At 71.7% G+C, this 54811-nt stretch carries 54 protein-coding genes, 7 tRNA genes and 4 pseudogenes (1 of these 65 cut by a window edge); 45 read left to right on the forward strand and 20 right to left on the reverse strand.

Going from position 1 to position 54811, the window contains the following annotated elements; genetic code table 11:
- Positions 1 to 283 precede the first annotated feature (283 nt).
- On the reverse strand, positions 284 to 949 hold the full coding sequence (locus ABZS71_RS10790; RefSeq protein ID WP_356208868.1) for a nitroreductase: 666 nt from the start codon (positions 947 to 949) through the stop codon (positions 284 to 286).
- A gap of 113 nt (positions 950 to 1062) precedes the next feature.
- On the opposite strand from ABZS71_RS10790, the pseudogene ABZS71_RS10795 reads away from it, so the two are divergent.
- Positions 1063 to 1197, forward strand: a pseudogene (locus ABZS71_RS10795) (IS5/IS1182 family transposase); the annotation flags it as partial.
- Between the two features lie 18 nt (positions 1198 to 1215).
- Here the strand turns inward: ABZS71_RS10795 and ABZS71_RS10800 are convergent.
- The gene (locus ABZS71_RS10800; RefSeq protein WP_356208869.1) at positions 1216 to 1557 is read right to left on the reverse strand and encodes a helix-turn-helix domain-containing protein; all 342 of its coding nucleotides are present in this window, start codon (positions 1555 to 1557) and stop codon (positions 1216 to 1218) included.
- A gap of 98 nt (positions 1558 to 1655) precedes the next feature.
- Here ABZS71_RS10800 and ABZS71_RS10805 point away from each other — a divergent pair.
- Together ABZS71_RS10805 and ABZS71_RS10810 are read left to right on the forward strand one after the other, a co-directional pair.
- Positions 1656 to 1793, forward strand: a pseudogene (locus ABZS71_RS10805) (oxidoreductase); the annotation flags it as partial.
- Between the two features lie 45 nt (positions 1794 to 1838).
- Positions 1839 to 2507, forward strand: a complete 669-nt coding sequence (locus ABZS71_RS10810; protein ID WP_356208871.1) for a TetR/AcrR family transcriptional regulator — start codon at positions 1839 to 1841, stop codon at positions 2505 to 2507.
- A gap of 110 nt (positions 2508 to 2617) precedes the next feature.
- Here the strand turns inward: ABZS71_RS10810 and ABZS71_RS10815 are convergent, their stop codons facing one another.
- A complete protein-coding gene (locus tag ABZS71_RS10815) occupies positions 2618 to 3424 on the reverse strand; it encodes an SDR family oxidoreductase (RefSeq protein WP_356208872.1) in 807 nt (268 codons plus the stop codon).
- A complete protein-coding gene (locus tag ABZS71_RS10820; protein ID WP_356208873.1) occupies positions 3417 to 4034 on the reverse strand; it encodes a carboxymuconolactone decarboxylase family protein in 618 nt (205 codons plus the stop codon). Before ABZS71_RS10820 ends, ABZS71_RS10815 begins: the two co-directional genes overlap by 8 nt.
- A 152-nt stretch (positions 4035 to 4186) precedes the next feature.
- Between ABZS71_RS10820 and ABZS71_RS10825 the strand changes: the two genes are divergently transcribed.
- The 4 genes from ABZS71_RS10825 (at position 4187) to ABZS71_RS10840 (ending at position 8451) form a co-directional block, all read left to right on the forward strand.
- Positions 4187 to 4663 (forward strand): DUF3515 domain-containing protein, encoded by a 477-nt coding sequence (locus tag ABZS71_RS10825; protein WP_356208875.1) that lies wholly within the window; start codon positions 4187 to 4189, stop codon positions 4661 to 4663.
- 85 nt (positions 4664 to 4748) lie between these two features.
- The gene (locus ABZS71_RS10830) at positions 4749 to 5945 is read left to right on the forward strand and encodes an argininosuccinate synthase (protein ID WP_356208876.1); all 1197 of its coding nucleotides are present in this window, start codon (positions 4749 to 4751) and stop codon (positions 5943 to 5945) included.
- 84 nt (positions 5946 to 6029) lie between these two features.
- Positions 6030 to 7460 carry an argininosuccinate lyase gene (argH, locus tag ABZS71_RS10835; RefSeq protein ID WP_356208877.1) on the forward strand — a complete coding sequence of 477 codons (1431 nt, stop codon included), beginning with the start codon at positions 6030 to 6032 and terminating at the stop codon, positions 7458 to 7460.
- 13 nt (positions 7461 to 7473) lie between these two features.
- Complete coding sequence (locus tag ABZS71_RS10840; protein WP_356208878.1) at positions 7474 to 8451, forward strand: aldo/keto reductase; 978 nt, start codon at positions 7474 to 7476, stop codon at positions 8449 to 8451.
- A 168-nt stretch (positions 8452 to 8619) separates the two neighbouring features.
- Here the strand turns inward: ABZS71_RS10840 and ABZS71_RS10845 are convergent, their stop codons facing one another.
- Positions 8620 to 9447, reverse strand: coding sequence for an alpha/beta hydrolase (locus tag ABZS71_RS10845; RefSeq protein ID WP_356208879.1), 828 nt, complete (start codon positions 9445 to 9447; stop codon positions 8620 to 8622).
- 49 nt (positions 9448 to 9496) lie between these two features.
- Positions 9497 to 10171, reverse strand: coding sequence for a lysophospholipid acyltransferase family protein (locus ABZS71_RS10850; RefSeq protein WP_356208881.1), 675 nt, complete (start codon positions 10169 to 10171; stop codon positions 9497 to 9499).
- 257 nt (positions 10172 to 10428) lie between these two features.
- On the opposite strand from ABZS71_RS10850, the gene ABZS71_RS10855 reads away from it, so the two are divergent.
- The 3 genes from ABZS71_RS10855 to ABZS71_RS10865 all read left to right on the forward strand — a co-directional run bounded on the left by ABZS71_RS10855 (position 10429) and on the right by ABZS71_RS10865 (position 12855).
- Entirely contained in the window at positions 10429 to 11598 is a 1170-nt protein-coding gene (locus tag ABZS71_RS10855) for a glycerophosphodiester phosphodiesterase (RefSeq protein ID WP_356208882.1), read from the forward strand.
- A gap of 111 nt (positions 11599 to 11709) precedes the next feature.
- On the forward strand, positions 11710 to 12231 hold the full coding sequence (locus tag ABZS71_RS10860; protein ID WP_356208883.1) for a sigma-70 family RNA polymerase sigma factor: 522 nt from the start codon (positions 11710 to 11712) through the stop codon (positions 12229 to 12231).
- A 120-nt stretch (positions 12232 to 12351) separates the two neighbouring features.
- A complete protein-coding gene (locus tag ABZS71_RS10865; RefSeq protein ID WP_355859309.1) occupies positions 12352 to 12855 on the forward strand; it encodes a GNAT family N-acetyltransferase in 504 nt (167 codons plus the stop codon).
- Positions 12856 to 13029: 174 nt separating this feature from the next.
- Here ABZS71_RS10865 and ABZS71_RS10870 read toward each other — a convergent pair whose 3' ends face one another.
- Both ABZS71_RS10870 and ABZS71_RS10875 read right to left on the reverse strand, forming a co-directional pair.
- Complete coding sequence (locus tag ABZS71_RS10870; RefSeq protein ID WP_355859311.1) at positions 13030 to 13446, reverse strand: hypothetical protein; 417 nt, start codon at positions 13444 to 13446, stop codon at positions 13030 to 13032.
- Entirely contained in the window at positions 13439 to 13807 is a 369-nt protein-coding gene (locus ABZS71_RS10875; RefSeq protein WP_355859313.1) for a hypothetical protein, read from the reverse strand. Before ABZS71_RS10875 ends, ABZS71_RS10870 begins: the two co-directional genes overlap by 8 nt.
- A 131-nt stretch (positions 13808 to 13938) precedes the next feature.
- Here ABZS71_RS10875 and ABZS71_RS10880 point away from each other — a divergent pair, with 131 nt between their 5' ends.
- From ABZS71_RS10880 to ABZS71_RS10920, 9 genes are all read left to right on the forward strand, one after another.
- The gene (locus ABZS71_RS10880; RefSeq protein ID WP_355859315.1) at positions 13939 to 14586 is read left to right on the forward strand and encodes an HAD-IA family hydrolase; all 648 of its coding nucleotides are present in this window, start codon (positions 13939 to 13941) and stop codon (positions 14584 to 14586) included.
- Positions 14587 to 14977: 391 nt separating this feature from the next.
- On the forward strand, positions 14978 to 16033 hold the full coding sequence (locus ABZS71_RS10885) for an ATP-binding cassette domain-containing protein (protein ID WP_356208885.1): 1056 nt from the start codon (positions 14978 to 14980) through the stop codon (positions 16031 to 16033).
- Positions 16030 to 16815, forward strand: coding sequence for a methionine ABC transporter permease (locus ABZS71_RS10890; protein WP_356208887.1), 786 nt, complete (start codon positions 16030 to 16032; stop codon positions 16813 to 16815). Before ABZS71_RS10885 ends, ABZS71_RS10890 begins: the two co-directional genes overlap by 4 nt.
- 90 nt (positions 16816 to 16905) lie before the next feature.
- A complete protein-coding gene (locus ABZS71_RS10895) occupies positions 16906 to 17727 on the forward strand; it encodes a MetQ/NlpA family ABC transporter substrate-binding protein (protein WP_356208889.1) in 822 nt (273 codons plus the stop codon).
- Positions 17728 to 17891: 164 nt separating this feature from the next.
- On the forward strand, positions 17892 to 18539 hold the full coding sequence (locus ABZS71_RS10900; protein WP_355859323.1) for a GNAT family N-acetyltransferase: 648 nt from the start codon (positions 17892 to 17894) through the stop codon (positions 18537 to 18539).
- A gap of 326 nt (positions 18540 to 18865) precedes the next feature.
- Complete coding sequence (gene cbiE / locus ABZS71_RS10905; protein ID WP_356208891.1) at positions 18866 to 20119, forward strand: precorrin-6y C5,15-methyltransferase (decarboxylating) subunit CbiE; 1254 nt, start codon at positions 18866 to 18868, stop codon at positions 20117 to 20119.
- Between the two features lie 278 nt (positions 20120 to 20397).
- Positions 20398 to 24264 carry a nicotinate-nucleotide--dimethylbenzimidazole phosphoribosyltransferase gene (gene cobT, locus ABZS71_RS10910; protein ID WP_356208893.1) on the forward strand — a complete coding sequence of 1289 codons (3867 nt, stop codon included), beginning with the start codon at positions 20398 to 20400 and terminating at the stop codon, positions 24262 to 24264.
- A gap of 107 nt (positions 24265 to 24371) precedes the next feature.
- On the forward strand, positions 24372 to 25592 hold the full coding sequence (cobA, locus tag ABZS71_RS10915) for a uroporphyrinogen-III C-methyltransferase (protein ID WP_356208895.1): 1221 nt from the start codon (positions 24372 to 24374) through the stop codon (positions 25590 to 25592).
- A gap of 69 nt (positions 25593 to 25661) precedes the next feature.
- The gene (locus ABZS71_RS10920; RefSeq protein WP_356208897.1) at positions 25662 to 26480 is read left to right on the forward strand and encodes an RNA methyltransferase; all 819 of its coding nucleotides are present in this window, start codon (positions 25662 to 25664) and stop codon (positions 26478 to 26480) included.
- Between the two features lie 610 nt (positions 26481 to 27090).
- On the opposite strand, the gene ABZS71_RS10925 is transcribed toward ABZS71_RS10920, so the two are convergent.
- On the reverse strand, positions 27091 to 28413 hold the full coding sequence (locus tag ABZS71_RS10925) for a serine/threonine-protein kinase (protein ID WP_356208899.1): 1323 nt from the start codon (positions 28411 to 28413) through the stop codon (positions 27091 to 27093).
- A gap of 262 nt (positions 28414 to 28675) precedes the next feature.
- Here ABZS71_RS10925 and ABZS71_RS10930 point away from each other — a divergent pair, with 262 nt between their 5' ends.
- The 4 genes from ABZS71_RS10930 (at position 28676) to ABZS71_RS10945 (ending at position 31235) form a co-directional block, all read left to right on the forward strand.
- Complete coding sequence (locus tag ABZS71_RS10930) at positions 28676 to 28906, forward strand: hypothetical protein (RefSeq protein WP_355855102.1); 231 nt, start codon at positions 28676 to 28678, stop codon at positions 28904 to 28906.
- A 336-nt stretch (positions 28907 to 29242) separates the two neighbouring features.
- Entirely contained in the window at positions 29243 to 29452 is a 210-nt protein-coding gene (locus ABZS71_RS10935) for a hypothetical protein (protein ID WP_355855105.1), read from the forward strand.
- A gap of 524 nt (positions 29453 to 29976) precedes the next feature.
- Entirely contained in the window at positions 29977 to 30882 is a 906-nt protein-coding gene (locus tag ABZS71_RS10940) for a phosphotransferase (protein ID WP_356208900.1), read from the forward strand.
- A gap of 65 nt (positions 30883 to 30947) precedes the next feature.
- Complete coding sequence (locus ABZS71_RS10945) at positions 30948 to 31235, forward strand: zf-TFIIB domain-containing protein (protein WP_355855111.1); 288 nt, start codon at positions 30948 to 30950, stop codon at positions 31233 to 31235.
- A 70-nt stretch (positions 31236 to 31305) separates the two neighbouring features.
- On the opposite strand, the gene ABZS71_RS10950 is transcribed toward ABZS71_RS10945, so the two are convergent.
- The 5 genes from ABZS71_RS10950 to ABZS71_RS10970 form a co-directional block, all read right to left on the reverse strand.
- Positions 31306 to 31377: transfer RNA gene (locus ABZS71_RS10950), tRNA-Val, on the reverse strand.
- Positions 31378 to 31388: 11 nt separating this feature from the next.
- Positions 31389 to 31460: transfer RNA gene (locus ABZS71_RS10955), tRNA-Val, on the reverse strand.
- A gap of 25 nt (positions 31461 to 31485) precedes the next feature.
- A tRNA-Val gene (locus tag ABZS71_RS10960) sits at positions 31486 to 31557 on the reverse strand.
- 1 nt (position 31558) lies between these two features.
- Positions 31559 to 31629: transfer RNA gene (locus ABZS71_RS10965), tRNA-Cys, on the reverse strand.
- Between the two features lie 29 nt (positions 31630 to 31658).
- Positions 31659 to 31731: transfer RNA gene (locus ABZS71_RS10970), tRNA-Gly, on the reverse strand.
- A 160-nt stretch (positions 31732 to 31891) separates the two neighbouring features.
- On the opposite strand from ABZS71_RS10970, the gene ABZS71_RS10975 reads away from it, so the two are divergent.
- The 3 genes from ABZS71_RS10975 to ABZS71_RS10985 all read left to right on the forward strand — a co-directional run bounded on the left by ABZS71_RS10975 (position 31892) and on the right by ABZS71_RS10985 (position 34704).
- Entirely contained in the window at positions 31892 to 32962 is a 1071-nt protein-coding gene (locus tag ABZS71_RS10975; protein ID WP_356208901.1) for a chorismate-binding protein, read from the forward strand.
- Complete coding sequence (locus ABZS71_RS10980) at positions 32959 to 33786, forward strand: aminodeoxychorismate lyase (RefSeq protein ID WP_356208902.1); 828 nt, start codon at positions 32959 to 32961, stop codon at positions 33784 to 33786. The genes ABZS71_RS10975 and ABZS71_RS10980 overlap by 4 nt, the downstream gene beginning before the upstream one ends.
- Positions 33787 to 33861: 75 nt before the next feature.
- Entirely contained in the window at positions 33862 to 34704 is an 843-nt protein-coding gene (locus tag ABZS71_RS10985; RefSeq protein WP_356208904.1) for a GNAT family N-acetyltransferase, read from the forward strand.
- Here ABZS71_RS10985 and ABZS71_RS10990 read toward each other — a convergent pair.
- Complete coding sequence (locus ABZS71_RS10990) at positions 34689 to 35246, reverse strand: DsbA family protein (protein WP_356208906.1); 558 nt, start codon at positions 35244 to 35246, stop codon at positions 34689 to 34691. The two genes, ABZS71_RS10985 and ABZS71_RS10990, sit on opposite strands and share 16 nt — an antisense overlap.
- A 173-nt stretch (positions 35247 to 35419) precedes the next feature.
- Between ABZS71_RS10990 and ABZS71_RS10995 the strand changes: the two genes are divergently transcribed.
- Positions 35420 to 35890: a hypothetical protein gene (locus tag ABZS71_RS10995; protein WP_355855126.1), complete on the forward strand. Its 471-nt coding sequence runs from the start codon at positions 35420 to 35422 to the stop codon at positions 35888 to 35890.
- A gap of 114 nt (positions 35891 to 36004) precedes the next feature.
- Positions 36005 to 36130 (forward strand): hypothetical protein, encoded by a 126-nt coding sequence (locus ABZS71_RS11000; RefSeq protein ID WP_355855236.1) that lies wholly within the window; start codon positions 36005 to 36007, stop codon positions 36128 to 36130.
- A 2-nt stretch (positions 36131 to 36132) separates the two neighbouring features.
- On the opposite strand, the gene ABZS71_RS11005 is transcribed toward ABZS71_RS11000, so the two are convergent.
- Positions 36133 to 36702: a CGNR zinc finger domain-containing protein gene (locus tag ABZS71_RS11005; protein ID WP_355855129.1), complete on the reverse strand. Its 570-nt coding sequence runs from the start codon at positions 36700 to 36702 to the stop codon at positions 36133 to 36135.
- Positions 36703 to 36955: 253 nt separating this feature from the next.
- On the reverse strand, positions 36956 to 37369 hold the full coding sequence (locus ABZS71_RS11010) for an SsgA family sporulation/cell division regulator (protein WP_003959770.1): 414 nt from the start codon (positions 37367 to 37369) through the stop codon (positions 36956 to 36958).
- Positions 37370 to 37559: 190 nt separating this feature from the next.
- Between ABZS71_RS11010 and ABZS71_RS11015 the strand changes: the two genes are divergently transcribed.
- The 7 genes and pseudogenes from ABZS71_RS11015 (at position 37560) to ABZS71_RS11045 (ending at position 40139) form a co-directional block, all read left to right on the forward strand.
- Positions 37560 to 38018 carry a TIGR02611 family protein gene (locus ABZS71_RS11015; protein ID WP_356208908.1) on the forward strand — a complete coding sequence of 153 codons (459 nt, stop codon included), beginning with the start codon at positions 37560 to 37562 and terminating at the stop codon, positions 38016 to 38018.
- Between the two features lie 83 nt (positions 38019 to 38101).
- Positions 38102 to 38173: transfer RNA gene (locus tag ABZS71_RS11020), tRNA-Val, on the forward strand.
- 114 nt (positions 38174 to 38287) lie between these two features.
- Positions 38288 to 38683: pseudogene (locus tag ABZS71_RS11025) on the forward strand (extracellular solute-binding protein); the annotation flags it as partial.
- A gap of 130 nt (positions 38684 to 38813) precedes the next feature.
- Positions 38814 to 38975 (forward strand): annotated as a pseudogene (locus ABZS71_RS11030) (hypothetical protein); the annotation flags it as partial.
- A 45-nt stretch (positions 38976 to 39020) separates the two neighbouring features.
- Positions 39021 to 39515, forward strand: coding sequence for an SRPBCC family protein (locus tag ABZS71_RS11035; RefSeq protein WP_356208910.1), 495 nt, complete (start codon positions 39021 to 39023; stop codon positions 39513 to 39515).
- Between the two features lie 66 nt (positions 39516 to 39581).
- Positions 39582 to 39653 (forward strand) — tRNA-Val (locus ABZS71_RS11040).
- A 114-nt stretch (positions 39654 to 39767) separates the two neighbouring features.
- Positions 39768 to 40139: a VOC family protein gene (locus ABZS71_RS11045; RefSeq protein ID WP_356208911.1), complete on the forward strand. Its 372-nt coding sequence runs from the start codon at positions 39768 to 39770 to the stop codon at positions 40137 to 40139.
- Between the two features lie 65 nt (positions 40140 to 40204).
- Here ABZS71_RS11045 and ABZS71_RS11050 read toward each other — a convergent pair whose 3' ends face one another.
- A complete protein-coding gene (locus tag ABZS71_RS11050) occupies positions 40205 to 40930 on the reverse strand; it encodes a 3'-5' exonuclease (RefSeq protein ID WP_356208912.1) in 726 nt (241 codons plus the stop codon).
- A gap of 162 nt (positions 40931 to 41092) precedes the next feature.
- Between ABZS71_RS11050 and ABZS71_RS11055 the strand changes: the two genes are divergently transcribed.
- The 4 genes from ABZS71_RS11055 (at position 41093) to ABZS71_RS11070 (ending at position 45672) form a co-directional block, all read left to right on the forward strand.
- Positions 41093 to 41671: a DUF4365 domain-containing protein gene (locus tag ABZS71_RS11055; RefSeq protein WP_355855141.1), complete on the forward strand. Its 579-nt coding sequence runs from the start codon at positions 41093 to 41095 to the stop codon at positions 41669 to 41671.
- Positions 41671 to 42867, forward strand: a complete 1197-nt coding sequence (locus ABZS71_RS11060) for a hypothetical protein (protein WP_356208914.1) — start codon at positions 41671 to 41673, stop codon at positions 42865 to 42867. The genes ABZS71_RS11055 and ABZS71_RS11060 overlap by 1 nt, the downstream gene beginning before the upstream one ends.
- A 115-nt stretch (positions 42868 to 42982) precedes the next feature.
- Positions 42983 to 44962, forward strand: coding sequence for a threonine--tRNA ligase (gene thrS / locus ABZS71_RS11065; RefSeq protein ID WP_356208915.1), 1980 nt, complete (start codon positions 42983 to 42985; stop codon positions 44960 to 44962).
- A gap of 143 nt (positions 44963 to 45105) precedes the next feature.
- On the forward strand, positions 45106 to 45672 hold the full coding sequence (locus tag ABZS71_RS11070) for an HIT domain-containing protein (RefSeq protein WP_355855150.1): 567 nt from the start codon (positions 45106 to 45108) through the stop codon (positions 45670 to 45672).
- A 64-nt stretch (positions 45673 to 45736) separates the two neighbouring features.
- On the opposite strand, the gene ABZS71_RS11075 is transcribed toward ABZS71_RS11070, so the two are convergent.
- Both ABZS71_RS11075 and ABZS71_RS11080 read right to left on the reverse strand, forming a co-directional pair.
- Entirely contained in the window at positions 45737 to 47389 is a 1653-nt protein-coding gene (locus ABZS71_RS11075) for a hypothetical protein (protein ID WP_355855153.1), read from the reverse strand.
- 161 nt (positions 47390 to 47550) lie between these two features.
- Positions 47551 to 49758, reverse strand: a complete 2208-nt coding sequence (locus ABZS71_RS11080; RefSeq protein ID WP_356208917.1) for an elongation factor G-like protein EF-G2 — start codon at positions 49756 to 49758, stop codon at positions 47551 to 47553.
- A 206-nt stretch (positions 49759 to 49964) separates the two neighbouring features.
- Between ABZS71_RS11080 and pgsA the strand changes: the two genes are divergently transcribed.
- From pgsA to pdxT, 6 genes are all read left to right on the forward strand, one after another.
- Positions 49965 to 50633 (forward strand): phosphatidylinositol phosphate synthase, encoded by a 669-nt coding sequence (pgsA, locus tag ABZS71_RS11085; protein WP_355855159.1) that lies wholly within the window; start codon positions 49965 to 49967, stop codon positions 50631 to 50633.
- The gene (locus tag ABZS71_RS11090; RefSeq protein WP_356208918.1) at positions 50630 to 51571 is read left to right on the forward strand and encodes a phosphatidylinositol mannoside acyltransferase; all 942 of its coding nucleotides are present in this window, start codon (positions 50630 to 50632) and stop codon (positions 51569 to 51571) included. The genes pgsA and ABZS71_RS11090 overlap by 4 nt, the downstream gene beginning before the upstream one ends.
- On the forward strand, positions 51568 to 52755 hold the full coding sequence (locus tag ABZS71_RS11095; protein WP_356208919.1) for a glycosyltransferase family 4 protein: 1188 nt from the start codon (positions 51568 to 51570) through the stop codon (positions 52753 to 52755). The genes ABZS71_RS11090 and ABZS71_RS11095 overlap by 4 nt, the downstream gene beginning before the upstream one ends.
- Before the next feature lie 100 nt (positions 52756 to 52855).
- Positions 52856 to 53398: a hypothetical protein gene (locus ABZS71_RS11100; RefSeq protein WP_356208921.1), complete on the forward strand. Its 543-nt coding sequence runs from the start codon at positions 52856 to 52858 to the stop codon at positions 53396 to 53398.
- A gap of 187 nt (positions 53399 to 53585) precedes the next feature.
- Positions 53586 to 54506 carry a pyridoxal 5'-phosphate synthase lyase subunit PdxS gene (gene pdxS, locus ABZS71_RS11105; protein WP_355855171.1) on the forward strand — a complete coding sequence of 307 codons (921 nt, stop codon included), beginning with the start codon at positions 53586 to 53588 and terminating at the stop codon, positions 54504 to 54506.
- 80 nt (positions 54507 to 54586) lie between these two features.
- A protein-coding gene (gene pdxT / locus ABZS71_RS11110) for a pyridoxal 5'-phosphate synthase glutaminase subunit PdxT (protein ID WP_356208923.1) crosses the window boundary here: on the forward strand, positions 54587 to 54811 show its 5' end (the start). Its footprint extends 387 nt past the window's final position; 225 of the gene's 612 nt are visible here — the first part of the coding sequence; it begins with the start codon at positions 54587 to 54589; the stop codon falls past the right edge of the window.

The following is a 54811-nucleotide window of genomic DNA, read 5'->3' on the forward strand; positions in this document are numbered from 1 at the left end:
GGTTCCGCAACGCCGACAACCAGCGCCTACGCACACGCTGCGTTACCACCCGCCGAGCCCGTGGACACCTCCGCACCGCTCAACTTTGAAGACCCGGTATGGCGGCGTTCCGGCGGTCCTTCGTGTCATCCGGGTCGTATGTCGACGAGAGTCCGCCCGTGTGTCGGCGAGGTGCACCCACTATGAAGTGGCGTTGCAGGACGGTCGATGTGTGCTCTGACAATGCTCGGAACGCGCCCGTTCTGCGTTAGGGCATGTCCTGTGGATCTTGGCCGCCTCGCGATCACAGTCCGATGAAGCTCACTGTTTCCGTCATGTCCGCCCGCCCGGTACGCAGCCGTGGCGCGCCTTCCTTCTCGAATCCCACCGAGACGCCACAGAACAGCACGAGCCTGTCATCGGCTCCGACTGCCTCGCTGACGGTTTTGCGGTACATGGTCCACATCACCTGGGGGCAGCTGTGCAACCCTTCCGCCCTCAGCAACAGCATGACCGTCTGCAAGTACATCCCCGCGTCCCCCCACTGTCCGGGGCCCATCGTCCGGTCGAGGTAGCAGAACAGTACGACGGGCGCCCCGAACGCCTCTGAGTTCAAGGCAGCGATCTTCATGGGTCTGTCGGGGTCGTCGCGCTCGATTCCCAGCGCTTTGTACCGCTGGGCGGCCGCGGCGGAGAAGCGGTCCAGATACGGCGAGGGCAGGTCGGCCGGGTACATCGGATACTCCCGGTCATCACCCGAGTCTCCCGCCAGTGCCCTGGCCGTCGCGCGCCTCTTCAGCTTGGCCAAGGGTTCACCGGACACGACGTATACATGCCACGGCTGGAGGTTCCCGCTCGACGGAGCCCGCATTGCTGCAGCCAGCACTCGTTCGAGTGATTCTTTGGATACCGGCTCATCGCTGAACGCCCGCACGGCCCGCCGACTGTCCACGGCCTCATACACATCCACGTCTTCGCGTCCTCGCTCTCAATCGGCCCCTTTACCGTATTCAGCGGTCAGTGCAGGGGCATCGACCGGCTCTGGACAGCGCCCTGACGATCAGCCCACTCGTTGATAGGACTGTGGGATGCAGAGGTGATCTGACGGGTGCTCAGTGGGAGCGGCTTCGGCCGCTCCTGCCGGTGAGTAACGGACGTTGTGGCAGGTGGCGGGATCACCGGCAGGTGATCAACGGAGTCATGATCTGGCTTCGCTCGTGATCGCCAGGACACTGCCTAGTCCAACGTGGCGGAGGGCGGTGCGGCGGACTGTACGTCGCGAGCCGCGAGTGCCCAGCTGATCTCGACCACGGTGTCCGGTGAGTCAAGGCGGGCCCCGGTCAGTTCCTCGAAGCGCTGGAGCCGGTAACGCAGGGTGTTGACGTGGACGTGCAGGCGCTCGGCCGTGGCGCCGATGTGCCGGCCCAGTGCGAAATAGGCCCGTACGGACTCCTCGATGAGCCCGACGAACTCACCCTCCGCGGCCAGCGGCCGGAGGTGTCGGTCGAGGAGCAGCTCGGAGAGTTCGGGTTCCGAGGCGACGACCACTCGCCAGGACAGGTCCCCCAGGTCGTACACGCCGCGCAGCCCGTACGCACCGGCCGCGTCGAGAAGACGGCCCGCGGTCCGGAACGGACGATGGACCTGCCCCAGCGCCGTCGGCGGGCAGCGGCTGGGACGTCGGGGAGGCGGTCGCCTTTCTGGCCGGCCGACGTGCCGCGTGGATCACCGGAGTGGTGCTGCCGGTCGATGCGGGTGCCACGGCGGGCCGCCGTGAGTTCTCGCCGAACCTGATGTCCCCGACAGGACGCTGACTCCCGCCCGTCCTCCGGCCGCTCGGATGGCATACTGACCTCGCCATGAGCGAATCCACCGCGGCGGCCGGGCGCCGTCCGACCAGGCGTGATGACCAGCGGGAGGCCTCCCGGCGCAGGCTTTTGGACGCGGCGCTGGAGATCCTCGCGGAAGAGGGCTACCGGGGGCTCACGGTCAAGGAGGTCGGGGACCGCGCCGGAGTCAGCCGAGGGATGGTCAACTACCACTTCACGTCCAAGGCCGGGCTTGTGGAAGCCGTGGTCACCGACATCCGCGAGGGGTTCATCGACCGGCTCCGGGCGCTGCCCGGGTACGACCGGATGAGCGGGCTCGAGGCCGTACTGGCCAAAGTCGACCAGTTCTTCGTACGCCTGGCGGAGCCCGCGCCGGGGGTACGGGCGCGGGCTCTGCTGGTGCTCCTCGTCGAGGCGCTCGGCAGCCCCGGCGATTCCGGCGGAATGCAGAGCAGGATGGCGGGACATCTCAACCTCGTCCGCACCGCCGTCGAGGACGACATCCGCCGGGGCATCGCGGACGGAAGCGTCCGCCCGGATGTCGATGTCGTCGCGCAGGCGTTCCTTGTGGAGAGCATCGCTCGCGGGGTACTGCTCCAGTACCAACTGGACCCGGCGCGAACCCTTCTGGCGGAAATCGGGCGTGCCGCCCACCGGACGCTCGTCCTCGGGCTGGCGGCGGAGCCGGACGCCGGCTGAGCGGACGTGGCGGGCCCGCACCGCGGGACGGGGCGGACTCGCACCGCGGGATGGGCCCGCACCGCGGGACGGGGCGGGCCGAGCGGGCATCGGTGGCCTGGTACCGCCGGTCAGACCGCGTTGAGCCCGCCGTCCACCACCAGGCTCTGGCCCGTGATGTAGGAAGCGCGATCGGAGAGCAGGAACGTCACGGCCTCCGCCACCTCCCACGCGGTGCCCTGACGCCCGAGCGGGATCCGCTCGAACGAGGCTGTCCGAGAGGCCCGCTTGGCCGACGCCTGGCGGCCCATCGGTGTGTCGATCAGCCCGGGGACGACGAGGTTGGCGCGTATCCCACGGGCCGCCCCCTCCTTCGCGACATGGCGGACGAGGCCGAACAGTCCGGCCTTGGAACTGTCGTAGGCGGGGGAGTTGGTGGCGGCACGCAGCCCGGCCGTGGACCCGATGAAGACGATCGAGCCTCCGTCGGCCAGCGCCGGAAGCCCGTACTTGGCGGCCAGAAACGGAGCCCGCAGATTGAGAGAGAGAACCCGGTCCCAGTCCTCGGGGGAGGAACCCTCCAAACCGGCGCCGAGGCCGACGCCGACGTTGACCACGAGCCCGTCGAGTCCGCCCAGCGCGTGGGCCGCTTCGTGGACGACCGCGGCCGACTGCTCCGCGTCCGTGGCATCACCCACCACCGCGATGCCCTTGACGCCTTCGGCGGAGACCAGTCCGGCCGTCACACCGGCAGCCTGGGCCGCCACATCGGCGCAGGCCACGCTCCCGCCCTCCCGAGCGGTGAGCACCGCGATGGCCCGGCCGTTTCCGACGGGCGACTCGGGGTCGTCGTCGGGACGGGTTCCCGCGCCGATCACCAGTACCTTACGGCCGTCCAGCCGCCGGGCCGCGGAGTCGGCCCCCCGCTTCTCAGCCATGCTTCGGAGTTCCTTTCGCGAACCCGGTGGCGTCGAAGCCCGGGTCCAGTTCCACGCCGACGCTGTTCAGGAAGAACGCCACCATGTGGTATTGCCCCACCAGCATGGTGATCTCTATCAGGTCCGCTTCGCCGAAGTGCTCGGCGAGAGCCTCCCAGGTGGTGTCGGACAGCCGGGCGTCGCCGTGCAGTTCGTCGGCCGCCCGGATCAGATGCCGGTCGACGTCCGTCCACCCGGGGGCGTCCGGGCCCTGGGGGACGCGTTCGATGTCGGCGTCCGTGAGGCCCGCGGCCTTGGCCAGCGGGAGGTGGCGTCCCCACTCGTACGAGGCGCCGGTGTTGTGCGAGGTGCGCAGGATCAGCAGCTCGCGGACCCTTCCCGGCAGCCGGCCCTTCCGGAGCAGTTGGAGCCCGAAGGGCATGAACGCGTTATACAGCTCGGGATGGCGGGCCAGGGTGGTGAAGACGTTGCCCACCCGCCCCCGGGGATCGCGCGGAGCGTCGGCGAGCAGCTCGCCCGTCCTCGCATCCCAGTCGTCCTCGGACAGCGGCTGGAGCCGGGGGCGGCCGCCGCTGGTGTCGCTGTGCGGTACCTGATCGTTCTCGGGCATGAAGACCTCCTGACGCCACGATAGGAATTGGCTGAACGCTCGGCAAGTGAATGGGGGAGGCAATTCTTCATGAACGTCACTCACGGACCGCACGTCGAAGGCCCGCGGACCCGGGGCGGTCTCGGGGAGAAGCCGCCTTATAGCTTCCTCGCATGACTCCTCGCCGCCGTCCCGCGTTACGCGCCGCGTCGCTCACCCCTCTCCTGCTCCTCGCCGCCACGGCTTGCTCCTCTTCCGGCGACGCGGTGGAGGTAGTACCTCCCGCGCCGGATGCGGCGGCGGCCCGCATCTGTGATGCGCTGCTCGACGAGGTTCCCGACTCCGTGGCCGGTCTCGAACGCCGAGAGACGGAGCCCGCCTCGCGCTTCACCACGGCCTGGGGAGATCCCGCCGTCGTGCTCCGCTGCGGCGTGGTGCGGCCCGAGGAGATGAACAACCCCAGGGCGCCGGGGGCGCGGCTCGGCGGGGTGGACTGGATGCTGGAGGGTCCGCGGGACGGGCGCTACCGATGCACCACCGCGCTCCGGAAGGTCTACGTCGAGGTGACCATTCCGGGGAAGTACGGCGATGTCCAGGCCCTTGAGGACCTGGCCCCCGCGATCAGGAAGACGGTGCCCGCCGGGGTGTGAGGCTCGCTCCACCTGCCGCGTTGACGAAACATACGGTGCAGTGCATACTTATACCAGTCAGTGCATGGACCGTAAGGAGAAACCCGTGACCGAGCGCGTCGTACTCGCCTACTCGGGCGGCCTGGACACCTCCGTCGCGATCGGCTGGATCGCGGAGGAGACGGGCGCCGAGGTCATCGCCGTTGCCGTGGATGTCGGCCAGGGCGGCGAGGACCTGGACGTGATTCGCAAGCGCGCGCTCGCCTGCGGGGCCGTGGAGGCGGAGGTCGCGGACGCGAAGGACGAGTTCGCGGACGAGTACTGCCTTCCGGCGATCAAGGCCAACGCACTGTACATGGACCGCTACCCACTGGTGTCGGCGCTCTCGCGGCCGACGATCGTGAAGCACCTGGTCGCCGCCGCCAGGAAGCACGGGGCCACGACGGTCGCGCACGGCTGCACCGGCAAGGGGAACGATCAGGTGCGGTTCGAGGCGGGGATCTCCTCGCTCGCACCCGACCTGAAGTGCATCGCGCCGGTCCGGGACTACGCGATGACGCGGGACAAGGCCATCGCGTTCTGCGAGGCGAAGAGCCTGCCGATCGCGACCACCAAGAAGTCGCCGTACTCGATCGACCAGAACGTCTTCGGGCGGGCCGTGGAGACCGGCTTCCTGGAGGACATCTGGAACGGGCCGATCGAGGACGTGTACGAGTACACCTCCAACCCGGCCACCCCCCGGGACGCCGATGAGGTGATCATCACCTTCAAGCAGGGCGTTCCGGTGGCGGTCGACGGTCAGCCGGTGACCGTGCTGCAGGCCGTCCAGCAGCTCAACGAGCGGGCCGGCGCGCAGGGCGTCGGGCGGATCGACATGGTCGAGGACCGGCTCGTCGGGATCAAGTCCCGGGAGATCTACGAGGCACCGGGCGCCATCGCGCTGATCACCGCCCACCAGGAGCTGGAGAGCGTCACGGTCGAGCGCGAGCTGGCCCGCTACAAGCGGCAGGTCGAGCAGCGCTGGGGCGAGCTGGTCTACGACGGTCTGTGGTTCTCGCCGCTCAAGCGCGCGCTGGACGGCTTCATCGCCGAGGCGAACGAGCAGGTCTCCGGTGAGATCCGGATGACGCTGCACGGCGGCCGGGCCGTCGTCACCGGGCGGAAGTCGGAGCAGTCGCTGTACGACTTCAACCTGGCGACCTACGACACCGGCGACACCTTCGACCAGTCGCTGTCGAAGGGCTTCATCGAGATCTTCGGCATGTCCAGCAAGATCGCCGCCAAGCGGGATCTCCAGCAGTAGCCTGCGGGGCAGACGTAACGAAGCCGCCTCCCCGCCATGCGGCGGGGAGGCGGTCGCACACCCACAGCCTTGAGGAGCAACAGCGTGAGCAACGGCAACAGCGGTGACGTCCGGCTCTGGGGCGGCCGCTTCGCCGACGGGCCGTCCGAGGCACTGGAGAAGCTGAGCGCCTCCGTGCACTTCGACTGGCGCCTGGCGCCGTACGACATCGCCGGGTCCCGTGCCCACGCCCGGGTGCTCCACACCGCCGGGCTGCTCACGGCCGATGAGCTGGAGCGGATGCTGGCGGGGCTGGACCAACTGGAGGCCGATGTGGCCTCCGGCGCGTTCACCGGCACCATCGCCGACGAGGATGTGCACACCGCCCTGGAGCGCGGGCTGCTGGAGCGGCTCGGCCCGGACCTCGGCGGCAAGCTGCGGGCCGGCCGGTCCCGGAACGACCAGATCGCCACCCTCTTCCGGATGTATCTGCGCGACCACGCCCGGATCATCGGCGGGCTGATCGCCGACCTCCAGGAGGCGCTGGTGGGGCTCGCGGAGGCGCATCCGGATGTCGCGATGCCCGGCCGTACGCATCTGCAGCACGCCCAGCCGGTGCTCTTCGCGCACCATGTCCTCGCCCATGTCCAGGCGCTGTCCCGGGACGCGGAGCGGCTGCGGCAGTGGGACGAGCGGACGGCCGTCTCGCCGTACGGCTCGGGCGCGCTGGCCGGGTCCTCGCTGGGGCTCGACCCGGAGGCGGTCGCCGCCGACCTCGGCTTCGAGCGGGGCTCGTCCGCCAACTCGCTCGACGGCACGGCCTCCCGTGACTTCGTCGCCGAGTTCGCGTTCATCACCGCGATGATCGGCATCGATCTCTCCCGCATCGCGGAGGAGATCATCATCTGGAACACGAAGGAGTTCTCCTTCGTGACCCTCCACGACGCCTTCTCCACCGGGTCGTCGATCATGCCGCAGAAGAAGAACCCGGACATCGCCGAGCTCGCGCGCGGCAAGTCCGGCCGGCTCATCGGCAACCTCACCGGGCTGCTGGCCACCCTGAAGGCGCTGCCGCTCGCGTACAACCGCGACCTCCAGGAGGACAAGGAGCCGGTCTTCGACTCCTGCGACCAGCTGGAGGTGCTGCTTCCGGCCTTCACCGGCATGATGGCGACGCTGACCGTCAACCGTGAGCGCATGGAGGAGCTGGCCCCGGCCGGGTTCTCGCTCGCCACCGACATCGCGGAGTGGCTGGTCCGGCAGGGCGTGCCGTTCCGGGTGGCGCACGAGGTCGCGGGCGAGTGCGTCAAGGAGTGCGAGCGGACGGGCATCGAGCTGGACCAGCTGACCGATGAGCAGTTCGCGAAGATCTCCCCGCATCTGACCCCCGAGGTCCGTGGCGTCCTCAATGTGCCGGGCGCGCTCGCCTCCCGCAACGGCCGCGGCGGCACCGCCCCCTCGGCGGTGGCCGCCCAGCTCGCCGAGGTCAAGGCCGATCTGGCCGCCCAGTACGAGTGGGCCAACGCCAAGAGCTGAGAGCAGGTACGACATGGGTTTCGCGCGCCTCGCGCAGAGCACCACCCCCGCGGCCAGGATCGGGCTCGGCCTGGCCGCGGTCGGCCGCCCCGGCTACATCACGCTCGGCCGGGACAAGGACCTCCCGGCCGAGCGCACCGTGGAGGCGATGCGGCAGCGCAGCCATGAGCTGCTGGACGCCGCGTACGCGCACGGCGTGCGCTATCTGGACGCGGCGCGCTCGTACGGCCGGGCGGAGGAGTTCCTCGCCGACTGGCTGCGGGAGCGGCCGGACGCCCGGGATGCGGTGGTCGGCAGCAAATGGGGCTACACCTACGTCGCGGACTGGCGTACGGACGCCGAGACGCACGAGGTCAAGGACCATGGCGTCACGACGTACGAGCGGCAGCGCGGGCTGACCGACGCGCTGCTCGGCGACCGGCTGGACCTCTACCAGATCCACTCGGTGACCCCCGACAGCCCGGCCCTCACCGACCGCGCGCTCCACGAGCGGCTGGCGCGGCTCGCGGCCGAGGGCGTGACGGTCGGCATCTCCACCAGCGGGCCCCGCCAGGCCGAGGCGATCCGTGCCGCGCTCGGCGTCGAGGTCGACGGCCGGCCGCTCTTCCGCACCTTCCAGACCACCTACAACCTGCTGGAGCCCTCGGCCGGGGCGGCGCTCGCCGAGGCCCATGAGGCGGGGCGGGCGGTCATCGTCAAGGAGGCGGTGGCCAACGGACGGCTCACCGCGGCCGACCAGCAGCCGCCGCCCGCGCTGCGCCGGGTCGCCGAGGAGACGGGCGCCACCGTGGACGCGGTCGCTCTCGCCGCCGTCCTCCATCGGCCGTGGGTGAGCGTCGTGCTCTCCGGCGCGGCCACCACCGACCAGCTGCGCTCCAACCTCGCCGCAGCCGGGCTGCGTCTGGACGAGCGCCGGCTGGCCCTGCTCGGGGAGGTGTCCGAGCCGCCGGAGACCTACTGGCGGCACCGGGCCCAGCTCCCCTGGTGCTGACGGCTCAGGGCCGACGGAGCCCTGGCCCCTCGGTCCCCCGGCGCTTGCCCCCGGCCCGGCGGCACATTCCGGCGGCGGTCAGGCATGGGCTCACATCAGTCCCATCCAGCCCGGCCGGCGATTGAGGCCACGCCCGGAGGGCGCGCCGGGGGACGGGGAGACGCGGAACTACAGCGCACCCAGGAACGTACCGACCGCCCGCGCAAACTCCCGAGGGGCGTCGTCGTGGATCCAGTGTCCGCAGCCCGCGAACTCCCGCAGCGTGGTGTTCGGCCGGCGGGTCGCCATCTCGTGGGCGTGGCCGGGCGGCAGCAGCGGGCTGTGCTCACCGCGCATCAGCAGAGCGGGGCAGGAGGAGCCCAGCCAGTCGTCCCAGAAGTCCCCGCACATCGCGTGCTGGGACGCCATCATGTGGGACGGTTCGAACAGCAGTCGCCAGCCGCCCGCTTGGCGGTCCGGCTCGGCGCTGTCCAGGAAGTACGAGGCGTCGGGGATGCCCCGGGACTCGATCTCCGTGCGCAGCCGCTCCCGGTCGACCGCCCAGGTCGGCCAGGAGGAGACATCGAGCACGGGGTGGTTGACCACCGGGCGGTCCGTGACGGCGCCGATGTCCTCGATGACCAGCGCGCCGACCAGCTCCGGGTGACGGGCGGCGAGCGCGTACGCGCCGACCCCGCCGGTGGAGTGGGCGACGACCGGGACCGGCCCCAGACGCAGCTCGCGCAGCAGGGCGGCGGCGTCGGCCACGTACTCGTCCAGGGTGAAGGGCCCGCCGCCCCCGGTCAGCCCGTGCCCCCGCTGATCGAGGGCGATCACGCGCCGGGCGGGGGCGAGGGCGGCGGCCAGGGGCGCGTACATCCGGCCCCGGCCGAAGTGGCCGTGGAGGGTGAGAACCGGGGTGCCGGGCCCGCCGAAGTCGGTGAGGGCGAACCGCCGACCCCGCAGGGAGACGAAGTCGGGGGAGGGCACGGTCGTCGTGGTCACTCGCCGCACCATAGTGGCTGGATCCGCTGGTGACCAGCGGGTAGCAACGCCTGCCGGGACGTCAGGCGGCGGCCTTCGCCTTGGTGGCGTACATGTCCACGTACTCCTGGCCGGAGAGGCGCATGACCTCGCTCATCACCTCGTCGGTCACCGCCCGCAGCACATAGCGGTCGCGGTCCATGCCCTCGTAGCGGGTGAACTCCAGCGGCTCGCCGAAGCGGACCCGCACCCGGCCCGGCCGGGGCAGCCCCTTGCCGCCCGGCTGGATCCGGTCGGTGCCGATCATCGCGAACGGCACCACGGGGGCGCCGGTCATCAGCGCGAGCCGGGCGATACCGGTGCGGCCGCGGTAGAGCCGGCCGTCGGGGGAGCGGGTGCCCTCGGGGTAAATGCCGAAGACCTTGCCCTCTTCGAGCACCCGGCGGCCGGTCATGAGCGCGGCGACCCCGCCGCGCGCGCCGTCCCGGTCCACCGGGATCATGCCGACGCCGATGAAGAACCAGGCCATCAACCGGCCCTTGAGCCCCTTGCCCGTCACATACTCGTCCTTGCCGATGAAGAAGACCTGACGGTCACAGACCAGCGGGAGGATCATCGAGTCGATGAAGGTGAGATGGTTCCCGGCGAGGATCACCGGGCCCGAGCCCGGAATGCCCTCGGCCCCCTCGACCCGTGGGCGGAACATCAGGCGCATCAGCGGAGCGAGTACTGCCTTCAGAAACGCGAATCGGGACAACGGGCCCTCCGGTCGGGGTCAGGTCTGGAGCGTCCGGCGTACGGTCAATACCCCGCACCGCACACTTGCGCCGATGAGGACGATACTCGCCGGTTCCGCCCCGGCGCACACCGGGTTCACCCACCTGGTACGCGGTGTTGATATGCGTTTCCCCCGCGTTTCGTCCGACGTCTCCCGTACGAAAGGGGCTCGCGCCTACCATCAGCCCGTCCTCTGACAGGTTTTGACAGATGTTGACCACAGAGCGAGGAGTGCTCATGGAGCGGGAGCAACAGCCCGGGCGGCGCGCCCTGCTGGGGGCCGCGGCCCTCGGCGCGGGAGCGATGGCGCTGGGCGGGGCCGGCACGGCGGCGGCCGCGGGTTCGGGCACGGCCGCGGGCGCGGCCGGCGGGACGTCCGGCCGGGGCCATGAGCTGCCGGTGCCCACCGTGATCGGCCACCGTGGCGCCAGCGGCTACCGGCCCGAGCACACCCTCGGCTCGTACCAGCTCGCACTGGACATGGGTGCGGACATCATCGAGCAGGACCTCGTCCCCACCAAGGACGGCCATCTGGTCTGCCGCCACGAGAACGACATCACGGCCACCACGGATGTCTCCGCGCACCCGGAGTTCGCCGACCGCAAGACCACCAAGACGGTCGACGGCACCAAGCTGACCGGCTGGTTCACCGAGGACTTCACGCTCGCCGAGCTGAAGACGCTGCGCGCCAAGGAGCGCATTCCGGGCACCCGCCAGCGCAACACCCTCTACGACGGGCGCTGGGAGGTGCCCACGTTCGAAGAGGTGCTCCAGTGGGCCGAGCGCGAGGGCCGCAAGCGGGGCCGCCGGGTCTGGCTGTACGTCGAGACCAAGCACCCCACCTACTTCCGCAAGCTCGGGCTCGGGCTCGAGGAGCCGGTGGCCAAGATCCTCCGTAAGTACGGCCGCCATAAGAAGGACTCGGCGCTCTTCCTCCAGTCCTTCGAGCCGAGCAGCATCCAGCGGCTGCGCAAGCTGGTCGCCACCCCGGCGGTCGTGCTGCTGTCCACCCTCAACAGCCGGCCCTATGACTTCGTCGAGGCGAACGACCCCCGCACGGTCGCGGACCTCGTCAAGCCCGAGGGGCTGAAGTGGATCGCGAGCTTCGCCCAGGGCATCGGCCCCGATCTGTCGGTGATCATCCCGCGGACCCCCGACGGCAAGCTCGGGACGCCGACCACTGTGGTCAAGGACGCGCATGCGGCGGGGCTCGTCCTCCACCCGTACACCATGCGCAACGAGAACACCTTCCTGCCGGCCGACTTCCGCCGCGGCACCGATCCCAATGCCTACGGTGACGCCTTCGGTGCGTTCAAGGCGTACTTCGCGACCGGAATTGACGGAATCTTCTCCGACAACGCGGACACCGCCCTCCTCGCACGGGAGGACTTCCTCAAGGGCCAGTGAGTCCGGGCTGCCGGGACGACGCCTGTCAAGGTCCGTCCCGGCGGCTACCCGGTCGGGTGAGAGACCGCGGGACGGGCAACCGCCCCGCGGCCCGGCCTCGTCCCGCCCGGCATGGACCTTGTGAAGCAACTGGGCCCGCTGCTGGCCGCCGAGGCGGCGGCCGAGGCGCACGGCGTGGGCGTCGAACCCGCCGAACTCGAACAGGCGGTCTGGTTACGGCTGCTCGAACGCACCCGCGACACCGGCCCGCCGCCCCACCCCGCCCGCTGGCTGCGCGGCGCCGTACGGGCCGAGGTGCGCGGGGCCAGGCGGCGGGCGCGCCGCGAGGTGCCGTACGACCCGGTGGGCGACGGCCCGCCCAGCGGACCCGAGCCCCGCCCCGCCGAGCACGCGGTGCTCATCGCCGAGACCTGCCGGACGCTGCGCGCCGCGGTGCGCCGGCTGCCGGGGCGCTGCCCCCGGCTGCTGGGGGCGATGCTCTCCCGCACCGACCCGACCTACCGCGAGATTGCAGGTGAGTTGGGTATCTCACAGGGCAGTCTTGGCCCGGTACGTTCCCGATGTCTGGGTTGCCTGCGCAGAATGCTCACGGCGGAGATTGCGGCTCCTGAACAGTGGGGAAAGGAGCGTTAGACAATCGGCGCCTCGGAGGCGGCCGCGGACCACGCGACCACTCCACCCAGGCCATGAACCCCGGTCGCCCCCTTACCCTCGACGCGACCGGTGGACCGAGAAAAGGGGAGGCATGCGCACATGGGCATGAGCGTGACCATCTCCGCGGCGACCGCGGACGACGCCGAGCAGATCCTCAAGCTGCAGTATCTGTGCTATCAGGGCGAGGCCGAGCTCTACGGGGACTACTCGATCGAACCGCTGACGCAGTCGCTCGACGACCTGCGCGCCGAGCTGGGCGAGGGCTGCGTGCTCGTGGCCCGGCTCGGCGAGGAGGTCGTCGGCTCGGTCCGCGGCATCGTCGACGAGAAGGGCACCGCCGCGATCGCCAAGCTGATCGTGCACCCGCGGATGCAGCGGCACGGTCTGGGCGGGCGGCTGCTCGCGGCGATCGAGGAGCGGCTGACGGAGGAGCGGGACGCCAAGCGGTACCGGCTGTTCACCGGCCATCGCAGCGAGGGCAATCTGCGGCTGTACCGCAAGTACGGCTACGCCCAGGTCGGCACGGAAGAGGTCAACCGCAGGCTGTCCCTGGTCACGCTGGAGAAGGACGCGAGCGCGACGGCGTACGCGGCCAGCGCGTAGGCCGTGGTCTGACGAGGTCAATCGCCGGACGGGGTTTTCCAGCCCGTCCGGCGGTTGAGGACACGCCCGGAGGGCGTGCGGGGGTCCGGGGTGCCCCACGGGGCGGAGCCGCATATCGACGCTGCGGGAAGAGGCGGGGTGGGTGAGGCGCCGCCACCACAGCCGCCCGGGCGGTCAGCCCCGTCGGGACCGGCGCAGCCAGATCAGGCCGGTGACCGGCAGGAAGATCGGGATGAAGAGATAGCCCATGCCGTAGTCCGACCACACGGTCTGGTCGGGGAAGGCGGACGGCTCCAGCAGCGTCCAGGTGCCGATCGTCAGCACGCCCAGCAGCTCCGCCGCGCAGCACACCATCGCCGCCTTGCGCGCGCCCTCGCCGCCGCGTACCAGCGAGACCGTGATGAAGGCGTAGACCACGGCGGAGACCGCCGAGAGGATGTAGGCGAGCGGCGCCTCGTGGTACTGGGCGATCAGCTGGTAGACCGAGCGGGACGCGGCCGCGACGGTGAACACCCCGTAGAGCATCACCAGCAGCCGCCCCGGCCCCTGGCCGAGCCCGGTGCGCGAAGCCGATTCCGTGGACTCAACCACTGGTGCCTCCCCAGATGTCGTACAGCCGCACTTCGAGCACGGCCAGCACCACGGCCGCCGCGGCGACCGTCGCCGACCCCCAACGGGTCCGCTCGGCCAGCGACATGAACGCCGCGATCGGCACCGCGAGCGCGGAACCGATCAGATACGCCACAAAGATCGCCACACCCTGCTCGGGGTTGTCCCCGCCCGCCAGCCGCACGATCCCTATGACCAACTGCGCGATCGCCAGCAGGGCCACCACGGCCATGCCGATGAAGTGCCAGTCCTTGGTGGGCTGGTCGCGGTAGGCGGCGAAACCGCACCACGCGGCGAGCAGGAGCGCGGTCACACCGAGCGCGACCGTCAGCGCGTCGATCAACGGAACCTCCGCGCGGCGCGGCGGCGCATACGGGGGCGGCGCACACAGGGGGTGACAAGCATGAGACGACTGTAATCGGCCCGAATGACCGCGTTGCGATCGGCCCCGCCACCCCACGTACGCTGCGCGTTATGAAGATCTCCGCTGACGTGCTGCTGTTCGACAACGACGGAACCCTTGTCTCCTCCATGGAGTCGGTCCTGCGCTGCTGGACCCAATGGGCCGGGGAGTACGGCATCACCGCGGAGGACTTCGCCCGGGTCGAGCTGCACGGCCGCCCCGCCAACGACATCATCGGCGATCTGCTTCCCGCCGACCGGGTCGCGGAGGCCCGGGCGCGCATCGACGAGCTGGAGGTCGAGGACGTACCGGGCGGGGTGAAGCTGCTCCCCGGCACGGCCGAGCTGCTGGCGTCGCTGCCCGCCGGGCGCTGGGCCGTGGTGACCTCCGCCAATCGCAAGCTGGCCGAGGCCCGCCTGGCCGAGGTGGACATACGCCCGCGGATGCTGATCACCGCGGACGACATCACCCGGGGCAAGCCGGACCCCGAGCCGTTTCTGCTGGCCGCCGAGCGGCTGGGGGTCGACCCGGCCCGCTGTGTCGTCTTCGAGGACGCCCCGGCAGGGCTGGCGGCGGCCCGCGCGGCCGGAATGCGGACCGTGGCGTTGACCACAACGACCACCCGGGACGACCTGATCGCCGATGTCGTGGTCGAGGACCTGTCGGCCGTGTCGGCACAGGCCGTCGACGGGGGAGTGGAGATCATCGCGGGGATCTGAGCCGCCCGCCCGCGACCGTCCACGGACCGATCAACCCTGTCCGCGTGCGGACAGGGTTGATCGGTCCGTGGTGGTGTCTGGTTTACTTGCAGCCATGACCACGACGAGCTGCCGCATCCCTGCGACCGAGGCGATCCAGACGCCCGGTGCTCGTTGTCTGTGTCGAATGTGTGACTGCTGAGGGCCCCTGCTTGAGCCTCGCGCCCCGAAGCGAGACCCGCTGAGCCGGAACCGCGCGTCCGTGCGCCGGATCGCGCCGCCCCGCGTCACCGGAACCCGAAGCCGCGTCCACCCGCCGCGCACCCCTCGGGTCCGCCCTGCCGCGTTCCGCAATGAACGAACCGTGTCCGGTGGCACCCGCCGCCGTGCACTCAACAGTGACGGAAACCCTGTGATCACCACTACGGACCTGACCAAGGTCTACCGCTCACGAGGCCGCGAGGTCACCGCCCTCGACGGCGTCGGTCTGCATGTCCGCGAGGGCGAGGTGTACGGCGTCGTCGGTCAGAGCGGCGCCGGAAAGTCCACCCTCATCCGCTGCGTCAACCTGCTGGAGCGCCCCACCTCCGGCACGGTCACCGTGGCCGGCCAGGACCTCACCGCGCTCGCCGGGCGCGGCCATCGCGCCGGATCCGCGCTGCGCCAGGCGCGCAGCCGTATCGGCATGGTGTTCCAGCACTTCAACCTGCTCTCCTCACGCACCGTGCGGGACAACGTCGAGCTGCCGCTGGAGATCCTCGGCGTCTCCGGCAAGGAGCGCACCCGCAAGGCCCTGGACCTGCTGGAGCTGGTGGGCCTCGGCGACAAGGCCAAGGCGTACCCGGCCCAGCTGTCCGGCGGCCAGAAGCAGCGCGTCGGCATCGCCCGCGCGCTCGCGGGCGACCCCCAGGTGCTGCTGTCGGACGAGGCGACCTCCGCGCTCGACCCCGAGACCACCCGCTCGATCCTCCAGCTGCTGCGCGACCTGAACCAGCAGCTCGGCCTGACCGTGCTGCTGATCACTCACGAGATGGACGTCGTCAAGACGATCTGCGACTCGGCGGCGCTGATGCGCGGCGGGCGGATCGTGGAGTCCGGACGGGTCGCCGATCTGCTGGCCACGCCCGGCTCCGAGCTGGCGCAGGAGCTGTTCCCGGTCGGCGGGGTGCCCTCGGGCGACGACCGCACGGTGGTCGACGTCACCTTCCAGGGCGAGGCCGCCGCCAAGCCGGTCATCTCCCAGCTGTCCCGTACGTACAACATCGACATCTCGATCCTGGGCGCCGCGATGGACACCGTCGGCGGCAACCAGGTCGGACGGATGCGGATCGAGCTGCCCGGCCGGTTCGAGGAGAACGTCGTGCCGATCGGCTTTCTGCGGGAGCAGGGGCTCCGGGTCGATGTGGCGGCGGTCGCCGACGGCCCGCGCGCAACCACGCATCAGCTGCTCAAGGAGGGCGCCAAGTGACCTGGTCCGAGATGGAGCCCCTGCTGGAGCAGGCCTGTTGGGACACGCTCTACATGGTCGGCTGGTCGGCGCTGATCGCGGTCGTCGGCGGACTGCCGCTCGGGGTGCTGCTGGTGCTCACCGACCGTGGCGGCGTCCTGCAGAACGTGGTCGTGAACAAGGTCGTCGGCCAGGTCGTCAATATCGCGCGCTCGCTGCCGTTCATCATCCTCATGGTCGCGCTGATCTCCTTCACCCGCTGGATCGTGGGCACCACCATCGGCCCCGAGGCGGCGATCGTGCCTCTGGCGATCGGCGCCATCCCCTTCTTCGCGCGGCTCGTGGAGACCTCGGTGCGCGAGGTGGACGGCGGGCTCGTCGAGGCCGTGCAGGCGATGGGCGGCTCCACCTGGACCGTCGTACGCAAGGTGCTGCTGCCCGAGGCGCTGCCGTCGCTGATCTCCAGCGCGACCACCACCATCGTCGCGCTCATCGGCTACTCGGCGATGGCCGGCACGGTCGGCGCGGGCGGCCTCGGTGACCTCGCCATCCGCTACGGCTACCAGCGGTTCGAGACCGAGCTGATGTGGATCACGGTCGCCATCCTCGCGGTGGTCATCTCCGTCATCCAGTTCGCGGGCGATCTCGCCGCGCGCGGCCTCTCGCACCGCGGCCGCCCCTCGGCCGCCCCCCGGCTGGTGCTGCTGCGGAGCGCCCCGCGGGCCGGGAAGCCCGCGACGGCCCCGGCTCCGGCCGCCCGGCCCGCCGACATAGAGCCCGCGGAGCCGACCAAGGTCCCCTGAGCCCCACCACCCCACCCCACACACCACATCCCCGCATTCCGCTTCCGCACCCGTAGCGGATTCGTGCGCCCATGAAGAAAGGCACTTTTCGTGCGTAACACCACCAAGACCGTCACCACCGTCCTCGCCGCCGGTGCCCTCGCACTGGGCCTCGCCGCCTGCGGTCCGGACTCCGCGAAGAGCGCGAGCGGCCCGCTCGTCGTCGCCGCGAGCCCCGTTCCGCACGCGGAGATACTCGCCTACGTCAAGGACCACCTGGCCGACAAGGCGGGCCTCAAGCTCGAGGTCAAGGAGTTCACCGACTACAACACGCCGAACATCGCCACCCAGGACGGTTCGGTCGACGCCAACTACTTCCAGAACCAGCCGTTCCTGGACGACTTCAACAAGAAGAAGGGCACGGACATCGTGCCCGTCGTCACCGTGCACCTGGAGCCGCTCGGCCTCTACTCGCACAAGGTGAAGAAGGCCGACGACCTCAAGAAGGGCGCCACCGTGGCCGTCCCGAGCGACACGGTGAACGAGGCCCGCGCGCTGAAGCTGCTGGCCGCGAACAAGGTCATCAAGCTCAAGGACGGCGTCGGCAACGAGGCCACCCCGAAGGACATCGCCGCCAACCCCAAGAACCTGAAGTTCAAGGAACTGGAGGCCGCGCAGCTGCCGCGCTCCCTCGACGATGTGGACGCCGCGGTCATCAACGGCAACTACGCCATCGAGGCCGACCTCAAGCCCGCCAAGGACGCCCTGGTCCTGGAGTCGCCCACGAACAACCCGTACGGCAACTTCCTGGCCGTGAAGAAGGGCAACGAGGACGACCCGCGGGTGAAGAAGCTCGCCAAGCTCCTCACCTCCCCCCAGGTGAAGAAGTTCATCAAGGACAAGTACGACGGTTCCGTCCTCGCGTCGTTCTGACCGAAAAAGAAGCACACAGAGCTCCAGCGGGAGGCTCCGCACCCGGTCCACGATCGGATGCGGAGCCTCCCGCTTCGCCACCCCGTGCTGCATTTCGCCTGGCTGATGCTGCATGCTGGGCGTCTCTACAGCCCTGACACGACCTCCCGGTTACGGAGCGGCGCATGACATCCACCTTCCCGGACATCTCCATCAGCACGGAACGGCTGGTGCTGCGCCCGTTCGAGGAAGCGGACGTACCCGCGCTCACGGAGATGATGAACGACGAACTCGTCATCGCGTGGACCAGGGTCCCCCAGCCGTACGGCTCGCGGGACGCCCGCGACCAGGCGCTGCGGCTCGCCCCGGCCGAACGGACCACGGGGCGCGGAATCGTCTTCGCGGTCGCCGAATTCCTCACCCAGCGGCTCGTCGGAATCGTCCATCTGCGCAATACCGACTGGCAGATACTGGCCACCGAGGTCAGCTATGTCACCGCCCCCTGGGCGCGGGGCGAGGGCTATGCCTCGGAGTCGGTGCTGGCCGTCGCCCGCTGGCTGTTCCAGGACCAGAAGTTCGAGCGGCTCGAACTGCGCACCGCCGCCAACAACACCGCCTCCCAGCAGGTCGCCCAGAAGATCGGCTGCATCAGCGAGGGAGTGCTGCGCAACGCCGGGATAGCCCGCACCCAGACGGAGGACGGCGGCTGGACGGATCTGCGCACCGACCTCATCGTCTGGAGCCTGCTCGCCGAGGACCTCGACGGCGTCCCCGACCGGATGGCGGAGCCCGAGGGCTTCAACGTCTACCCCACGTACTCCGACTGGGGCTGACACGCCGACTCGGGGCCGACACACCGAGCGGGGCCGCGGACGGCCGAGGCTGATGCCCGGCGCCCACGCGCCCCTCGCGCCCCCCGGCGCACCACCCCTGCCCGTGCCCCCGCTCCGGCGGTCCGGACCAGGCGGGGTAATCTCACGGAGCCTGAGCACCCGCGCCCCGGCCGGCCCCGGGCCGCGATAGGCGCATCCGTGGCGCACGCGTCCGCGATGCGCCCGCGAACTCTCGCGAGCACGCCCGCGACCACTCGCGGCCCACCCGCCATACCCGATACACCCGGTAACACGCGACCTGCGACACATTGGGGAGACAGAGGACGATGGCCGACCGCGTCACGGTGATCGGTTGGGACGGCTCCGCGCTCACGGACGTGGCTCGCTCCGCCCTCGGCGCGGCCACCCTCGTGGCGGGCGCCGCCCACCACCTGGCGCTGCCCGAAATCCCGCCCGGCGCCGAGCGGATCCGGCTCGGCAGTGTGGACCTCGCGGCCCGCCGGATCGCCCAGCACCGCGGCTCCGCCGTGGTCCTGGCCGACGGCGACCCCGGCTTCTTCGGCGTCGTACGGGCCCTGCGGGTACCCGAGCACGGCCTGGAGGTCGAGGTCGTGCCCGCCGTCTCCTCCGTCGCCGCCGCCTTCGCCCGCGCCGGGATGCCGTGGGACGACGCCCAGGTCGTCGTCGCGCACAGCCGCGATCTGCGCCGCGCCGTCAACGTCTGCCGCGCCCACACCAAGGTCGCCGTGCTCACCTCGCCGGGCGCGGGCCCCGCCGAACTCGCACTGCTGCTCGGCCCGGTGCATCGCACCTTCGTCATCTGCGAGGCCCTGGGCACCGACCGCGAGCAGGTGACCGTCCTGACCTCCGACAAGGTTGCCGATCACGCCTGGCGCGACCCCAACGTCGTCATCGTCATCGGCGGCTCCGGCGCCGCCGCCGTCCGCAGCGGCCCGGCGTCCGGCACCGCGCGCGGCGCCCTGCCGAGCGGCGGCTGGATCGCCGGGCGCGACCCCGGCTACCCCGGCGGCGTCCGCGGCTGGGCGCTGCCCGCCCCCGCGTACGCGACCGTGCTGGGCGAGAGCGAGTCACAGCAGCTGCGTGCCGCCCAACTCGCCCGGCTCGGACCGCGAGTGGGCGATCTGGTGTGGGACATCGGCGCGGGCAGCGGCGCGGCCGCCGTCGAGACGGCCGGATTCGGCGCCGCCGTCATCGCCGTCGACCGGGATCCGGACGCCTGTGAGCGCACCGCGAACCTCGCCCGCCGCTTCGCCGTTCAGCTCCAGGTCGTCCACGGCACCGCGCCCGAGGTGCTGGAGGACCTGCCGGAGCCGGATGTGGTGCGGATCGGCGGTGGGGGCGCACCCGTCGTCGCCGCGTGCGCCGCGCGCCGCCCCGAGCGCATCGTCACGCACGCCGCGACCCGTGACGAGGCGGAGGCCATCGGCAGGGCGCTGGAGGACGGCGGCTACGCCGTCGAGTGCGTCCTGCTGCAATCGGTCGAGTTGGACACCCGGGTGTGGACCGAGCGCGAGCGCGCGGTCGCCTTCATGCTCTGCGGCCACCGCCCGCACCAGTGATTTTGTCCTTGTGACGTTCGCCCCGACGTTCGCCCCATGACCTTCTCCCGGCACCGCGCGGGGTAGGCTGGCGGATCGTTGTACTGCCTGTACCGCTGCCCGGCGTTCGGCGCTTTATTGGCCAAAGGCCGAAATGTGCCCCTCCTTTGGTGGGGCCGCGGTAGGCAAGCCTCGGGCGTGCTACGTGCCGCGCACGGCGCACGCTCGTTCTTGCTCACGGGGCTTGCTCCCGGTGGTAGGCGGTTGGAAGGAGCACTAGCGATGGGCGAGGGGTACGCATGACCGACACCGGCCAGGTCCCGGGCGAGGGACAGCCGGAGAACGCAGGCGGACGACTCGGACACCCGCACCCGGCGGATGTCCACGCCCCACCTGCCGACGCCGGTTACATCGAGCAGCCGCAGCCCGGTGCTCCCCAAGGCGCCGGGTACACCTTCCTCGACGCGCACGAGACCGTCGGCGAAGAGGACGATCTGTTGCTGATGCCGGGCGCCCAGGGCGCCTGGAGCGAACAGCAGGCCCAGTACCAGTCCGGCGTGTACGAGGCGGGCGTGCTCGACCCCGGTGCGGCCGGGTACGCCGATACGCGGATGCCGGAGCCGCAGCCCGTGGCGCCCCAGCCCGTACCGCAGCAGGCGCCGCCGCCCGCTCCCGCGCGCCGGCCGCTGCACATGGGCCCGCCGGTGCCCGACACCTCCGGCGGCGTGGTGCGTTCGCTGGCCGACCGGGGCCCGGCGGCCGGCCGGCACGCCGCCCCCGTACGCCAGGCCGAGCCGCCCGCGGCCGAGCCCCAGCCCGAGTACGCGGCGGGTCCGGAATATCCGGCGGCCGAGTACACGACGGGCACCGATTACGCGGCCGCGCCCGATTACGCGGCCGCGCCCGACTATGCCGCCGCGCCCGAGTACGCGGCCGGGCCGCAGTACTTCGCGGCGCAGCCCGAGAACCCCGGCCCGCTCCCCGGGCCACAGCTCGCGGACATGCCGCAGCTCGGCGAGGCCCCGCCGCCGGGGGTCGCCTGGCACTCCCAGCCCCCGGCCCAGCAGGCCGCTCCCGAACCCGCGCCCGCTCCCGGACCCGCTCTCGAAGAAACGGTCGGTCTCGCGGAGGAGCCCGCGCTGCCGGAGACGCCCGAAGCGGGGCCCGGCCCGCAGCCGTTCCCGCAGCCCGAGGTCGCGGACGGCGGTGTGCCCGTCGAGACCGCAGCCCCTGCCGCACCCGCCGAATCCGACGTGCCGGAGGCCCAGCCGGTCGCGATGGACCCGGGCCCGGTCGATCCGGCGGTCGCGGACCCGGCCCAGGCGGGCGCGATCATCCCGGCCCAGGGCGGGGCGCCCGTCATGACCGAGGAGCTGGTTGTCGACATTCCGGCCCAGGCCCAGCAGCCCGGTCGGGCCCCCGAACAGCTCGACGCACAGCCCGCCCCGGCCGCGGAGCCCGTGCCGGAGATCCCGGCCCAGATGTCCCATGAGCCGATCGCGCATCCGGTCGCGCCGGGACCCGAGCCGGTCGCCGCCGAACCCGAACCGGTCGCCGTGGAGGCCGCGCCGGAGGAGCAGCCCGCGCAGGAGCCCGTTACGGCCAAGGAGCCGAAAGCCCCCGCCGCCCAGGCCCCGGCCCCGGCTCCGGTCGAGGCGGCTCCTCAGCAACTCGACGAGCAGCCCGCGGAATCCGCCGATCCGGTCGCCGTGGACCCCGGCCACTCGATAGTGGCCGACGACGCGCCCCAGCCCGCGGTGGCGCCCGAGGAGCCCACCGCCGAGGCACCGGCTGACGAGGCGCCGGAAGCGCCCGCCGAGCCGGAGGCAGAGGCAGCGCCCGAGGCCGAGGCCCCGGCGCCCGAAGAGGCCGCGCGGGAAGAGGCTGCCGAGGACGCCCTCCAGGAGGAGGCCGCGCCCGAACCGGAGGCCGAGGCCGAGGTCGCGGTGGTGGAAGCCCCCGAGCCCGCCGCGGCCGAAGCCGAGGAGGAGGCCCCGGAGCCCGCCGCGCCGGAGGAGGAGGCTCCCGAGCCCGTCGCATCCGAGGAAGATGCTCCGGCAGCGGAAGCCGCCCCCGAGGAAGAGACGCCCGCGAACGAGAGCTCGGAGGACGAGAGCGTGGCCCCCGAGGCGGAGACCCCCGAGCCCGAATCGGCCGAAGCCGCCGAACCCACGGAGAAGGAAGCCCCGGAGGAGACCCCCGAGTCCCCCGAGGCCGAGCCGGAGGCCGAAGCGAAGCCCACCGGCACGGACGCCGAGCCCACCGACGCGGACGCCGAGCCCACCGGCACGCACGCCGAGCCCACCGGCACGGACGCCGAGCCCACCGGCACGCACGCCGAGCCCACGGACGCGGACGCCGAGCCCACCGGCGCGGACGCCGAGCCCACCGACGCGGAGGCCGAGGCGGAGCCCGAGCCCGCCCCCGTCGGCCCGCCCGCCGAGGGGTACGACGACGCCGAGCGCGCCGCCGTCCACCGCGTCATGCGCGAGCGCCGGGACATCCGTAACGGCTTCCGGTCCGACCCCATCCCGCACGAGGTGCTGCTGCGCGTGCTCGAGGCCGCGCACACCGCGCCCAGCGTCGGGCACTCCCAGCCGTGGGACTTCGTCGTCATCCGCTCGGAGGAGACCCGGCGTTCCATGCACGAGCTGGCGATGCGCCAGCGCGACGCGTACGCCAAGTCGCTTCCCAAGGGCCGGGCCAAGCAGTTCAAGGAACTGAAGATCGAGGCGATCCTCGAAACGCCGGTCAATATCGTCGTCACCGCCGACCCGACCCGCGGCGGCCGCCACACCCTCGGCCGGCACACCCAGCCGCAGATGGCGCCGTACTCCTCCGCGCTCGCCGTGGAGAACCTCTGGCTCGCGGCCCGCGCCGAAGGCCTCGGCGTCGGCTGGGTCAGCTTCTTCGACGAGCGCGAGATGGTGCGTGAGCTCGGGCTGCCCGACCATCTGGAGGTCGTCGCGTATCTGTGCGTCGGATACGTCGACGAGTTCCCGGAGGAGCCGGAGCTGATGCGGTCCGGGTGGTCCAAGCGCCGCCCGCTGGCCTGGGTCGTCCACGAGGAGACGTACGGGCGGCGCGCGCTGCCCGGCGAGGACCCGCACAATCTGCTCCAGGAGACCCTCCAGGGCATCCGCCCGCTGGACGCGAAGGCGCTCGGCGAGGCGTGGGAGCGGCAGAAGCGGATGACCAAGCCGTCGGGCGCGCTCGGCATGCTGGAGATCATCTCGGCGCAGCTGAGCGGTCTGTCCCGGCAGTGCCCGCCGCCGATCCCGGAGCCCGCGGCCGTCGCGATCTTCGCGGGCGACCACGGGGTGCACGCCCAGGGCGTCACCGCCTGGCCGCAGGAGGTCACCGCCCAGATGGTCGCCAACTTCCTGGGCGGCGGCGCGGTCTGCAACGCCTTCGCGAGCCAGGTCGGCGCCGAGGTGTGCATCGTGGACGTGGGCGTCGCGAGCGAACTGCCGAGCACCCCCGGGCTGCTGCCGCGCAAGGTGCGGGCGGGCACCGGCGACTTCGCCACCGGCCCCGCGCTCACCCGCGAGGAGGTGCTGCGCGCCATCGAGGTGGGCATCGAGACGGCCCGCGATCTGGTGGCCGCCGGGAACAAGGCGCTGCTCACAGGCGAGATGGGCATCGCCAACACCACCGTGTCGGCCGCCCTCGTCTCGGTCTACACCGGCGCCGACCCGGCCGAGGTGACCGGGCGCGGGACCGGCATCAACGACGAGACGCACGCCCGCAAGATCGATGTCGTACGGCGCGGTCTGGAGCTGCACCAGCCGGATCCGGCCGACCCCATCGGCGTCCTCGCCGCGTTCGGCGGTCTGGAGCACGCCGCGATCGCGGGGCTGCTGCTGGGCGGCGCGTCGCTGCGTACGCCCGTCATCCTGGACGGGGTGAGCGCGGGCGCCGCCGCGCTGCTCGCGCGGGCCATCGCGCCCGAGGTGCTGGCGGCGTGCATCGCCGGCCACCGCAGCGCGGAGCCGGGGCATGTGGCCGCGCTCAACAAGCTGGGCCTGCGTCCCCTGGTCGACCTGGACCTGCGCCTCGGCGAGGGCACGGGCGCGCTGCTCGCCCTCCCGGTGGTACAGAGCGCCGCGCGTGCGATGCACGAGGTGGCCACGTTCGACTCCGCCGGGGTCACGGAGAAGAACTGACGGGTGCCCCCGCCGCGTAGGGTGTCGGCGGGGGCCACGCCCCACTGTCGATCAGCCGCTCCAGTGCCGCAGCGGCCGGGTATTCGCCTGAGGAGAGCCGCACCGCCATGTCCGAGAATTTCGCGTACCCCGTCGGACTGCGCCTCACGGGGCGGCGCGTCGTCGTCCTCGGGGCGGGCCAGGTCGCCCAGCGCCGGTTGCCGGCGCTGATCGCGGCGGGCGCGGACATCCTGCTGATCTCGCCCTCCGCGACCCCCTCCGTCGAGGCCATGGCCGAGGCGGGGGAGGTGCGCTGGGAGCGCCGCCGCTACCAGGACGGTGACTTCGAGGGCGCGTGGTACGTCCTGATCACCACGGACGACCCGGAGGCCAACGCCGCCGCGTCCGCCGAGGCCGAGGCGCGCCGCGTCTGGTGCGTACGCAGCGACGACGCCGAGGCCGCCTCCGCCTGGACCCCGGCCACCGGACGCAGCGAGGGCGTCACCGTCGCCGTCCTCACCGGCCGCGATCCGCGCCGCTCCGCCGCCGTACGCGACGCCGTGGTCGAGGGGCTGCGCGACGGCACCCTCGCCGCCCCCCGCCACCGCACCCGCGGCCCCCACGTAGCGCTGGTGGGCGGCGGCCCCGGTGACCCGGACCTGATCACGGTGCGCGGCCGCCGGCTGCTCGCCGAGGCGGATGTCGTGGTGGCCGACCGCCTCGGCCCCCGCGACCTGCTCGACGAACTCCCGCCCCATGTCGAGGTCATCGACGCCGCGAAGATCCCGTACGGCCGGTTCATGGCCCAGGAAGCGATCAACAACGCGCTGATCGAGCACGCCAAGGCGGGCAAGGCCGTCGTCCGGCTCAAGGGCGGCGACCCCTTTGTCTTCGGACGCGGGATGGAGGAGGCGGAGGCGCTGGCCGAGGCCGGTATCCCGTGCACCGTCGTACCCGGCATCTCCAGCTCCATCAGCGTGCCGAGCGCGGCCGGGATCCCCGTCACTCACCGGGGCGTGGCCCATGAGTTCACGGTGGTCAGCGGGCATGTCGCCCCCGATGACCCCAGCTCCCTGGTGGACTGGTCGGCCCTCGCCAAGCTGCGTGGCACGCTTGTACTGCTCATGGCCGTCGAGAAGATCGGCGCCATCGCCACGGCCCTCGTCGCACACGGCCGGCCCGCGGACACCCCGGTCGCCGTCGTCCAGGAGGGCACCACCCCCACCCAGCGCCGCGTGGACGCGACCCTCGCGACCGTGGCCGAGACGGTCGTGGCCGAGGGGATACGACCCCCGGCGGTCGTGGTGATCGGCGACGTCGTCGCCCTCGCCACACGCGACCACCGGTGACGTAACCGCCGGTAACGTAATCGCGTACGCCTCATTGGCACCGCATACAGGACAAGGCAGTATCACTCTGTGGCTGATCTCATCACCGTCGATGATCCCGACGACCCGCGGCTGCGCGACTTCACGGGTCTGACCGACGTGGAGCTACGACGCAAGCGCGAGCCCGCCGAGGGCCTGTTCATCGCCGAGGGCGAGAAGGTGATCCGGCGCGCCAGACACGCCGGCTACGAGATGCGCTCGATGCTGCTGTCGTCGAAATGGGTCGACGTCATGCGCGACGTCATCGAGGACGTCCCCGCCCCGGTCTACGCCGTCAGCCCCGAACTGGCCGAACGCGTGACCGGCTACCACGTCCACCGCGGCGCCCTCGCCTCCATGCAGCGCAAACCGCTGCCCGAAGCGGATGCACTCCTGGCCGACGCCCGACGCGTCGTGATCATGGAATCCGTCAACGACCACACCAACATCGGCGCCATATTCCGCAGCGCCGCCGCCCTCGGCATGGACGCCGTGCTGCTCTCCCCGGACTGCGCCGATCCGCTCTACCGCCGCTCCGTCAAGGTCTCGATGGGCGCCGTCTTCTCCGTCCCGTACGCCCGTCTGGAACCCTGGCCGCGCGGCCTGGAAGCGGTCCGGCACACCGGCTTCAAGATCCTCGCCCTCACCCCCGACGAAAAGGCCACCCCCATCGACGACGCGGCCCCCCACCGCCTCGAACGCGTCGCCCTGATGCTGGGCGCCGAGGGCGACGGGCTCTCCACCCAAGCCCTCATGGCCGCCGACGAATGGGTGCGCATCCCCATGGCCCACGGCGTCGACTCCCTCAACGTCGGCGCGGCGGCGGCGGTCGCCTTCTACGCCGTAACATCAGGCCGCCCCGGGCTCTGACCCAAGCCCGGGCCCGGGGGACCCGGAACCCGGGCGCTCCACCCGGGCGCTCCACCCGGGGGCTCCGCCCCCGGACCCCACCGAGGACGCCACTGGGGCTCCGCCCCCCCGGGCCCCGCTGGAGCTCTGCCCCGGCCCTGCTCCGCGATCGCTGGAGGGGCTGGGTGTCCGGAAGGGGTGAGTGCAAGCCTCGGCCCAGCCCCCGGCACGCCCATCGGGCGTGTCCTCAATCGCCGGACGGGCTGGTTTTACGAGCTGAGCGCAGAGCGGGCAGGGGACCGGGGCCGGCAAGGCGAGCGGCGGGGCGTGGGGACGAGCCGCTGCCGCCCACGGAAAGCCAAACCGGACAGGGGGCGCCCCCACCTACCAGCGCACCGTCAACCGGACAGGGGCCCCGGGCCACCGGCCGTGCGCCGCCGACGAGGCGGGAGGGGGCGGGGGTGCAGGGGTGGGGGTCTGGACGCTGACGTGTATTTGTGGCGCCAATTTGCGGCCCACCCCACGCTTCCGGGGGCCGGCGCCGTAAATATACGGTCCAGACCCCCCGCCCCGGAGGCCCCGCACCCGCACCCGGCACGCACCTCCCGCGCACCCACCTCCCGCCTACCGGCTACCGGCCGCCCGGCTCCATCGACACCGCATGCGTCGTCGGCCCGTGCGGTGCGCCCAGCCCGTTCGCCGGGCCCTGGCAGCCCTGCGCCGCTGCGATCCCCAGCGCCACCAGCAGCGTCACCACCACGAACACCGTCAGCCGCTGCCGCAGCAGCCGGCGGTCCGGGCCCGGGCCGCCCGGACGGCGCCCGTTCGGCGACGTACGGACCGTACGAGCGGGCGGGCGCGAGCCCCTGCGCGGAGTGGGGCGCGCGGGCGTGTTCCGCCCCGTGGAACGCCCCGCACCCGCCCCGGTCCCCGCCCCGGTCCCCGTCCCGGCCCCCGACCGCGGCGACGACGCCCGCGGCGCCTGCGCCCCCCGCGGCGGCGTACCGCCGGGGCGCCGCTCCGTGTGCTGCTCCGCGTACGTCTCGGCCCGTCGCCCCGAGGGCCGACTGTCCGCCGCGCCGTGCCCGCCGTACGCGCCGTGCCCGCCAGGCCCGCCGGGCCCGCTATGCCCATGCGCCTCGCGCGCCGCGATCTCCTTCAGCCGCAGCGACAGTTGCAGCGTGCTCGGCCGGTCCTCCGGATCCTTTGCCAGACACGCATGCAGCAGCGGTGCCAACGCGTCCGGCACGCCGACCAACTGTGGTTCCTCATGCACCACCCGGTACAGCATCACCTCGGAACTCCCGTGCCCGAACGGCGAGTCCGCCGTCGAGGCGTACGCGAGCGTCGCGCCCAGCGCGAAGACGTCGGTCGCCGGGGTGACGGCCGCGCCCCGCACCTGCTCGGGCGCGAGGAAGCCGGGCGAGCCGACCGCCGTGCCGACGTGCGTCAAGGTGCTGGCCCCGGTCGCCCAGGCGATGCCGAAGTCGATGATCCGCGGGCCCTTGGGGGAGAGCAGGATGTTCGACGGTTTGAGGTCGCGATGCACCACCCCCGCCTCGTGCACCGCCAACAGCCCCTCGGCCAGCGCGGACCCGATCGACGCCACGGGCGCGGCGGGCAGCGGGCCCTCTTCGTTGACCTTGTCGTGCAAGGAGGGGCCCGGTACGTACTGGGTGGCGAACCATGGGCGGTCGGCCTCCAGGTCGGCGGCCACCAGCCGCGCCGTACAGCCCCCGCGGATCCGCCGCGCGGCCGACACCTCGCGGGCGAACCGCGACCGGAACTCCCGGTCCTCGGCCAGATCGGGCCGGATCACCTTCAGCGCCACACGCTGTCCGCGCCGGTCGGAGCCGAGGTAGACCACGCCCATACCGCCCGCGCCGAGCCGCCGGTGAAGCCGGAAGGAACCGACGACACGCGGGTCCTCGCGCCGGAGCCGCATCATCGCCATGTCCGTCCCCTACCTCCGGTGGGGAGGCCCCTTCCCTAACCCCTGGCGGGGAGCCCCAACCGCTGCCGTCCACTGCCGTCCGTCTGACGTGCACAGCTTACGGATTGACGGCCCCGCGCGCTGAGAGGCCGCGCATGCGTCGGCCGACGGATTGTCAGTGGTGCCTGGGATCCTGGAGAAGTGGGCCGGAATCGTGGCAATCCGCGCTCGGGTCCGCGCGTGCGTGATCTCAAAGGGCCGTCTCAGAAGGGGGATTGGGACCGTGAAGGGTGATCGTGTGGAGATAGTCGTGGACGCGGGCGACACGACACGGACGTATGAAGTGGTGGCGAGCCGGGCCGGTCGGCGGGTCGAGACGGCGGTCCGGCGCGGGGTGGTGGAAGTGAGCGAAGTCACCCGTAATGGCTCTGTGGTGCGGACGGCCCGGTTTATGGCGAACCGGGTGCTGGCGCTGGTGGAGCAGCCGGTGCCGCGGGGGGAAGACGGAGAGTAGGACCGCCGGACCGCCGGACCGCCGGACCGCCGGCGGACGGGGCGCGGCGCGGCGCGGGCGGGTGTCCGAGGGCGCGGCTGACGGCGGAACGGACCCCTCCGGAGGGGCCCGTTCCGCCGTCCCCTCCGGGAAGACCCCAAGTCCCGGTGCGGTATCTCCACCCAGGGGAGTACTCGGCTCCGGCCGGGGTCATCCTCCGGGAGGCCCGGCAATCGATACGAAGGCATGACGCCGAGCGCCGGGGCGCGCGCCTAATGTTGTGGTCAAGCGGCGGGCGCAGCACTCGTCCCCCGAGGTCAGACGCTCGCCGCCCCCAGATGTGACAGAGGAGGGACGATGGCGGACACGGCTGGACGTACGGTCCTCCGGGCGCGCAGGCGCCGGGTTGTCGACGCGTTCGGCAGCCCGCCGCAGGGCGGCACCCGCCATCCCCTGGTCGCGGCGGCGATGGTGCTGCCGTTGGCCCTCGTCTTGAGCATCACCTTCGGCGGCTGGGAGGCCGTCGTCACACAGGCGTCGTCCGTGGCGGGAATGCTGGGGCGCTGAGCGCCCCGGGTCCGGGAGAGCGGCCCGGGCCGGGGACTTCCGGCCATCAACCCCGTGGGGACGGGGGTGCGGCGGACGGCACGAATGCCCGGACAGCTGGGGAGCTGTCCGGGCATCGCGCCGTTTGGGGGCGTGGGCGGGTGCGGTGTGGGTGCCGGGTGCGGAGCCTCCGGGGCCCCCGGCATGGTCATCGGTTCGCCCGCTATCCAGCCCGTCCGGCGATTGAGGACACGCCCGGAGGGAGTGCCGGGGGCCGGGCCGAGCCCGGCGCTCGGGCTGTCCGGGCACTCAACCCCTCCGGCCGAGCGCGGCGCTCAGGCTGTCCGGGCACTCAACCCCTCCGGCCGAGCGCGGCGCTCGGGCTGTCCGGGCACTCAACCCCTCCGGCCGAGCGCGGCGCTCGGGCTGTCCGGGCACTCAACCCCTCCGGCCGAGCCCGGCACGGCCCCGGTGGGGCCGGGGCCTCACCACCGGGCGTCGTTAGGATCCGGAGGAGGGCATCAGGCCGTACGACTGGGGGAGCCATGGGCAGAACGCCGGCGCTGCTGGCAGACACCGTGCGGCAGCGGGCCGGCGAGTCCGAGGGGGAGGCGACCGTGTTGGCGGATCGGCCCGATGGGACCGTCGTCCGCTGTGGAGGACTCGTCGCCAAGGCCCACGCGCCCGACGCGGATCCGGCCGCGCTGGCGGTCCGCGTCGAGGTCGCCGCGCACCCCCGCTGCGCGGGGATTCTGCTGCCGCCGGTCGGCAGGGTGGGGGCGCTGCCCAACGGGCGGCGGGTGACGTTGTGGCCGTACGGGGAGCCCGTGTCACCGGAGGAGCCGGAGGCCGCGCCGTGGGAGGAGGCGGGGGCGCTGCTCGCGCGGTTGCATGCCGTGCCGGTGGGCGGACTGCCCGGTCCGCTTCCGGCGATGCGCGGGCCCGCCAAGGCCGCCCGCGCCATCGCCCGGCTGCGGGCGGCGGAGGGCCTCAACGAGGCCGCCGCACAGGCCGTGTTGCGGGCGTGGGGCGGGCTGCCCGGGTGGGCCCGGGGCGAGGCGCGGACCGGAGGCGGCGCGCTCTGCCACGGCGATCTGCACCTCGGCCAGCTCGTCCGGCACGGCGACTGGCTGCTGATCGATGTCGACGACCTCGGCCTCGGCGACCCGGCGTGGGATCTCGCGCGCCCCGCCGCCTGGTATGCCGCCGGGCTGCTCGCCCCGGAGGACTGGGAACGGTTCCTCGGGGCGTACCGGACCGCGGGTGGTTCCGCCGCGGGGCACCACGATCCGTGGCCGCGCCTGGACGTCCCCGCGCGCGCCCTGACCGTACAGACCGCCGCGCTCGCCCTCGCCAAGGCGGCAGCGGCACGGCGGGCGTTGGACGAGGCGGAGGAGGCCATGGTGGAGGCTTGTGTCCGCATCGCCCGGTTCACGGAGGCCGTAGGGTGAACTCGACGCGGCCGGACGGATGTTCCGGCGGCGCTTTGTCCGGAGCTTGAGGAGTTGAGCGGACCATGCAGTGTCCCAAGTGCCATGCGCCGATGCACACGTACAACCGCAATGGCGTCCAGATAGAGCAGTGCAGCGGCTGCCGGGGGATCTTCCTGGACTACGGGGAGCTGGAGGCGCTGACCCGCCTCGAATCGCAGTGGACCCAGCAGATGCCGCCGGCCCCGCCGACCCCCGGGGCCCCGCAGGCCTACCCGGCCGCGCCCGCGTGGGGCGCGCCGCACCACGGCCACCACGGCGGGCATCACGGTCACCACAAGCGTGGCTTCGGCCACATGCTCTTCTCTTCGTGACCTCATACGACAGATGACCGCATACGGCAGAGGGCCGGAGCTTCTCGCTCCGGCCCTCTGCCGATCGGTGTGGACGATACTGGGATTGAACCAGTGACCTCTTCCGTGTCAGGGAAGCGCTCTCCCGCTGAGCTAATCGTCCTCGGGACTGCGTGCGCGATACTGGGATTGAACCAGTGACCTCTTCCGTGTCAGGGAAGCGCTCTCCCGCTGAGCTAATCGCGCGGGTGTGGGTCCGCGAGGACCCGAGTGGACGATACTGGGATTGAACCAGTGACCTCTTCCGTGTCAGGGAAGCGCTCTCCCGCTGAGCTAATCGTCCGAGGTGGAGACGGGATTTGAACCCGTGTAGACGGCTTTGCAGGCCGTTGCCTCGCCTCTCGGCCACTCCACCAGACGTGGGGGCTGAAAACCCCCACTCCGAGCGGACGACGAGATTCGAACTCGCGACCCTCACCTTGGCAAGGTGATGCTCTACCAACTGAGCCACGTCCGCAGGTGCCGTTTGCCCGGGGCGCTTCCGCGTCCCGGCGACGTGATGAACTCTAGCGGATTCCCCGGCCAGCTCAAATTCCGTTTCCGCAGCGTGCTGCCCTGCTCCGGGGCCGCACTCCCTCCCGACGCCCCGCTGACCAGGGCGCCATAGACTCGCAACCGTGCACGACCTGCCCCCTCTCGCCCGCTTCGGCGGCCTTCTTGCCATCGATCTGCGCGATGTGACCAGCGACCCCTCGGCCCTGGACGCCAAGGGTTTCTGGGCCGTTGTCGCGGACTTCGAGGGGCGGCTGCTCTGTGCCCGCTTCGGTGACGTACGGAACGTGCCGCCGCAGGCCCCCGCGCCCGGCGCCTGGCGCGGTCCGGCGGCCGCCGACTGGACCTCGTCGCTGGACCGGGCCGCCTACACCGCGGGTGTCCGGCGTATCCGGCGCCATATAGCGGCCGGCGAGGTCTACCAGGCGAATCTGTGCCGGGTGCTGACCGCGCCGCTGCCGGATCCGGCAGCGGCCGACGTGGACGCGCTGAGCGCGGTGCTGGCCCTTGGCAACCCCGCCCCGTACGCGGGCACCGTACGGCTGCCCGCCCACGGGGTGGAGGTCGCCACGGCCTCGCCCGAACTCTTCCTGCGGCGCACCGGGCGCACGGTCGAATCCGGCCCGATCAAGGGCACCGGCCGCAGCCCGGAGGATCTGCTGGAGAAGGACCACGCCGAGAACGTGATGATCGTGGACCTGGTCCGCAACGACCTGGGGCGGGTCTGTGCCACCGGCTCGGTGACCGTCCCGGCACTCTGCGCGATCGAATCGCACCCCGGCCTGGTCCACCTCGTCTCCACGGTGCGCGGCGAGCTCGCCCCGGGGGCCGGCTGGCCGGAACTGTTCGCCGCGGCCTTTCCGCCCGGGTCGGTCACCGGCGCCCCCAAGTCCAGCGCGCTGCGCATCATCGGGGAGCTGGAGACCGCGCCGCGCGGCCCGTACTGCGGCGGCATCGGCTGGGTGGACGCCGACCGCGGCGTCGGTGGGCTGGCGGTCGGGATACGCACCTTCTGGATCGACCGCGCCCCGGCCGGCCACGGCAGCGGCGGCGCCGTACTGCGCTTCGGCACCGGGGCCGGGATCACCTGGGGCTCGGATCCCGAGCGCGAATGGGACGAAACGGAACTCAAGGCCGCCCGGCTGCTCGCGGTAGCGTCGGGTGTACAGCAGCCGACGGGAAGGGCAGCGCGATGAAACCGACCATCTGGCTCGACGGATCTCTGTGCGAGGCGGACAGCGCCCAGGTGTCCGTGTTCGACCATGGGCTGACGGTCGGCGACGGCGTCTTCGAGACCGTCAAGGCGACCGAAGGGCAGGCCTTCGCCCTCACCCGCCATCTGCGGCGGCTGGCCCGCTCCGCCCACGGTCTCGGCCTGCCCGAACCGGACCTGGACGAGGTGCGGCGGGCCTGCGAGGAGGTGATGAAGGCCAACCCCATGCCGCTCGGGCGGCTGCGGATCACCTACACCGGAGGGCTCTCACCACTCGGCTCCGACCGCGGCACGGCGGGCCCGACGCTCGTGGTCGCCCTGGTCGAGACGGCGCGCAGGCCGGACACCACGGCCGTGGTCACCGTGCCTTGGACCCGTAACGAGCGCGGGGCGCTCACCGGCCTGAAGACCACCTCGTACGGCGAGAACGTGGTCGCGCTCGCCCGGGCCAGGGAGCACGACGCGAGCGAGGCGCTGTTCGCGAACACGGTCGGCCGGCTCTGCGAGGGCACCGGCTCCAACGTCTTCGTGGTCCTCGACGGCGAGCTGCACACCCCGCCGCTCACCTCCGGCTGCCTCGCGGGCATCACCCGCGCCCTGGTCCTGGAGTGGGTGGGCGCCAAGGAGACCGATCTGCCACTGGCCGCGCTGGAGCGGGCCGAGGAGGTCTTCCTGACCTCCACGACCCGCGATGTGCAGGCCGTACGCCGGGTGGACGCCCACGCCCTGCCCGGCGCGCCCGGCCCGGTCACCGCCAAGGCCATGCGGATCTTCACCGAGCGGGCGGCCGCCGACATCGACCCGTGACCGGCCGGTCGCACCGGGTCGAGGAGCCGCCGAAAAGCTGGTGACGATCGCCCGCCGGCCCGGTAGAACACCATCGTGACCACTACCCTGCGGCCCACTGAGCCCGAACGACACACCGACGACGGCGGGCGTGCACGCTCGTACGAGGTCTGCGTCAACAGCCGCCCCGTCGGCTCCGTCCGCCTCACCACCGACGCCCGGCTCGGGCCGGCGGCCGGGCGCATCGAAGAACTCCGGATAGACGAGCCCGACCGGCACCGCGGCCGCGGCACGGTCGCCGCACTCGCCGCCGAGGAGGTGCTGCGCGGCTGGGGCTGCAACCAGCTGCTCGCGCGCGTCCCCGCCCAGGCCGGGAGCGCCCTCGGACTCGCGGGCGCGCTCGGCTACCGGGAGCGCGGCCGCAATATGGTCAAGCCGCTGGCGGAGCCGCCCGCGCTGCCCGAGGGCAGCGCGATACGGCCCATGGCGGAGGCGGGCTATCCGGCCTGGTACGCCCATCAGCGGGCCGGCTACATCAGCGACCTGCTGGAGCGCGGGGTCACCCGGCAGCAGGCCGATGCCAAGGCCGACACCGACTACCGGACGCTGCTGCCGCACGGTCCCGCGACCCAGGGCACCCTGCTGCGCGTCCTCGCCCACGACGGTACGGACGTGGGCACCCTCTGGGTCGCGCTGCGCACGGACCAGCCCGACGCCGCGCGCATGGGGGAGGCGTACGTCTTCTCCGTCGAGGTCGCCGAGGAGCACCGCGGACACGGGCACGGCCGCACCCTGATGCTGGCCGCAGAGCGCGACAGCCTGGCGGCCGGGGCGCGCACGCTGGGGCTGCATGTCTTCGGCGGGAACACCCCGGCGCTGCGGCTGTACGAGTCGCTGGGCTACGAGGTGGTCGAGTACCAGCTCTACAAGCCGCTGTAGGGGGTGTCCCGGGGCCCCGGGAGGTGCTGGGGGCGCTCAGCGAGAAGGCGGTCGGCGATCTCCTCGATGCGCTCCCGCAGCCCCTCCTGGCTCTTGCCGCCGTCGAGCCGCTCCCCGCCGATCACATACGTCGGGGTGCCGGTCACCCCGATCGCCTTGCCCTCGGCCTGGTCCGCGTCCACGATCAGCATGTGGCGCCCGTCGATCAGCGCGGTGTCCATCTCCTCCGCGTCCAGGCCCAGTTCGCGGGCCACCTCGACGAGCAGCAGCTCGCCGCTCGCGCCGAGCTCCTCGGTGCGCTCCAGCACGGCCTCGACGTACGGCCAGCCCTGACCCTGCTCGACGGCCTCCTCGGCCGCCTGCGCCGCCGCGTGGGCGTGCCGGTGCCGCTCCAGCGGGAAGTGCCGCAGCCGGATCTCCAGGGCGTCTCCGAAGCGGGCACGCAGCGCGCGCAGGTCCGCCAGCGCGGTGCGGCAGTCGGGGCACTGCAGTTCGCACCACACATCGAGGACGGGGCGTGGGGAGGGGGCGGTGTCGCTCATGGGACCAGTCTTCCAGCCGGCGGACGCTTCTTCGAACGCGGCCGGGGCTCGGCCCTCGGCCCCCGGGAGGGGCCTTCCCCGGAGATGTCCCTGATCCTGGGCTCCGACCGTGGCCCGTGCCGCCTCATGAGGTGCAGGATGGAGTGACCGGCACCCATCGCCAGGAGGACCCGATGCTGACTGACACTGTCTGCGCCGCGGTGTCCGCGGCCGGTCTGGGCATCGCCTGTCTGACCGCGTACCGCAAGCGTTTCCTGGCCGCGACCAGGATCGCCGCCTTCGCGCTGATCCCGGTGGGCCTGGCGATGACCGGCATCCTGGACTGGGTGGCCGATCTGGTCTTCAAGCCGAGCGTATGGCTGGGCTTCGGCGTCCTCGGGCTCTCCTGGGTGCTCTTCGCGGTGAGCCGGGCGGTGGAGCGCCGCGCCGGCGGCACCCGCAAGGAGCGGCGTGCGGCGGCAGCGGCCGAGCGGGGCGGGGCGCTCGCGCCCGCCGCCTCGGAGCCCGCCCTCGGGCCGGGGAGCGGCGCCGCGGGGTCCAAGCCGTCGAAGGCGCCGAAGGCGTCGAAACCGAAGGCCGGAACGAGTTCGGGCACAGAAGACTTCTCAGACATCGAAGCCATTCTCAAAAAGTACGGAATCTGACGAACTACCGGTCAAAAATGGCTCACTGCTCGCAGCCGGGGTTCGCCCTGCGTCATGATCTCCCGCGAGATGCTGCAATCACCCGGGGAGCAGTCCCCTATCGAAAGTCCCCCTGTGCCCCCGAGCGAGGAACCGCGTGGCTGTCTCTTCGCTCTCTCCCAGCCGCCGCTGATGCTCTTCCTGGCGGTCATATTCACCCTGCTCTTCGGCACCGCCCTGCATGACCTCCACCGGTGGTGAGGTCAGGTCGTGGCCTCACGGCGCCGAGCGCGGTAGGCGGCGACATGCAGCCGATTGCCACAGGTGCGGCTGTCGCAGTAGCGCCGGGAGCGATTGCGGGACAGATCCACGAAGGCATACCCGCAGTCCGGGGCCTCACAGCGGCGCAGCCGCTCCCGCTCGCCCGCGACCACCAGGAACGCGAGCGCCATGCCGCCGTCGGCGGCGAGGTGGTCGGCGAGCGACGCGCCCGGCGCGAAGTAGTGCACATGCCAGTCGTAGCCGTCGTGGTCGGTGAGGCGGGGCGTGGTGCCGGCCGCGGCGATCATGGCGTTGAGCAGCTCGGCGGTTGGCCGGGTGGCGATCTCGCTCCCCGCGGCGGCGAAGACCTCGGCGAACCTGGTCCGTACGGCCTGTACGGCGGTCAGGTCCCGCTCACTCAGCGTGCCGATATCACTGATGGCGTTGCGCTCGACGAATCGGCGCAGCGCCGCGACATCGGCGAGGTCGTCCCGGTCCCCGCCCTCCGGCGCGGTGTTCACCAGATCGACGACCACGTCGAGCGCGCACCGGGTGTCGTGGTTGATCAACACGATTGGCTCCCTGGCCGGCTGGGTCGGCGGCTGCTCTTCGACTGCCCCTCGATCTGCCCGACTCTAGCCGCGTACGGCGCCGGGCGTGACACAACGGTGCCGCCGCCGCGGACGGTTCCGCGGCGACGGTACCGTCGCCTGCCTCTGCCTTTGTCGGGATGCCATGGTCGGGATGGTCTCTACCGGAATGTCGCGTCCCGGCTCGCGCCGTCTCCCCGAGTCGGACGGCCGCGCGCTCAGCTCTCGCCGGGTCTCAGCTCTCCGCCAGGATGTGGGAGAGCTCTGTGTCGAGGTCGAAATGGCGGTGTTCGGTGCCGGGTGGCACAGCGGCGTCGGTCCGCTTCAGGAACGACTCCAGGGCCCGCGCCGGGGCCTCGAGCAGGGCCTCTCCCTCCGGGGAGCTCAGGGCGATGCAGACGACGCCCTGGCCGTGGCTGCGGGACGGCCACACCCGGACGTCGCCGGTGCCGGTGGGCCGGTGCAGGCCCTCGGCGAGAAGGTCGCGGGCGAACACCCATTCGACCGTCTCTTCGGCTCCGGTGTGGAAGGTGGCGTGCACGGCGTAAGGGTCGGCCGTGTCATACCGCAGGCCCGCGGGTACAGGCAGTGAGGATTCGCTCGACACAACGAGGCGCAGGTGCAGCTCGCAGCTGACCGTGGTGTTCATAAGCGCCAGGGCCTTTCGCTCAGTGTGCGCTCGGGGATTCGCACGTCGGCGAAATCGACATGCCACCTACGGTGCCGTTGTAAACCCCTCTGACCGTTTTGTGGGTGTTCCGGTAGCTCGTGCGGCCCAGCTGTCATGCGGCCTCTACCGCCATTCCGGTGACTTCAAACGATCAGGTAAGTTGGATCACATGGATGCGGAGAGTGACGAGCGGCGGGAGCGCGCCACATCGGCGTCGGCTCAGGCCGCGACGGGGGACGATGCGCCGAAGAAGGAGCCGGTCTTCGGCTCCCGGGCGCCGGGGTTCATCCGGCGGTCGCGCGCACTGCACGTGAGCTGGCAGGTCGGCGTGTTCATCGTGGGCCTCGCGATCGTGGGCGTGGGCATTATCATGCTGCCCCTGCCCGGTCCGGGGTGGCTGGTGATCTTCGCCGGTATGGCGATCTGGGCGACCGAGTTCGTCTGGGCGCAGATGGTGCTGCTGTGGACCAAGCGCAAGGTCACCGAGGCCGCGAAGCGCGCCCTCGATCCGAAGGTGCGCAGGCGGAATCTCATCCTGACCTCGGTCGCGTTGGTGATCTGCGCCGCGGCGATCTCGGTGTACGTGTGGAAGTTCGGCGCCATGATGCCGTGGAAGATCGAGGAGTGACCGGTCGCCGGTCGCGGGACCGGTCATGAGCCGGGACCGGTCATGGGCACGGTCCGGCATGCGCTAATGTTGGGCCTGCGCCGGGGCGATTAGCTCAGTGGGAGAGCGCTTCGTTCACACCGAAGAGGTCACTGGTTCGAACCCAGTATCGCCCACCCCGCATCAAGGGCCCGGAGGTTTCACGCCTCCGGGCCCTTCGCGTTGTCGCACGTCCCGAGGGTGTTCCGCGCCCCGGCTCCCGCCATATTGCCTAAAACGTTTCAAGCCTCGTGGGGGGCAGTCGGACGAACCTGTCCGGCCGCGGCGGCGGCAGCGACGGTTCGGCCGACGGGAAGGTGGCCATCCGCTATTCCTGGTGGGGCGCCAAGGGTCACGCCCAGCTGATTCAGGAGGCGGTCCAGCTCTTCGAGAAGGAGCACCCGGACATCACGGTGAAATACGGGCTTCACCGAATACGGGGACTTCTGGAGCACGTTCAATACCCAGGCCGCGGGTGGCAATGTCCCCGATGGCTTCCGGGCGGGTCTGGAGAAGGCCGGCGATATTGACGGCAATCTCTACGGGGTGCCGGTCGGCGCCAATGCCTTCGCCTTCTTCTGCGACCCCCGGCGGCGTTCAAGAAGGCGGGCGTGACCGTCAAGCACGGCTGGACCCGGGACGACTTCTGCCGCCCACCGACCGATCACCGACAACCGCCGGCGGCTCAGCGAAGGGCTCGCGGACGTCCCGATCTCGACCCTTCTTCTCCAACTCGCTGTCCTTGGCGGTCGGTTCGGCGATCGGGGTGCCGTTCTCCTGCTCGCCACCGGCGATGGCCACCCCGGCGCCACGACGAGTTGGAAGACGGTCGAGCTCGCGGGTCCGGAGGCGCTGGAGACCGGCGAGGAGGCGGCCTGGGTGAGCACCAACTCCCCCGCGCGGTACGGTCTCGCCGCGATCCAGAACCTCGCGCTGCCCGGCGACAAGCTGTCCGGACAGCGGCGGCTGCCGCAGACTGGCCTCATGGACTGGTGCCTCTACCGCTTCCGGAGCCGCTGGGACCTCGACGCTCCTCCCGCCGCCGTCTACGCGGCGCTGGCGGACGGCGACGCCTACCCGCGGTGGTGGCCCCAGGTCCGTGAGGTGCGGCGGCTCGACGACCGCAGCGGCGCCGCCCGCTTCCGTTCCCTCGTCCCGTACGACCTGCATGTGACCGTCGGCCAGGCGCGCCAGGAGCCGGCGGACGGAGTGCTGGAGGCCACCGTCTCCGGCGATCTGGAGGGATGGGTGCGCTGGACGGTGACGGCGCGCGGCACCGGCACCCGCGCCCTCTTCGAACAGGAGGTCGTGGTCCGCAAGCCCCTGCTGCGCCGTCTCGCGCTCCCCGGCCGCCCGGTCTTCCTTGCCAACCACGCCCTGATGATGCGCGCGGGGCGGCGGGGGCTGCGGGCGCACCTGGCCGCGCCGCCGCCCGGCTCGGCCGGGCCGGGCGGACCGTCCGGCGGGAATGCGGTTTGAACCAAACCTGTCGCGACCTGTATTGTTCAGGTCGTTCCGCCGGGGGAGACCCCGACCGGACAACCCGGGCGATTAGCTCAGTGGGAGAGCGCTTCGTTCACACCGAAGAGGTCACTGGTTCGAACCCAGTATCGCCCACCTCATGAGGCCGGGCCGCCAGCTGGCGGCCCGGCCTTCGCGTTGTGCGCTTGTATGACCCGTGCCGGGGTATCCGCATAAGACTTTCCGTGGGTGATGACTGGAGGGGAACTCATGGCCGTCGCGACCACCGCCGTCCTGTCCCTGGACTGCGCCGAACCCGAAGAACTCGCCGAGTTCTACGCCGAGGTGCTCGGCGCCGAGATCCAGGAGGTGACCAGCCTCGACCGGATCGACATCGCCGCGCCCGGCGGGGCCCGCATGTCCTTCCTCCGGGACCACGGCTACGCTCCGCCGAGCTGGCCGCGGCCCGACGACTCCCAGCAGGCACATCTGGAACTGCTGGTGGACGACATCGACGCCGCCGAGCGCAAGGTCGTGGACCTGGGCGCGCGGCCGCTGGACACCAAGAACAACGGAGGCCCGCGCGATATCCGCCTCTACTCCGACCCGGCCGGGCATCCGTTCCGGCTCCGCCTCGTCTGAGGGGCGGGACGGGCGCGGGGGCGTGGCCCCTCAGCGCCCGTGGGCGGGGCCCCTGGGGACGCTCGCTAGGCGGCGGCCGGCAGGTCCGGCCGCAGCGGCCAGGCCGGATCGCAGACCTCATCCGATCCATTGAGCACGAACCACGCATGCAGACCGCGGGCCTGCGCCGCGTACCAGACCGTCTGGCGGGCGTGCAGCTCGGTGGGCGTCAGCGTCTCCAGCCGCGAGGCGAACCGGCTGCCCACCGCCCGTACGACATCCAGGGCGGCCGTGGCGTCCGCCGCCGCGTCATGCGCGCCCGTCAGCTCCACCCCGTAGTGCTCGCACAGATCGGTGAGCGTACGGCGCCCCTTGCGATAGCGGTCCAGATGCTTGTCCAGCACCCGGGGATCGAGCACAAACAGCGAGCGCAGCGACAGATAGCCCGCCAGGCTCGAATTGCGATGCCGCTTCAACTCGCGGTCCAGCAGCGTCAGATCGAACGGCGCGTTCATCACCACCAGCGGGGTGCCGCGCGCGGTCTGCTCCGCTATCGCCCGTGCCACCTCCTCCATCACCGGTGCGGGCCACCTGCCGTGGCGCTGCAGATGAGCGTCCGTCAGGCCATGGATCTCGGTGGCGGCCGGCGGCACCGGCACGCCCGGACTCACCAGCCAGCGCCGGATCTCCGGCAGACTGCCGGCCCCGCGCTGCACCACCAGGGCGGCCGACACGATCCGGTCGTGCTCGACATCGACGCCCGTGGTCTCCGTGTCGAACGCGGCGAGCGGCCCCTCGAACCAGGACGGCATGGCCTCAACTCCTCGTGCATGGCTCAGCGATGACACCTTCAACCCGCCCCGACCAGGTGATACCCGGAGGGAGATGGCCGAACCGCCGCTGTTTGCCGGGGTCCTGACGCGGAGACAACACAGATGTACAAAGACCGGCAACGACCGGAAGGCGTCACGGACATGGCGCTCGCGCAGCCCGATCCGGCCCCGGCGGCGAGCGGTCTGCTGCCCGAGCGGATCGTCCCCTTGCGTGGCCATATCGCCACCACCGCCTGTATGGAGACCCTTCAGGTGGGCTATCTGCACGCGGTCGCGGCGGCCGCGGGCTGCTCGCTTGCCCAGCCCTTCCCGGACCATGGCATCGACTGGCATGTCAGCCACAGCTCACGCGGCCACACCGTGGACGACGAGGTGACGATCAAGGTGCAGCTCAAGGCCACGTACCAGCTCGCGCCGCATCCGCGCGGCCCGACCTTCGCCTTCACGCTCGACAACGACCACCTGGTCAAGCTCGCCCGCAGCCCGGTCTCCGTGCACAAGATCCTCGTCGTGATGATCGTGCCGCGCAGCCAGGACGACTGGCTGCGGGCCGGTCACGACCGCCTCGCACTGCGGCACTGCTGCTACTGGATCAACCTGGCGGGCCACCCGGTCAGGGGCAGCCGCCGGACCACCGTGCGGATTCCGACCTCGCGCGTCTTCGACGACCGCGCCCTCTGCGAGATCATGACCCGGGTCGGGGCGGGAGGGAGACCGTGATGGACCGGTACCGGCAGGGGGACGAGCCCACGCCCCCACCCGCCCCGCACCCCGACGAGGTCGATCCGGCCGTCCTCGGCGCCCTGCTCGCCCGGCACGGCTGGCGCCGCCGCGGCGGCGCCCCGGGGCGGTACGCCCGCTGGACCCCGCCGGGCCGGCTCGCGGGCGGCACCAGCCTGCTCGTCCCCGGGAGCCGGGACTTCCCCGACAGCGGCGATCTGCTCGCCGAAGCGCTGATGGCCCTCACCCACAGCGCCGCCCCGTCCGCCCGCGAGGTGCTCACCGGCCTCGCCGTGCCCAGCGATGAGATCCGCTGGTGGCGCGATGTGCCCGAGTCCCGTGGCGGCACCGCCGCCTGGACCGCGCAGGAGCGGCTGCGCACCGCCGCCCGCGACACCCTGCTGGCCGGCGCCCTCGCCTCCCAGGCCCGCGCCGGGTATCACGGGGCGCGGCACCGCCGCGCTGCCGAGGCATCGCTGGAGCGGGTGCTGACCGGGCCCTCCGGCGCGGCCTCCGGCGGCCGCGAGCTGACCGTCTTCGTGCCCGTCGAGGACGGCCGCGCCACCACGGCCACCCTGCTGCGCGCCCTGTACGCGCTCCGTGACGCCGTCGACTACCAGCGGGCCACGGGCGGAATGGAGGTGTTCGACGCCGCGGTCGAGGCGGGGGTGTGCCGGGAGCTGACCGAGGCCGTCGTCGCGCTCGTCCAGGGCACGGAGGGGGCGCGGGTGGCGCTGGAGTGGTCGCCCGCCGCGGGCGCGCCACCGGGGTTCGCGGCCCGGCCCGAGCCGGTGGAGTTCTCGCCCGGCGATCTCCCGGGGCTCAGGGAGGCCGGGGCCCGCTATGTACGGGACGAGCCGTCCGTGCCCGTAAGGATCACGGGCGCGGTGGTGCGGCTGCGCCGGACCACCCCGGGCGGCCCCGGGACCGTGCGGCTGCGGGTGCTGGCCGGGGCGGATGTGCCGCAGGTGCGGATCTTGCTGGCCGAGGAGGACTACCGCATCGCCGGCCACGCCCATCTGGTCGGGCTGCCGATCCGGGTGAGCGGGCGGCTGGAGAGCCGGGGCGGCTTCCGGCGGCTTGGCGAGCCCACGGGCGTCACCCCGGTCCAGGTCGACGAGGCCGAGCGGGACCGGCTGCTCAAATCGCTCCAGGAGAACCTGGACTTCTTCGAGGAGGCGTGCGGCGGCCCCTGACCGCTGGGGCGATCACCGCGCATTAAACCGTTTCGCGGTCGGAGCCGTCGGCTCGGTACGATTCACGCTGCGCGGCATTAGCCGCGGTGAGCCATCCATCAGTCAGGAGAGACCGGTGTCAGACGTCCGTGTGATCATCCAACGCGATTCCGAGCGGGAAGAACGCGTGGTGGCCACGGGCACTACGGCCGCGGATCTCTTCGCCGGCGACCGCTCGATCGTCGCCGCGCGCGTGGGCGGGCAGCTCAAGGACCTGGCGTACGCACCGGCCGACGGCGAGGAGATCGAGCCGGTCGAGATCACCAGCCAGGACGGCCTGGACATCCTGCGCCACTCCACCGCGCATGTCATGGCGCAGGCCGTGCAGGAGCTGTTCCCGGAGGCGAAGCTCGGCATCGGCCCGCCGATCAAGGACGGCTTCTACTACGACTTCGACGTCGAGACCCCCTTCCACCCGGACGATCTCAAGCGCATCGAGAAGAAGATGCAGGAGATCGTCAAGAGGGGCCAAAGGTTCTCTCGCCGCCCGGTGACCGACGAGGACGCGCGCGAAGAGCTGGCGGCCGAGCCGTACAAGCTGGAGCTGATCGAACTCAAGGGATCGGCCGCGGACGCCGCCGAGGGCGCGTCCGCCGAGGTCGGCGCGGGCGAGCTGACCATCTACGACAACCTCGACGCGAAGACCGGCGAGCTGTGCTGGAGCGACCTGTGCCGTGGGCCGCACCTGCCGACCACCCGGAACATCCCGGCCTTCAAGCTGATGCGCAGCGCCGCCGCGTACTGGCGCGGCAGCGAGCGCAACCCGCAGCTCCAGCGGATCTACGGCACCGCCTGGCCGACCAAGGACGAGCTGAAGGCGTACCTGGAGTTCCTCGCCGAGGCCGAGAAGCGCGACCACCGCAAGCTCGGCGCGGAGCTGGATCTGTTCTCCTTCCCGGACGAGCTGGGCTCGGGCCTCGCGGTGTTCCACCCCCGGGGTGGCGTGATCCGCAATGAGATGGAGCAGTACTCGCGGAAGCGGCACGAGGAGTCGGGGTACGAGTTCGTCAACACCCCGCACATCACCAAGGCGCGCCTTTTCGAGACCTCGGGCCATCTGCCGCACTACATGGACGGCATGTTCCCGCCCATGGAGTTCGAGGGCCAGGACTACTACCTCAAGGCCATGAACTGCCCGATGCACAACCTGGTCTTCCGGGCGCGCGGGCGGTCGTACCGCGAGTTGCCCTTGAGGTTGTTCGAGTTCGGCACGGTCTACCGCTATGAGAAGTCCGGCGTTGTCCACGGCCTGACCCGGGCCCGGGGCTTCACCCAGGACGACTCGCACATCTACTGCACCAAGGAGCAGATGCCGGAGGAGCTCGACAATCTGCTGACCTTCGTGCTCGACCTGCTCCGCGACTACGGCCTGAGCGACTTCTACCTGGAGCTGTCCACCCGGGACGACAGCGGCAAGTTCATCGGCGAGCCCGAGCAGTGGGAGGAAGCCACCGAGGAGCTGCGCAAGGCCGCCGAGAAGCAGGGCCTTGAGCTGGTCATGGACCCGGGCGGTGCGGCCTTCTACGGCCCGAAGATCTCCGTCCAGGCGCGGGACGCCATCGGCCGTACCTGGCAGATGTCGACCATCCAGGTCGACTTCAACCAGCCGGCCAGGTTCGATCTGGAGTACACCGCGTCGGACGGCTCCCGGCAGCAGCCCGTCATGATCCACCGGGCGCTCTTCGGGTCGATCGAGCGCTTCTTCGCGGTCCTGCTGGAGCACTACGCGGGCGCCTTCCCGGTGTGGCTCGCCCCGGTCCAGGCGGTCGGCATCCCGATCGGCGACGGCCATGTGCCGTACCTGGAGGAGTTCGCCGCCCAGGCCAAGGCGAAGGGCCTGCGGATGGAGGTGGACTCGTCCTCGGACCGCATGCAGAAGAAGATCCGCAACGCTCAGCGCAGCAAGATCCCGTTCATGGTCATCGCCGGTGACGAGGACATCGCGAACGACGCCGTGAGCTTCCGCTACCGCGATGGCTCGCAGAAGAACCGCATCCCCCGTGACGAGGCCATCGCCGAAATCGTTGACGCTGTAGAGCGCCGGATCCAGGTGTGATGTGGTCCCCGCGCAGGCGGGGGTGATCCGATGCGGAAGGCGCAGAAGGCCAAGGTGCCGTTGGCCCCGCACACGCGGGGTCACCCGAGGGGTGGTCCACACAGGGCCGCCCCTCACCGCATCCTCACCCTCCGTGGGCGAATATGCTGGCCCGCATGACGAGTGAGCCGGAGCAGCAGATCGGAGTGGGGACGCCTGACGCGTTCCAGCGCCTGTGGACGCCCCACCGGATGGCATACATCCAGGGCGAGAACAAGCCGAGCGGCCCGGGTGCGGGCGACGGCTGTCCGTTCTGCTCGATCCCGGAGAAGTCGGACGAGGACGGCTTGATCATCGCCCGTGGCCGGTCGGTGTACGCGGTGCTGAATCTGTACCCCTACACGGGCGGCCATCTCATGGTCGTCCCGTTCCGGCATGTCGCCGACTACACCGACCTGGACGCCGAGGAAACGGTGGAGCTGGCCGAGTTCACCAAGGCCGCCATGACCGCGCTGCGTACCGCGTCGGGTGCGCACGGTTTCAATATCGGGCTCAACCAAGGCGCCGCCGCCGGCGCCGGGATCGCCGCGCATCTGCATCAGCATGTGGTGCCGCGCTGGGGCGGCGACACCAATTTCATGCCCGTGATCGGCAGGACCAAGGTGCTGCCGCAACTCCTCGCCGACACCCGCCGGTTGCTCGCCGACGCCTGGCCGAAGCCGCAGTCGTAACCCGCCGCGGGCCCCTGGCCCCGGCCGTGCGCCGGGGGCCACCGGGCCAGGGACCCGCGCGACCTCACGCGTCGTACAGATCGGCCTTCTTCGGGGCCGCGTCCTGGACCTGGCCGCTGAGCATCAGCGAGCGGCTGCCGAACCGCTCGGTGTCCACGCCGTGGTGCTTGAGCACGCCGATGGCCGCCTCATGGACCACGCGCAGCACGGGCGTGGCCGCCCGCAGCGCGTCGTCCGCCATGAAGCGGTGCCGCCACGGCTTGTCCGCCCAGGCGTGGCGCACACCGAACGGCTCGGGCAGGACGAGCTTGCCGCCCAGGTAGTCCAGGACCGGCGGGTACCAGGTGAAGGGGGCGCGGGCGGCCAGCCGCACGACCTCCCCGGGCTTCACGAGGGGCAGGGGGACGGCCTTGGTCTCCCAGAACCGGAAGGTCTTGGCGACCGTCTTCGTGGGAGCCGTGGGCTTGCTGGTGAACAGTGGGTGCACCGGCCCCAGCGCATGCCCGGTGACCTCGATCCGCAGCGTCTTGTGCAGCAGGGTCACCGTGATCATCAGGGTGATCACCAACTGGCCGTCCCAGAGCACGAACTGCACACCCAGATAGTGCCGGTCACCGGCGCCGAACTGCTGCTGGTCGCAGATCCGCTGCAGCTCGACGCCCCTTATCTGGAACCCCTCCTCCTCGGAGGTGCCGCCGCGCTCGACCGCCTTCGCCCCCTCGCCGATCGGCGAGACCACCCAGTGGCGCACGGACGGCGTGGGGAAGCCGCCGGTGTGCAGGGGGGTGCGCTCCAGCATGCGCAGCTGGTCGTGGACCGCCCGTATGACATCCCAGCTGCGGAAGGGGTCGATCTCCTTGTCCGGGTCGGCCGAGACCAGGTCCTCGGCCAGCTGCCAGCTGCCCCACCGGGTGCCCATGCCCAATATGCCCTTGGGGCCGGCGTAGAAGACGACATTGCTGTGCTGCTCGGCGGTGAGCTTGTGCAGCGCCTTGCGCAGCTCCTCGGCAGCCGTCTGACCGGGGTGGTTGGGCACCGTCTCGGGCACCTTCGCGCCTATCCCGCCGCCCGAGAGCAGTCCGTCCCAGGACTCCCGGAGATCCTTGGCGGTGCGCTCGCAGATCTGCTTGGCGATGTACCAGCCGATGACGGGGGCGACCACGACGCCCCGCAGATAGATGCCCCAGAAGCCGCCGAAGGGCAGCTTGATCAGGAAGATGGCTACCATCACCCCGAGTGCCAGGAGCAGCGCGGTGCCGAGCGCCCCCATTCGCTTGTCCTGGGCGCCGGCGACCGAGCGGCGCAGCTGGAAGGCGCCGAGCCAGAGCAGCACCCCGGGGAGGAACAGCAGCCCGAAGACCACCATGACGGCGGTGAGCCGGGCGTCGCGGGTCTTGCGGATGCGGTTGGCGGCCAGACAGTGCTCGACGACCGTCTGCGGCTCGGTGCCGAAGGACTGGATCACCTGGGCCCGGTCGCCGCCGAGCATCCGGGTCTGGACGGCGCGCGAGAACGCCTCGCCCAGATTCGGCTCGAAGAGCGAGATCTTCGGCGCCTTGACCTCCGAGACCGTCCACTCGGAATTGGCGTCGAGCAGCTTTGCCACGGGGGCGTCGCGGTAGGCGGCCGAGGCGAGTGCCTGTGTCGCCGCCGTCTGTCCCGCCGCCCCCGAGAGGGGGACCTGCGCCCCGGGACTGAAGTCGAATCCGTCCGTCACCAACGCCCCCAATACCGCACGCCGCTTGCGCTGCGACCTCAGCGTATCGGGGGTGTGCGCCGCCTGTCGCCAGGGCGTGTGCACCTGTGGACAACCGTCCCCGGACGGTGACCTGTGGAAAACCGCCCGCCCCGGCGCAGTTGGGGCGGGCGGCCCGTGAACTACGCCTCGACCGCCGCGCGTTCGCGTATGCGCTCGGCCAGCTGATGAGGCATCGGCTCATGCCGGGCGTACGAGCGGCTGAACCGCCCGGTGCCGTGCGAGAGCGAGCGCAGATCGACCGCGTACCGCCCGATCTCGATCTCCGGCACATCCGCCTTGATCAGCGTCTGGCCGCCCCCCGCCTGCTCGGTGCCGACGACCCGGCCGCGGCGCCCGGACAGATCGCTCATGACCGCGCCGACATAGTCGTCCGAGACCAGGACGCCCAGCTCGACGACCGGCTCCAGCAGATCGATACGGGCGTCTGCGGCCGCCTCGCGCAGCGCGAGCGCGCCCGCCGTCTGGAAGGCGGCGTCGGAGGAGTCCACCGAGTGCGCCTTGCCGTCCAGCAGCGTGATCCGCACATCGACCAGGGGGTAACCGGCGGCGACACCGCGCGCCGCCTGGGTGCGCACGCCCTTCTCGACGGACGGGATGAACTGCCGGGGCACCGCCCCGCCGACGACCTTGTCCACGAATTCGATGCCCGAGCCGCCCGGCAGCGGCTCCACCTCGATCTCGCAGATCGCGTACTGGCCGTGTCCGCCGGACTGTTTGACATGCCGGCCGCGCCCGGCGGACCTGGCGCCGAACGTCTCGCGCAGCGACACCTTGTACGGCACCGCGTCCACCTGGACGCCGTACCGGCTGCGCAGCCGCTCCAGCGCGACGTCCATATGGGCCTCGCCCAGGCACCAGAGCACCACCTGATGGGTGTCCGGATTCTGCTCCAGGCGCATCGTCGGGTCCTCGGCGACCAGCCGGGCCAGGCCCAGGGACATCTTGTCCTCGTCCGGCTTGCTGTGCGCCTGGATGGCGACCGGCAGCAGTGGGTCGGGCATCTGCCAGGGCTCCATGAGCAGCGGCTGGTCCTTGGACGAGAGCGTGTCGCCGGTCTCGGCGCGGGTCAGCTTGGCCGCATACGCCAGATCGCCCGCGATGGCCTGGGCGAGGGTGCGCTGCTGTTTGCCGAAGGGCGCGGAGAGGGCGCCGACCCGCTCGTCCACGTCGTGGTCCTCGTGGCCGCGGTCCTCCAGACCGTGCCCGGAGACATGCACGGTCTCATCGGGGCGCAGCGTCCCGGAGAAGATCCGGACCAGCGAAATCCGGCCGACATACGGGTCGGAGGAGGTCTTGACGACCTCGGCGGCCAGCGGCCCCTCCGGGTCGCAGATCAGCGGCGGGCGCGAGGCGCCCTGCGGGGTGGTGATGGCGGGCGCCTCGCGCTCCAGCGGGGTGGGGAAGCCGCCGGTGATCAGATCCAGCAGCTCGGTGGTGCCCAGGCCCTGTTTGGAGCCCTCGGCGGCGGGCGCGGCGGCCAGCACGGGGTGGAATCGGCCGCGCGCGACGGCCTTCTCCAGGTCCTCGATCAGCGTCTTGACGTCGATCTCCTCGCCGCCGAGATAGCGGTCCATGAGAGTTTCGTCCTCGCTCTCGGCGATGATCCCCTCGATGAGCCGGTTACGGGCCTCCTCGATCAGCGGCAGCTGGTCGGGGCCGGGCAGCACCTCGGTCCGTACGCCCGGGGCGTAGTCGAAGACCCGCTGGGAGAGCAGGCCGATCAGCCCGGTCACGGGGGCGTGCCCGTCCGGCGCCGGCCTGCCGCGCAGCGGCAGATACAGCGGTAGTACGGCGTCGGGGTCGTCACCGCCGAAGGTCTCGCGGCACAGCTCGGTCATCTCCTCGAAGCTGGCGCGCGCCGCCTCCAGGTGTGTGATCACGATGGCGCGCGGCATGCCGACCGCCGCGCACTCCTCCCACACCATGCGGGTGGCCCCGGCGATGCCCACGGCGTCCTGGGCCGCCGAGATGACGAAAAGGGCCGCGTCCGCTGCCCGCAGACCGGCCCTGAGCTCCCCGACGAAGTCGGCGTATCCCGGGGTGTCCAGGAGATTGATCTTCATCCCGCCCCATTCGACGGGGACCAGGGACAGCTGCACCGAGCGCTGCTGCCGGTGCTCGATCTCGTCGTAGTCGGAGAGGCAGCCGCCGTCCTCGACCCTGCCTGCCCGGTTCACCGCGCCCGTCGCCAGCGCGAGGGCTTCCACCAGCGTCGTCTTTCCGGTCCCGCTGTGGCCGACCAGCACCACATTCCTCAGGGAGCTGGGCCGGTCGGCCGCCGCTGCCCTTCCGGCGGCCCCTGGGTGCGTACTCGTCTTGTCGCCCATGTGTCTCGCCTCCCGGTCGACACCTTGCGATACTTCGAGCTTTCCACCGCGGTAACGGTGCGTCCATACGTCACACATCCGGGCGTACCGCGGGCGTGGTCCGGGAGCTGTCCGACGGGTGCACGGTGGCCCTCCGGTGCCTGGCTACGATGGGCGCGCCGGTGGCCTCTTGACCATCCGGCCCGTTTCGACCCTTCGGGAAGGCCATGCTGAACAAGTACGCGCGTGCATTCTTCACGCGTGTTCTCACACCGTTCGCCGCCCTGCTCATCCGGCTCGGGGTCAGCCCCGACGCGGTGACCCTTGTCGGAACCGGCGGTGTGATCGCGGGCGCCCTGGTCTTCTACCCCCAGGGGGAGTTCTTCTGGGGCACCGTCGTCATCACGCTCTTCGTCTTCTCCGATCTGGTCGACGGCAATATGGCGCGGCAGCTGGGGCGCTCCAGCCGCTGGGGGGCGTTCTTGGACTCGACGCTGGACCGGGTCGCGGACGGTGCGATCTTCGGCGGTCTCGCGTTGTGGTATGCGGGCCGCGGCGACGACAATGTGATGTGTGCGGTGACGATCTTCTGCCTCGCCAGCGGCCAGGTGGTCTCGTACACCAAGGCGCGCGGCGAGAGCATCGGGCTGCCGGTGAACGTCAACGGGCTCGTGGAGCGTGCCGAGCGGCTGGTGATCTCGCTGGTGGCCTGCGGCTTGTCCGGGCTGCACAAGTTCGGCGTGCCGCATATCCAGGTCCTGCTGCCGATCGCGCTGTGGATCGTCGCGGTGGGCAGCGCGGTGACCCTCGTGCAGCGCGTGGTGACCGTGCGCCGGGAGGCCGCCGAGGCGGACGCGGCGGAGCGGCCGGTGCCCCAGGGGGGCGAGGCGCGGTGAAGGACAGGCTGACCGGCGCGCTGTACGGGCTCGGCTGGAGCACGGTCAAGAAGCTCCCGGAGCCGGTCGCGGTGCGTCTTGGGCAGCGCATCGCCGATCAGGTGTGGAAGCGGCGCGGCAAGGGCGTGCTGCGTCTGGAGGCCAATCTCGCGCGCGTGGTCCCCGATGCCTCCGCGCGGCGCCTGGCCGAGCTGTCGCGGGCGGGGATGCGCTCGTACACGCGCTACTGGATGGAGTCCTTCCGGCTTCCGGCGTGGAGCGCGGAGCGGATCCGCGGCGGCTTCGACATCAAGGACGTGCACTATCTCGCGGACGGTCTGGCCGCCGGCCGGGGGGTGGTCCTCGCGCTGCCGCACATGGGCAACTACGACCTGGCCGGGGCCTGGGTCACCACCGAGCTGGGGGTGCCCTTCACGACCGTGGCGGAGCGGCTGAAGCCGGAGTCGCTGTACGACCGCTTCGTGGCCTACCGGGAGGGGCTCGGCATGGAGGTGCTGCCACACCAGGGCGGAGCTGCGTTCGGGACGCTGGCGCGGCGGCTGCGCGCGGGCGGTCTGGTGTGTCTGGTCGCCGACCGGGATCTGTCGGCGTCGGGCGTGGAGGTGTCGTTCTTCGGCGAGCGGGCGAAGATGCCCGCCGGGCCCGCCGCGCTCGCCCAGCAGACCGGGGCGCTGCTGCTGCCGGTCACACTCTGGTACGACGAGTCGCCTGTCATGCGGGGGCGGGTGCATCCGCCGGTCGAGGTGCCCGGGGACGGGAACCGCGCGGAGGGGACCGCCGTCATGACCCAGGAGATCGCCGACGCGTTCGCCGAGGGGATCGCCGAGCACCCCGAGGACTGGCACATGCTGCAGCGGCTGTGGCTCGCGGATCTGGAGCCGCGCGCGGCGGCCGGCGCGAACGCCGGCGCCGATGGTTCCGGAACGGAGAACCCTTGAGGATCGGGATCGTCTGCCCGTACTCCTGGGATGTCCCAGGCGGCGTCCAGTTCCACATCCGTGATCTGGCCGAGCATCTGATCCGGCGCGGCCACCAGGTCTCCATGCTCGCCCCGGCGGACGACGAGACGCCGCTGCCGCCGTACGCCGTCTCCGCCGGGCGTGCCGTGCCGGTGCCGTACAACGGCTCGGTCGCGCGGCTCAACTTCGGCTTTCTGTCGGCCGCGCGGGTGTGGCGCTGGCTGCACGACGGCGCCTTCGACGTCATCCACATCCATGAGCCGACCTCGCCCTCGCTGGGGCTGCTCGCCTGCTGGGCGGCCCAGGGGCCGATCGTCGCGACGTTCCACACCTCCAATCCGCGCTCCCGGGCCATGATCGCCGCGTATCCGATCCTGCAGCCCGCGCTGGAGAAGATCAGGGCGCGGATCGCGGTGAGCGAGTACGCGCGGCGGACGCTGGTCGAGCATCTGGGCGGCGACGCGGTCGTCATCCCCAACGGCGTCGATGTGGACTTCTTCGCGGACGCGGAACCCAAGGAGGAGTGGCAGGGGGACACCATCGGGTTCATCGGCCGGATCGACGAGCCCCGTAAGGGCCTTCCGGTGCTGATGCGGGCCCTGCCGAAGATCTTCGAGGCGCGGCCCGGGGCGCGGCTGCTGGTCGCCGGGCGCGGCGACGAGAAGGAGGCGGTGGCCACCCTGCCCGCGCCGCTGCGCGAGCGCGTCGAGTTCCTGGGGATGGTCAGCGACGAGGACAAGGCGCGGCTGCTGCGCAGCGTCGAGGTGTACGTCGCGCCGAACACCGGCGGCGAGAGCTTCGGCATCATCCTCGTGGAGGCGATGTCGGCGGGGGCGGCGGTCCTGGCCAGCGATCTGGACGCGTTCGCGCAGGTGCTGGACGGGGGAGCGGCGGGTGAGCTGTTCGCCAACGAGGACGCCGACGCGCTGGCCGAGGCCGCGGTGCGGCTGCTGGGGGACGCGGACCGGCTGGCCGAGCTGCGGGAGCGGGGCAGCCGGCACGTACGGCGCTTCGACTGGTCGACGGTCGGCGCGGACATTCTCGCGGTCTACGAGACGGTGACGGACGGCGCGGCGTCCGTGGCCGCCGACGACCGCCTCAGCCTCCGCGCCCGCCTGGGCCTCGCGAAATCCAGCCCGTCAGGGGGTACCTCCCAGCGGTAGCCGGGGGGTGCCCCCTGACGGAGGACATGCCCGGAGGGCGTCGGACAGGGCGGGACGCTCGGGGAAAGGCCGCGCGGCGTAGGCGGTAGCGTGGCGGGCCGTGAGCACTTTGATCTGGATCGCGGTCGCCCTGGTCCTCGTGGCCGCCTATCTGAGCTGGACCGCGGGGCGGCTGGACCGGCTGCACAGCCGGCTGGACGCGGCGCGGGCCGCGCTGGACGCGCAGTTGCTGCGGCGTGCCTCGGTCGCGCAAGAGCTGGCCACCGCCGGAGTGCTCGACCCCGCCGCATCGATCGTGCTGTATCAGGCCGCGCACGCCGCCCGGCAGTCCGAGGAGGAGCACCGTGAGGTCGCCGAGAGCGAGCTGAGCCAGGCGCTGCGGGCCGTGTTCGAGGAGAGTGCGCAGGCCGATGCCGTGCGGGCGGCGCCGGGCGGTGAGGAGGCGCTGGGGGAGCTGATGGAGGCGGCGCGGCGGGTGCCGATGGCCCGGCGGTTCCACAACGACGCGGTGCGCGCGGCGCGGGCGCTGCGGCGCCATCGCACGGTGCGCTGGTTCCGGCTGGCGGGACACGCTCCGTTTCCGCTCGCGTTCGAGATGGACGATGAGCTTCCGGCGGCCCTCGCGGAGCGCGCCGGGTACTGACCGGGCCTGGGCCGCCTTCGAGCCACCGGCCTTCGATTGGCCCTTGCCGAGCCCCGTCCCCACCCGCTTTTGTCATCCGTGCAGCACAGGCGCCTGCGACCTGGACCGGATGGCCGGGTCATGAACGGGGATCGAACGAGCCTACGATGGGCTCATCGCACTTTTCATTACCGAGTGAGGTCAAACCGTGTCCATCACGCCCGCCAGCACGTCCAACTCCGAGGCTCCCGCGACCGGCACCGCCCGCGTCAAGCGCGGTATGGCCGAGCAGCTCAAGGGTGGCGTGATCATGGATGTTGTCACGCCCGAGGAAGCCAAGATCGCTGAGGACGCCGGCGCCGTCGCCGTCATGGCCCTCGAGCGCGTTCCCGCCGATATCCGCAAGGACGGCGGCGTGGCCCGGATGTCCGACCCGGACATGATCGACGGCATCATCGACGCGGTCTCCATCCCGGTCATGGCCAAGTCCCGGATCGGCCACTTCGTCGAGGCGCAGGTGCTGCAGGCCCTCGGCGTCGACTACATCGACGAGTCCGAGGTCCTCACCCCGGCCGACGAGGTCAACCACAGCGACAAGTGGTCCTTCACCACCCCCTTCGTCTGCGGTGCCACCAACCTGGGCGAGGCGCTGCGCCGGATCGCCGAGGGCGCGGCGATGATCCGCTCCAAGGGCGAGGCCGGCACCGGCAACGTCGTCGAGGCGGTCCGCCATCTGCGCCAGATCAAGGGCGAGATCGCCCGGCTGCGCGGCCTGGACAACCATGAGCTGTACGCGGCGGCCAAGGAGCTGCGCGCCCCGTACGAGCTGGTCGCGGAGATCGCGCAGACCGGCAAGCTGCCGGTCGTGCTGTTCTCGGCGGGCGGCGTCGCCACCCCGGCCGACGCGGCGCTGATGCGCCAGCTCGGCGCGGAGGGCGTGTTCGTGGGCTCCGGCATCTTCAAGTCCGGCGACCCGGCCAAGCGCGCCGCGGCGATCGTGAAGGCCACCACCTTCTACGACGACCCGAAGGTCATCGCGGACGCGTCCCGCGATCTGGGCGAGGCCATGGTCGGCATCAACTGCGACACCCTCCCCGAGGCCGAGCGCTACGCCAACCGCGGCTGGTAGCCGGCGCCGCGCGGCACCCCATGGCACCGCGCGTCCCGGTGGACGCGTGGTGCCCCTGACGTCCGAGAGGTCTTCGCTCCGTGTCCACGTCCACGACCACCCCCGATGCCCCCGTGATCGGTGTGCTCGCCCTCCAGGGCGATGTCCGCGAGCATCTCGCCGCGCTCGCCGCGTCCGGTGTTCAGGCCCGGCCGGTCCGCCGTCCCGAGGAGCTCGCCGAGGTCGCCGGCCTGGTGATCCCCGGTGGCGAGTCCACCACCATGTCCAAGCTCGCGGTCGTCTTCGGGCTGCTGGAGCCGCTGCGC

The sequence above is a fragment of the Streptomyces sp. NPDC005393 genome (assembly GCF_040606675.1).
GTDB lineage: Bacteria > Actinomycetota > Actinomycetes > Streptomycetales > Streptomycetaceae > Streptomyces.

Excerpts from the sequence above, each read along its gene's own strand:
- ABZS71_RS10940 (WP_356208900.1), top strand. The coding sequence starts at position 29,977 with ATGGGCAGAACGCCGGCGCTGCTGGCAGACACCGTGCGGCAGCGGGCC.
- ABZS71_RS10880 (WP_355859315.1), top strand. The coding sequence starts at position 13,939 with ATGAAGATCTCCGCTGACGTGCTGCTGTTCGACAACGACGGAACCCTT.
- ABZS71_RS10900 (WP_355859323.1), top strand. The coding sequence starts at position 17,892 with ATGACATCCACCTTCCCGGACATCTCCATCAGCACGGAACGGCTGGTG.
- ABZS71_RS10840 (WP_356208878.1), top strand. The coding sequence starts at position 7,474 with ATGGGTTTCGCGCGCCTCGCGCAGAGCACCACCCCCGCGGCCAGGATC.
- ABZS71_RS10945 (WP_355855111.1), top strand. The coding sequence starts at position 30,948 with ATGCAGTGTCCCAAGTGCCATGCGCCGATGCACACGTACAACCGCAAT.
- ABZS71_RS10845 (WP_356208879.1), bottom strand. The coding sequence starts at position 9,447 with ATGGTGCGGCGAGTGACCACGACGACCGTGCCCTCCCCCGACTTCGTC.
- ABZS71_RS10820 (WP_356208873.1), bottom strand. The coding sequence starts at position 4,034 with ATGCCCGAGAACGATCAGGTACCGCACAGCGACACCAGCGGCGGCCGC.
- cobT (WP_356208893.1), top strand. The coding sequence starts at position 20,398 with ATGACCGACACCGGCCAGGTCCCGGGCGAGGGACAGCCGGAGAACGCA.
- ABZS71_RS11060 (WP_356208914.1), top strand. The coding sequence starts at position 41,671 with ATGGACCGGTACCGGCAGGGGGACGAGCCCACGCCCCCACCCGCCCCG.
- ABZS71_RS10865 (WP_355859309.1), top strand. The coding sequence starts at position 12,352 with ATGGGCATGAGCGTGACCATCTCCGCGGCGACCGCGGACGACGCCGAG.
- ABZS71_RS11050 (WP_356208912.1), bottom strand. The coding sequence starts at position 40,930 with ATGCCGTCCTGGTTCGAGGGGCCGCTCGCCGCGTTCGACACGGAGACC.
- cbiE (WP_356208891.1), top strand. The coding sequence starts at position 18,866 with ATGGCCGACCGCGTCACGGTGATCGGTTGGGACGGCTCCGCGCTCACG.
- ABZS71_RS11010 (WP_003959770.1), bottom strand. The coding sequence starts at position 37,369 with ATGAACACCACGGTCAGCTGCGAGCTGCACCTGCGCCTCGTTGTGTCG.
- ABZS71_RS10825 (WP_356208875.1), top strand. The coding sequence starts at position 4,187 with ATGACTCCTCGCCGCCGTCCCGCGTTACGCGCCGCGTCGCTCACCCCT.
- ABZS71_RS11045 (WP_356208911.1), top strand. The coding sequence starts at position 39,768 with ATGGCCGTCGCGACCACCGCCGTCCTGTCCCTGGACTGCGCCGAACCC.
- cobA (WP_356208895.1), top strand. The coding sequence starts at position 24,372 with ATGTCCGAGAATTTCGCGTACCCCGTCGGACTGCGCCTCACGGGGCGG.
- ABZS71_RS11055 (WP_355855141.1), top strand. The coding sequence starts at position 41,093 with ATGGCGCTCGCGCAGCCCGATCCGGCCCCGGCGGCGAGCGGTCTGCTG.
- ABZS71_RS10810 (WP_356208871.1), top strand. The coding sequence starts at position 1,839 with ATGAGCGAATCCACCGCGGCGGCCGGGCGCCGTCCGACCAGGCGTGAT.
- ABZS71_RS11015 (WP_356208908.1), top strand. The coding sequence starts at position 37,560 with ATGGATGCGGAGAGTGACGAGCGGCGGGAGCGCGCCACATCGGCGTCG.
- ABZS71_RS10860 (WP_356208883.1), top strand. The coding sequence starts at position 11,710 with ATGGACCTTGTGAAGCAACTGGGCCCGCTGCTGGCCGCCGAGGCGGCG.
- ABZS71_RS11080 (WP_356208917.1), bottom strand. The coding sequence starts at position 49,758 with ATGGGCGACAAGACGAGTACGCACCCAGGGGCCGCCGGAAGGGCAGCG.
- ABZS71_RS10995 (WP_355855126.1), top strand. The coding sequence starts at position 35,420 with ATGCTGACTGACACTGTCTGCGCCGCGGTGTCCGCGGCCGGTCTGGGC.
- ABZS71_RS11035 (WP_356208910.1), top strand. The coding sequence starts at position 39,021 with ATGGACTGGTGCCTCTACCGCTTCCGGAGCCGCTGGGACCTCGACGCT.
- ABZS71_RS10935 (WP_355855105.1), top strand. The coding sequence starts at position 29,243 with ATGGCGGACACGGCTGGACGTACGGTCCTCCGGGCGCGCAGGCGCCGG.
- ABZS71_RS10990 (WP_356208906.1), bottom strand. The coding sequence starts at position 35,246 with ATGAGCGACACCGCCCCCTCCCCACGCCCCGTCCTCGATGTGTGGTGC.
- ABZS71_RS10980 (WP_356208902.1), top strand. The coding sequence starts at position 32,959 with ATGAAACCGACCATCTGGCTCGACGGATCTCTGTGCGAGGCGGACAGC.
- ABZS71_RS10855 (WP_356208882.1), top strand. The coding sequence starts at position 10,429 with ATGGAGCGGGAGCAACAGCCCGGGCGGCGCGCCCTGCTGGGGGCCGCG.
- ABZS71_RS10815 (WP_356208872.1), bottom strand. The coding sequence starts at position 3,424 with ATGGCTGAGAAGCGGGGGGCCGACTCCGCGGCCCGGCGGCTGGACGGC.
- ABZS71_RS11070 (WP_355855150.1), top strand. The coding sequence starts at position 45,106 with ATGCTGGCCCGCATGACGAGTGAGCCGGAGCAGCAGATCGGAGTGGGG.
- ABZS71_RS10925 (WP_356208899.1), bottom strand. The coding sequence starts at position 28,413 with ATGGCGATGATGCGGCTCCGGCGCGAGGACCCGCGTGTCGTCGGTTCC.
- pgsA (WP_355855159.1), top strand. The coding sequence starts at position 49,965 with ATGCTGAACAAGTACGCGCGTGCATTCTTCACGCGTGTTCTCACACCG.